This is a genomic window from Pseudomonas sp. Irchel s3a18 (assembly GCF_900187535.1).
Lineage (GTDB): Bacteria > Pseudomonadota > Gammaproteobacteria > Pseudomonadales > Pseudomonadaceae > Aquipseudomonas.
Map to the genome: position 1 here is coordinate 403,701 of NZ_FYDV01000001.1, position 57,671 is coordinate 461,371.

Genomic DNA, 57,671 nt, shown 5'->3' on the forward strand with positions numbered 1-57,671 from the left:
TGGTTGTTCCAGAACGCTTCGAACAGGCTGTTGGAGAACCGGCTGACCAGGATGTTCTGCACGGTTTCCTTGCCCAGGTAGTGGTCGATCCGGTAGATCTGCTTTTCGGTCATGACCTTGAGCAAACACGCGTTCAAGGCTTCGGCCGTTGGCAGATCGGAGCCAAAGGGCTTTTCCACCACCACCCGGCGGAAGGCCTCCGCGCCCTCCACCAACAGCCCGGCCGAAGCGAGCCGGCGCACCACTTCACTGAAGAAACGCGGCGCGGTCGCGAGGTAGAACACCGCGTTGCCCGTGCCGCTTTCGGCGATTTTCGCTGCCAGCGCCTGGTAAGTGCTGTCATCCAGAAAGTCGCCCTGGACGTAGCTGACGCCCTGAGCCAGTTTGGCCCAGAGCTCAGGGTCCAGGGTGTCGTGATGGCTACCCACCTTGTTGGCCGCTTCGTCGCGAATGAAGTCTTCGAGTTTTTTCGCAAAGTCCGCATCGCTGATGGCGTTATGGTCGACTCCGATGATCCGCATTCCGTCCCCCAGCAACCCGTCACGACGCAGGTTGTACAGCGCCGGCATCAGCAGGCGCTTGACCAGATCGCCATGGGCACCGAACAGAAACAGCGTGGTCGGTGGTGCCGGTTGTGCCTTGGACTTCCTGCGGATCGAGGTCATTTTTTCGGGGTCTCGACATGGCCGCCAAAGCCGAAGCGCATGGCCGACAGGATCTTGTCGCCATAGGCGCCTTGCTGGCGCGAGCGGTAACGGGAAAACAGCGAGCTGGAGAGCACCGGCACCGGCACCGCTTGCTCCATGGCCGCTTCGATGGTCCAGCGACCTTCGCCACTGTCCGCCACGGAACCGGAGTAACCGTCCAGTTTTGGATCGCTGGCCAGGGCATCGGCGGTCAGGTCCAGCAACCAGGACGAGACGACGCTGCCACGGCGCCAGACTTCGGCAATATCGGCCACGTTGAGATCAAAACGCTGGTCCTCCGGCAGGATTTCCGACGCCTTGGTCTTGAGGATGTCGAAGCCTTCGGCAAACGCCTGCATCATGCCGTACTCGATGCCATTGTGGATCATCTTCACAAAGTGCCCGGAACCTGCAGGGCCGGCGTGGATGTAGCCACGTTCAGCGCGATCATCCTCGGCCACCCGATCCTTGGTTCGTGGAATATCGCCCATGCCCGGGGCCAGTGCGGCAAACAACGGGTCCAGTCGCTTAACTTCGTCAGCGTCGCCGCCGATCATCATGCAGTAGCCCCGCTCCAGGCCCCAGACGCCACCGGACGTGCCCACGTCGATGTACTTCAGGCCTTTTTCCGCCAGCGCCTTGGCACGGCGGATATCGTCCTTGTAGAAGGTGTTGCCGCCGTCGATGATCACATCGCCTGCCTCCAGCAACGTGCTCAAGGTATCGATGGTGTCTTCGGTCGGCGCGCCGGCAGGCAGCATGACCCAGACCGCTCGGGGTTTATCCAGTGCTGCGACCAGCTTCGGCAAGTCGGCGACGCCAGTAGCGCCCTCTTGCCCGAGGGTATCAACGAATGCGGTATTGCGGTCATAGACCACAGTGCTGTGCCCGTTGAGCATCAGGCGCCGCGCAATGTTGCCGCCCATGCGGCCCAGTCCAATAATCCCCAATTGCATGTGCTGATGCTCCTTAACTACAAAAAATGGTGTGCCAATGGTTATAGCGCAGTGAGCCTGGTGAAGCTTAGTCCAGTGCGCTTCCACATAGTTTCCGGGCATTTTGCCCTAACTATAGGGATAACGTCCGCAACGTTGGCGAAGACACAGGGACAACAAAAAATAAAAAAGTTCCATTCAGGGCCGAAAGAAATCAAAATCGGTGCCGTTCGTGGCCCGGACCTGATTGCTGAACGGTTCGGCCACTGTTGTGAAACGCCATTTGCGAGGTGAGCAATGGGCTCAGTAATAAACGCACTGCCTCCACAGACCCTTTACGTCACTGTTCGTCGCGACGAACTGCGCCAACTCAAGGCCGAACGCGAGCAGATGCGCAACGAGATCGCCCATCTGCAACAGCGCTTGCAGGCACTGACTGGCAACCAGCCATGCCCCCCTGCAGCGGTCCGCGCACTGGATTGATTGTCTCGCCACAACGCGCCTGCCACCCAAGCAGCAGGCGCAAACACGGACAGTCAGGCTGCTCCTCCCTCGTGAGATTGTCGGTGCCGGGACGTCAAAAAGTACTTTGCGCAAGCACGGTTGTTTTGGACTGAGATACATCCCGAGGGGTGAGCGAGATAAACCTGGGCTATTCCGGGAAAGGCTGGCACAGATCGGGATGGTTCGTGAAATAGAGTTGCAGCCCGCGCAATAAGAGACACCCCGTCCAGCCCTCAGTAAGCGGGGCAAACATACAACCTGACGGCGCGCAATCTCGTCCTTTCGAACAGCCTTGACGATCTTGTAAATCCACTGAAGTGACACGGCGTATTTGCGCGCCGAGGCAGCTGGCACTGATCGCAGATCGCCTGAAACTCCAGCACCCCAGACGTGAGCTTGCCTGTGCTTGTAGAAGCCATGGCCATACCCTTCGGCGTAGACAGCACGATATGAATCGACTGATTGATATCGCGCAGGCCATCGACAACCTCTCCCGGAGTTCCGAGGGCGGGCTACCAGTGCGCGACGGTGATGCGGGTGTAGGGAACGTCGTCATGCGCAACGAGCCGGGCGGCGGCTTTTGATCGAGCTCAAAGAGGATGGGGAAAGTTTATACGCGGCGAAAAAGCCTGTTATCCGGGCGCAAAGCATCGTAATTTACGCGCCATGACTACAAGGACGTTTCGGGGTGTAAGTGGGAGCTTATCGTCTGCTGTTGGTCGTTTTGGTGGCCGTTTCTCATATGGGCAAGACGTTTGCGGGGCTAAACCCCGGCGTGGTTGCCGTGATTTCCTTCCTGATCATCAGCGGTTTCGTGATGACCTCGCTCATCGATCGAAACTACAAGGCGCCGGAGAAAATCGGCCTGTTCTACATGGACAGGGCCTTGAGGCTTTACCCCTAGTTCCTGTTCTACTTCTTCACCTCTTGCGCGGTGATCTATTTCCTCCTGCCTGGCACGCCGCAAGCAGCCGATCTGACGCTCAAGAACATCGCCGCGAGCCTCCCTATCGTGCCCCTTGGTTTCTACATGTTCGGGGCCGCCGGGGCGGAGATCCTGCCGCCGGCTTGGTCGCTGGGGCTTGAGATGTGTTTCTACCTGGTAATTCCTTTTCTGATCATCTTCAAAGCGCAGGGCGTTGCGTTTACCCTGTCTGTCGTCGTTTTCATGGCTGCGTGCCTTGGCTACATAAACACCGACCTGTACGGCTACCGGCTATTGCCGGGCGTCCTGTTCATGTTCCTGTGCGGCAGCTACCTGTACAAACCACAGGCGAAGGGTCTAGCGATCGCTGCCGGTACCGCCATGGCGGCGGCATTGATGTTCGCGGCGATCATGGCCGGTTGGATTGAGCGTCGGCCGTTCAATGCCGAGGTGACCGCCGGCATAGCACTGGGCGTGCCCGCCGTGTACCTACTGACGAAACTCAAGTTTCACCGGGTTGACGAGTTTCTCGGGAACATCAGCTACGGCGTCTTCCTGAATCACTTTGTGGTGATGTGCTTCCTGCGCGCCTTTTGGCCGGTTGCCTACGATGGGCATATCGTTGCAACAGTGCTGACCCTGTCGTTCCTGCTGAGCGGTGTGTCGTACTACTACGTTGAGCGGCCGGCCTTGAAACTTCGTCATGCGCTTCGGGCTGGCGTGAAGTATGGCGTGGGTCAACCGCTGGGCCGCGAAACAACGGCTTAGTGCGAGTGGTGGTTGGCGTTTCCGCCAGCGTCCATGAGGGTTCCGCCCGCGTTGACGTAGTCGCTAACTTCGTCCGTAACCGGGGGCGGCGCCTCGCACAACTAACAAAGTTTTCACATCGGCTTCGCGATACTTCTGAACCAATGGCGCTCGTTTTATGAGCGCTTTTGTGTCGCTGGCGTTCGCAATCCCCCCAGCGGTTGTAGTCATGAATCGGCTGGAGCGCTGAATGGCGATGTTTAAACGCAGCAGTACGCCTGCGAAAGGTTTCGACTGGGCTGGCCTGGGCTGGCTGTTCCTGTTCTTCTGGTATTTTTCCGGCATTACCCAACTGCTCATCCTGTTGACCGGCACCTCGGGGTTCTCGGGCTTCCGCCAGGCCTTCGTAATGAGCACCCTCTGGCTCGCACCGATGCTGCTGTTCCCGGCCCGCACCCGCCTGCTGGCGGCCGTGATCGGTGCGGTGCTCTGGGCCTGCTCGATGGCCAGCCTGGGCTACTTCTTCATTTACCAGCAGGAATTCTCGCAAAGCGTCATCTTCATCATGTTCGAGTCGAACATCTCTGAAGCGGGCGAATACATGACGCAGTATTTTGCCTGGTGGATGGTCCTGGCCTTCCTGGCCCATACCGCGGTTGCCATGTTGCTGTGGACCCGTCTGCGCCCGGTGTATCTGCCTAGGGGCAAAGCCTTGCTGGCGGCCACTGCGATTCTGGTGGCGGTGATCGGTTATCCGCTGGTCAAGCAGACCGCACGCACCGGCAGCCTGGCCGCCGGCTACGAAAAATTCGAAACCCGCATCGAGCCGGCCGTGCCCTGGCAGATGCTGGTTGCCTACCGCCGCTACGGTGAAACACTGGCCAGCATGCAAGGCATGCTCGACAACGCCAGCCAGGTTCCCCCCCTGCATAACCTCAAGGATTCGCTGGCCGACCAGCCGGCGACCCTGGTGCTGGTGATCGGCGAATCCACCAACCGTCAGCGCATGAGCCTGTACGGCTATCCACGTGATACCACGCCGGAACTGGACAAGCTCAAGGATCAACTGGCGGTCTTCGACAACGTCATTACCCCGCGCCCCTACACCATCGAGGCGCTGCAACAGGTGCTGACCTTCGCCGACGAAGAGAACCCCGACCTGTACCTCAAGACGCCGTCGCTGGTCAGCATGATGAAACAGGCAGGCTACAAGACCTACTGGATCACCAACCAGCAGACCATGACCAAGCGCAACACCATGCTCACGACGTTTTCCGAGCAGGCGGATGAACAGGTCTACCTAAACAACAACCGCAACCAGAACGCTCGTCAATACGACGGTGACGTACTGGAGCCCTTTTCCAAGGCCCTGGCCGATGGCGCACCGCGCAAGTTCATCGTGGTGCATCTCTTGGGCACCCACATGAGCTACCAGTACCGCTACCCACCGAGCTATGACACGTTCAAGGATCGCCAGGGTGTTCCAAGCGGTGTGAGCGACGATCAGTTGCCGACCTACAACAGCTACGACAACGCCGTGCGCTACAACGACTTCGTGGTCTCGAGCCTGATCAAGGACTACGCCAAGACTGACCCGAACGGCTTCCTGTTGTACCTCTCCGACCACGGCGAAGACGTTTTCGACTCCCCGGGCCATGGCACGCTGGGGCGCAATGAGTCGAAACCGACCGCGCCGATGTACACCATTCCGTTCATGGCCTGGGCCTCGCCGAAATGGCGCGACACCCATGACTGGAACTTCGCGCAGGACCTGCAACGCCCGTACAGCAGTTCGCACCTGATCCATACCTGGGCAGACCTGGCAGGTTTGAGCTTCGATGAACTGGACCACAGCAAGAGCCTGGTCAGCGCCAGCTTCAAGCCTCGTCCGTTGTTGATCGGCAACCCCTATGAGCGCGAGCAACGGGCTCTGATCGACTTCAGCCTGATGAAACCCAAAGCCGCTGTCGCGCCTGCGGTGGTCAAACAGTAAGCACGCCAGGGGGCTGACTCCAGCCCCCCTTTTCCGCCTGTCGACGCCCAAGCAACATTCTGATACATATGCAGAATGGTAATTATTACTATTTAAGCTAAATCCCCCCGCCCTCCTTCGTCTTTGAGCAAACGGAATTTTCCATCGAAGACAAGGAGTCGGCTGCGATGTTCGCGCCTATCACCCGTTCCATGACCTTGACCCTGGGCCTGTGCAGTCTTGCCCTGTGCTCCACCGCCCACGCCGAGAGCGAACCAGACAAGTCACAAGAACTTGCCGCAAGACCGCTTGAGCTGGACCCCACCAACGTTTCAGCCCAAGGCCTTGGTACCACCACCGAAAACACCGACTCGTACACCACCGGCGCCATGAGCACCGCGACGCGCCTGAATCTTTCCATCAAGGAAACACCGCAGTCCGTATCGGTGGTGACGCGCCAACAGATGGACGACTTCAAACTCAACACCTTGTCCGAAGCCATGGGCCAGACCACCGGCATCGTGGTTCAGCACAATGACTCCGACCGGGTCAGCTATTCCTCGCGCGGCTACTCGATCAACAACTTCCAGATCGATGGCATGCTCAACACCTTTGGCCGCATGAAGTCCGACTCGGACACCATCATCTACGACCGCATCGAAGTCGTGCGCGGCGCCACCGGCCTGACCACCGGTGCCGGCGACCCTTCGGCCACCATCAACATGGTGCGCAAACGCCCGACACAGCAATGGGAAGCCAAGACCGGGGTCAGTGGTGGCAGCTACGACAATTACTACAGTTACGTGGATGTCGGCGGTCCACTGGCGTTCGATGGTCGCCTGCGGGGTCGCAGCGTGCTGGCCTACCGCGACAGCCAGTCCTTTCGCGATCACTACCAACTGCAGCGCGAAGTCGGCTACGGGATCCTCGAAGCCGACCTGACCGATGACACAGTGCTGGCAGTGGGTTACGACTATCAGGACAAACAGGTCCAGGGGACCTCCTGGGGCACGGTGCCGTACTGGAATTCCAATGGCGACAAGGCCAATCTGCCGCGCTCGACCAACATGGCGACGAAATGGAGTTCCTGGCCACTGAAAGACAAAACCGCCTTTGCCAACCTGGACCAGAACCTGGGTAACGGCTGGCACATGAAAGCCGCCTATACCCATCGCGAAAGCGACACCGATGGCAAGGTCTACTACGGTGGTAGCGGGTTCCCCAATGACGATCGCAGCGGCATGACCGCCTACCGCGGTCACATGAAGGGCGAACAGAAAATGGAAGTCTACGACTTCAACTTCGCCGGCCCCTATCAGTTGCTGGGGCGCGAACATGAGTTGATGATCGGTTACGGCGAAGCCGAGCGCAGCGCAAGCAACCCCTACCTGGTGGAAGACCCGACGCCCCCAGACTACAACAACATTGCTGACTGGAAGTACATGGGCAACATCGCCAAGTTCCGGGACACCGACACCGGCATCGAAGGCTCGAACGACAGCACGCGGCAGAAGGCCGGCTACCTGGCCACGCGCCTGAGCCTGACCGACCAGTGGCACGCCGTGCTGGGCAGCCGTTACGGCAGCTGGAAAACCAGCAGCAATTACTATTCATTCGACGACAACTACCAGCGTATTGGCAACGACCACAGCAGCCAGGAACAAAACGACATATTCACCCCTTATGCCGGGTTGCTGTACGACATCACCCCCGAGTACACCGCGTACGTCAGCTACACCGATATCTTCAAGCCCCAGACCGAACGTGACACCAGTCATAAGTACCTGGACCCCATCGTCGGCAAAAACTATGAGCTGGGCCTCAAGGGCAGTTTGCTGGAGGAACGCCTGAACCTCGCCACCGCGGTGTTCTGGAGCAAGCAGGACAACGTGGCCGAACGGGATGATTCGGTACCGCCGGATCCGGTCACCAATGAAGAGTTCTTCACGTCAGGCGGCAAGGGCAACAAAGTCCAGGGGTTCGAAGCCGAGGTGTCCGGCGAAGTGATGCCAGGCTGGAACATGACCGCTGGCTACACCTATACCCACTCGGTGAATGGCGAGGACAAACGCAACAACACCGAACAACCGTTGAACATGCTGCGTCTATCGACAGCCTATCGGTTGTCGGGTGACTGGCAGGCGCTGACGGTCGGTGGTGCGGTGAACTGGCAGAGCGATATCTACGACATGGCGAACCGTCCGGTCGGCCTCGATGCCGACGGTGACATCGTGACGCAGAAAACCCGAATCGAGCAAGGGGCCTACTCCGTGGTGAAGCTCATGTCGCGCTACGAGATCGACAAGCACCTCAGTGCCTCGCTGAACGTCAACAACCTGTTCGACGAGAAGTACTACGACAAAGTCGGCTTCTACAACGGCGTGTTCTGGGGCGACCCGCGCACGGTCACCTTGAGCCTGGACTGGAAACTCTGACCGCCTGTGTAGGAGCGAGCCTGCTCGCGAAGGACGTCAACGATAACGCGCATTTTGCTGCATAAACGCGTCGTTCTTGAGCTCATCGCGAGCGCGCTCGCTCCTACAGTTGCAGTTTCATCTCTTTAACTGAACCGCATTGCGCTTCTACCGGGCGGCGTTGCGCGCTGTTAAAGCGCCTTGATCCAGAACAGCATGCGCCCATGGGCCGGGTCGAACATGCCGGCAGAAAAGCCAAACTTGCCATAGGCCGCTTGCGCCACGTCGTTACCTTCCAGCACTTCCAGGGTGATCTTGCAGCAGCCTCGCTGACGGGCAATGTCCTCGACCTTTTGCAGCATCTTCTGGCTCAGGCCCAGGCCGCGAAACTTGCCGACCACTGCTACGTCATGCACGTTGACCAACGGCCGGCAGGCGAACGTCGAGAATCCCTCAAAGCAGTTCACCAGCCCAGCGGGTTCGCCGTTGACGAACGCCAGGACGCTGAACGCATAAGGACGCTTGGCCAGTTCGGCAGGCAGCTGCTGCAGGACATCGGCAGCCAATGGCGAACCACCGCCCATGGGGTCTGTCGCATAGTGATCCAGCACCAGGCAGATCGCTTCGGCGTGTGTCGGATTACTATAACTGGCCTGGAGTACCAGGATTTCTGCGGATTCCATTTCCATCCTCGATCTGACGATCAATGTGCATCCCTGCGGGTATCGCTTGGGGCCAATGACATTAACGTGCCGTGCGGACCGGAACAACCATGAACTGGCCCCGCGCCACTGTTTTGTGCGCCAGTGGCCGATTCAATTCGAAGCGCCCCAGATCTGCGCCTCGGTCCAGCCCAGTTCGGCAAAATCCTCGGCCCTGAGGTGGGTCTCCCCGGCGCAAAAGAACTCATCCAGTTGCGGCGGTGCAACCGGGGTGCCACTGAGCATTGCATGCACCTGCCCACGATGGTGGATCTGGTGTTCGAACAGATGGGAGAGCATGCGCAGGCGCGTGTCCTGCTGGGGAACTTTTCGGGCGATGGTCACCCGCCGAGTGAGCCCGGCATCCCTGAGCTGCTCGCAATAAGCGATCAGGCGCAGATCAACCTGGTGTTGTTCGCGCATCAGTTCGGCGCTGCTGGCAAAGGGCTCTTCATCCTGGAAAAACACATCGCACTGCGGATGCGGCAGATCGCCACGCATCTCGCGCTCAAGAGCGTCGACGTAGAACCAGTCGCACGTCAGGATGTGATTGAGGGTGGCCTTGATGCTCGGAAAAAAGCTCACCCTCCGGGCCTCGAAATCGCTCTGGCTCAGTTGGGCGCAGGCCTTGCCCAGACGGTGATTGGCCCAGGCGTTCTGGTAGGCCATGGTCAACAAATGATGGGACAGCGGCTGCTTCATGATGTCTCCTCCCGCGTTTCACCGCACCGCGAAACGCTGCAACTGCATTTCCTTCAGGCGACTGAGGGTGCGGCGAAACGCAAACTCCAGGTAGCCCTCGGTATAGAGCGCATCCATCGGCACCTGCGCCTCAAGATACAACGGCACCTTGCGGTCGTAACATTCGTCGACCAGCGCAATGAATCGCCGCACGCTGTCGTCGTGTACCGACAACTGCGGCAGCTCACGGTCACCGGCGTCCACGCGTTCGCTGCCGTCCTCGGTGCCGCGGGCAATGCGGCCGGGGCGCTGCCGAGCGCTGAGGTTGGGGACGTCGCTGATCAGCATGGCGCTGTAGCGATCACACAAGGCCATGAAATCCATCGCCGCGAACGGCTGTTCGCAGACATCGGCATAGCGGCACCAGAGCACGCTGTCAGTGGCCTTGACCACCGCCAGCGAGCGATAACCCAGCATGACCGGTTCGCTGGACATCGGCTGGTCGTGTGCCAATTGCCGGAAGACCTCATCCATGACACTCGGGCATTCGGGGGCCCGGACCCAATAGCGTTGCAGGCCGGCGCCGGGGTGCAATCGATGGTCCTCACCGCCATCCACCGCCACCACCTCCAGATGGTTCTTGATCGCGACGATGGCCGGCAAAAAGCGCTCGCGGTTGAAGCCGTCCGCGTACAGCTGTTCCGGTGGTTGATTGGAGGTGCAGACCATCACCACGCCTTCATCGAACATCACCTGGAACAACCGCCCCAGGATCAGGGCATCGCCGATGTCGCTGACGAACAACTCGTCGAAACACAGCACCCGCACTTCCTCGCTCAATTCGCGGGCCAGCGCCCGCAGCGGGTCGGCAGTACCGGTCAGTTGAAACGAGCGCTGGTGCACCCAGCCCATGAAGTGATGAAAGTGCTGGCGCCGGGCAGGCACGCGCAAGGTCTGGTAGAACTGATCCATCAACCAGGTCTTGCCCCGCCCCACTGGCCCCCAGAGATAGACCCCGCTGATTGGCGTCAGGCCCTGGTGCAGGTCTTCGTGGCTCTGCTGCAACACCCGGACCGCATGCTCTTGTGCCGCATCCGGGACAAAATGGTTTTCAGTGAGCGCGTGCTGGTAGGCACTGAGGGGCGAATCAAAGGTCATAGCGGCCCGTTTCGACAGTCAAAGGCCCCAGTATGGCACGTCCGTGGGTGGAGTCCGGTAATCACTCCCACGCCCGGACGCAGGAGTGATCATCCCGAGGGTTAACGGTCTACCTTGTGCCTGGCCGCGTACAGGCACAGCATCTCCATGGCCAGGGTTGCCGCGGCCAGTGAGGTGATTTCGGCGCTATCGTAGGCCGGAGCGACTTCCACCACATCCATGCCCACCAGGTTGATCCCGCGCAGCCCGCCGAGAATTTCCAGGGCCTGCACCGTGCTCAAGCCGCCGCACACCGGCGTGCCGGTGCCCGGGGCAAAGGCCGGGTCCAGACAGTCAATGTCGAAGGTCAGGTACACCGGGTTGTCACCGACCCGGGCGCGGATCGCTTCGATAATCGCGTCGCACCCGCGCCGATGCACCTGCCGGGCATCCAGCACCTCGAAGCCCTGATGATCGTCATTGGTGGTGCGCAGGCCGATCTGCACGGAGCGGGCGGGATCCACCAGCCCCTCCCTGGCGGCGTGCCAGAACATGGTGCCGTGATCGATACGCTTGCCCTCTTCGTCCGGCCAGGTGTCGCTGTGGGCATCGAAATGAATCAAGGACAACGCGCCATGTCGACGGGCATGGGCCTTGAGCAACGGATAGCTGATGAAATGGTCGCCGCCGAACGTCAGCATCGCGCACCCGGCGCCGAGTATTTTTTCGGCGTGGGCCTCGATGCTGTCCGGCACCGACTCCGGAACACCGGAGTCAAAATTGCAATCGCCATAGTCAATCACGGCCAGGTGGTCGAAAGGGTCGAACGTCCACGGCCAGTGGCGTTCCCAGGCAATCCCGGTGGATGCCGCGCGAATCCCCCGCGGTCCGAAACGTGCACCGGGACGGTTGCTGGTGGCGGTGTCGAACGGCACACCGCTGACCACCACGTCGACACCGCGCAGGTCACGGCTATAACGCCGGCGCATGAAGCTGGTGATACCGGCATAGGTGCTTTCAGCGGCGGTCCCGTACAGGCTGTCGCGGGTCATGGCCTGGTCGTTCAGTTCAGAGATGTCCATCAAGCATTCCTGGTTATTGGCGGCTACGGAAAGTGGTCCACAGGCGGGTGCGCTGGCGCATGTCCTTGAGGCTCATGCTGCGGTCGGCGTACAGGCGGCCGCGCACATCGGCAGGCGGATAAATGTCGGGGTCGTTGCGCACGGCGGCATCAACCAGGGGCGTCGCGGCCTGGTTGGCCGAGGCAAAGAACAGGGTGTTGGTCAGCGCGGCCACGGATTCGGGGCGCAACATGAATTCAATGAACACCTGCGCGGCCTCGGGGTGCGGCGCATCCGCCGGGATCGCCAAGTTGTCCTGCCACACCAGGGTGCCCTCCCTGGGAATGCGATAGGCCACTTCAAAGGGTTTGTTGGCCTTGCGTGCCTGATCGGCGGCCAGGCTGGCATCACCGTTGTACGTCAGCGCCAGGCACGCGCTGCCGTTGGCCAGGTCGTTGATCTGGCGACCGCTGGCGACGTACAGCACCGAAGGCTGCAATTGATGCAACAAGGCTTCGGCGGCCGCCAGATCGTTTTTATTGGTGCTGTACGGATCCTTGCCCAGGTAATGCAACGCGAGGCCGATGACTTCCTGGGGCGAATCGATGATCGCGATGCCGCAGTCCTTCAGCTTGCTGGCGTATTCGGGCTTGAACAGCAGGTCCAGGCTGTTCAGCGGCACGCCCGGCAGACGTTGGGTCACGGCCTCGACATTCATCCCCAGGCCCAGGGTGCCCCAGGTATAGGGCACGCCATAACGGTTACCCGGGTCGACGGCGGCGAGTTTTTCCAGCAGGTCCGGATCAAGGTTCGCGTAGCCTTTGAGCGTGTCCAGGGGGATCGGCTTCAGCGCCCCGGCCGCCAGTCCACGGGCCAGCACACTGGAAGATGGCACCACCACGTCATAGCCGCTGCCGCCGGTGAGCAATTTGGTTTCCAGGACTTCCGGGGTGTCAAAGGTGTCGTACCGCACACGAATCCCGGTTTCCTGCTCGAAGCGTTGCAGGGCTTGCGGCGCGACATAGTCAGCCCAGCTGTAGAGATTGAGCACTTTTTCCTGCGCCTGCGCCGGGAAGGCCAGGGCCAGCACCAATGCGGGGAATACGAACCTGATCGCCGTAGCCATGACAAGCACCTGAGTCATTGAGGTGCCTGCAGCTTGCCGTGGAAGATACATTGCTGGAATATTAAGTTTATTATCCTGACTTTATTCAGGAGTAATGTTTGATGCTCGGTCAACTCCACGATCTGGACCTGCACCTGCTGCGCCTGTTCGCCAGCGTCGTTGAATGCGGCGGTTTCAGTGCCGCCCAAGGTGAACTGGGGTTGAGCCAGTCAAGCATCAGCCAGCAAATGGCCAAGCTGGAAACCCGCCTCGGCTATCGCGTGTGCAGCCGTGGCAAAGGCGGTTTCAAGCTCACGCCCAAGGGCGAGCAGTTGCTACTGGCGACTCGCGGGCTGTTCCAGTCCATCGAGGCGTTCCGGCATCAGTCCAACGGCGTCGCCGGCCGGCTGATCGGCGAAGTGCGCCTGGGGCTGTCCGAGGCCCTGGATCAATCGGTGTTGCAACAGGTGGCCGAGGCCATCAGGCGTTTTCGTGAGCGCGATGAATCGGTGCGCATCGAGCTGATCAGCGCCATGCCCGGTGAGATGGAGCGCTTGCTATTGCAGCAACGCCTGGACCTGGCCATCGGTTACTTTTCCCAAGTGCAAAGCGCCTTCGACTACCGTCCGTTGTTCAGTGAGCCCCAGCACCTGTACTGCGCGACCGGGCACCCGCTGTTCCACGATCCGGCTCCGGATGCCGAGGCCATGGGCAACACCGACCTGGTGGACCACCCTTACCGCTTCCTGCGCAATGACGAACCGCTGCACAGCAAGCGCAGTTCGGCGCGCTCGGAACAGGTCGAAGGCACCCTCGCCTTCATTCTGTCGGGCAAACACATTGGCTACCTGCCCGAGCATGTCGCCCGTTCGTGGGAAAACAGCGGCTTGCTCAAGGCCATCGGCCAGCCGGCGCTGAGCTTTGAGGTGACGTTCCACCTGGCCCGACACCGCGCCCAGGTGCCGGGGGATGCGCAGCGAGCGTTCGAGGAGGATCTGCTGGCGGCGTTCAAACTGCCACGCAGTCACCCCTAACAGGGGTTCATGAGTCACGGTAATCCCGGTATCTCCAATAACTTTCAATGCTTTAGACGTTTGTCGCTTTAGGCGGCAGTGCCTTTCTGGCATCCTGCGCCTCCATTTTCTGACCTGGCCTAATTGGCACCCTCCCCGTGACCTCATCTGACCACTCGAAAACTGCCCCGCGTTCCGACCTGATTTACGGTCTCTACGATCGCCCGCACCTCACCGCAACGGTCTTTGCCGCCTTGCAACATGTGCTGGCGAGCTTCGTCGGGATCATCACCCCCACCCTGATCATGGGCAGCGCCCTGGGCCTGCACAGCGAAATTCCGTACCTGATCAGCATGGCGTTGTTCGTTTCCGGCCTGGGCACCTTCGTCCAGGCGCGACGCTTTGGCCCGATCGGGTCCGGTCTGTTGTGCCTGCAAGGCACCAGTTTTTCGTTCATCAGCGTGATCCTCAGTGCCGGCTTCATGGTCAAGGCCCGGGGCGGCGGCACCGATGAGATCCTCTCGACGATTTTCGGCGTGTGCTTCTTCGCCGCCTTCATCGAAGTGGTGCTCAGCCAGTTTATCGGCAAGCTGCGGATGCTGATTACCCCGGTGGTGACCGGCACCATCATCACCCTGATGGGGCTGTCGTTGATCAAGGTAGCCATGACCGACATCGCCGGCGGCTTCGGCGCGCCGGACCTGGGCGGCGCCCACCACTTGGCCCTGGCGGCGTTGGTACTGGGGGTGATCGTGGTGCTCAACCGGGTCGATGTGCCCTTCCTGAGGCTGGGGGCCATTGTGATCGGGCTGACCCTGGGTTACCTGCTCGCCTGGCTAATGGGCGATGTCGATTTCGCCACCATGACCGACGTCCCGCTGATGAGCGTGCCGGTGCCCTTCAAGTACGGCTTCAACTTTGACTGGGTGGCGTTCATTCCGGTGGCGGTGATCTTCCTGGTTTCACCCCTGGAAGCCGCGGGCGATTTGACGGCCAACTCGATGATTTCCCAGCAACCGGTCAAGGGTCCGATCTACATTCGCCGGATCAAGTCCGGCCTGCTGGCCGACGGTCTCAACTCAGCGATGGCCGCCGTGTTCAACAGCATGCCCATGGTGACCTTCGCCCAGAACAACGGGGTCATCCAGCTCACGGGCGTGGCCAGCCGTTATGTGGCGTTCTTCATTGCCGGCCTGCTGGTGCTGCTGGGGTTGTTCCCGATGATTGGCGCGGTGCTGCAACTGATGCCCAAGCCGGTACTCGGCGGCGCGGAGTTGGTGATGTTCGGCACGGTGGCCGTCGCCGGGATCAAGATCCTCGCCGAGGCCGGGCTGCATCGTCGCAACATGCTGATCGTGGCGATCTCACTGGGTATGGGCCTGGGCGTCGCGGCCGTGCCGGAAGTGCTGCGCGAGCTGCCCAAGGCATTGCACAACATCTTCGAGTCGCCGATCACCGTGGGCGCGTTATGCGCTATCGTGCTGAATATCTTTCTGCCCGAAGAGTTCATCGAGCTGGAAGAAGACGATTTCGACCCGGAAGCTTCGATCCTCCAGGTCATGGAGAATCCGGACGTCACGCCGCACGGGGGCACCCTCAAGCCGGGTGCGGCCTTTCAGGCGAACCGCTGATGCAGCTCAAGGGACGAGCCGCTGGCGGTTCGTCCCTTGTTTTCGAGAGTGCATCGATGCGCAGATTTCTCGTGATTGGCCTTTCCCTGTTGCTGCTCGGCCTGAGCGGCTGCGCCCTGCTCCCCAACCGTGATCCACTGGACATCAACGTGGTCGGCATAGAACCCTTGCCCAGCCAGGGCATGGAACTGCGCTTTGTGCTGAAACTGCGCGTACAGAACCCCAACGAAACCCCTGTCGACTATAACGGCATGGCCCTGAACCTTGAGGTCAATGGCCAGCCGCTGGCCTCGGGTGTGAGTGATCAACGGGGTTCGATCCCGCGTTTTTCCGAGGCGCTCATCAGCGTACCGGTGAGCGTTTCGGCATTCTCGGTGCTGCGTCAGACCCTGGGGCTGGACCCGACACAAACCCTCGACAAGCTGCCCTACGTACTGCGCGGAAAACTGGCCAGCGGCGTGTTCGGCACGATGCGCTTTGTCGACAGCGGCCAGTTGAGCATCGCCGGGCCCAATTCCGGGATCTGGTAGATTCAACGATACAGTCTACCGATCAGAGTGCGAGCGCCTCAGATAAACCGCACACCGGGTTTAGGCCGCTCGTCCACGGTCAACTCGAACACGTCCGGGCGCGCATAGTGCCCGACCACGTCGTAGTCGTAGCGGGCACGCACCAGTTCATCGGTGTCGATCTGTGCCGTCAGCAACCCTGCACCGCCTCGCAGTGGCCCGGCCAGTACATCGCCCATGGGGCCGACGATCACACTGCCACCGGCAATCAGCGGGCGATCGGCCGGCCAGTCGGCAATCTCCACACCCAGGTCGGCCGGTGATGGCTGCACCTGGCAGGCACTGACCACAAAGCAGCGGCCTTCATGGGCGATATGGCGCATGCTGACGTGCCACATCTCGCGCTCATCGACGGTGGGCGCGCACCAGACCTCGACGCCCTTGGCATACATCGCCGTGCGCAGCAGCGGCATCATGTTTTCCCAGCACACCACCGCGCCCACTCGTCCGACCTGGCTGTCGATCACCGGCAACGTCGAGCCATCGCCCTGCCCCCAGATCAGCCGTTCGGTACCGGTGGGCATCAGTTTGCGGTGCTTGGCCACCAACCCCGCCTGCGGCTCGAAATACAACGCCGTGCAATACAAGGTACTGCCCGAGCGTTCGATCACCCCCAGCACCAGGCTGGCACCGGTGCGCGTGCTGAAACCCGCCAGGGCCTCGGTTTCGACCCCTGGCACATCAATGGCGTTGGCAAAGTAACGGGCATAGGCCTCGCGCCCCTCCGGCAGCCGATAGCCCAGCCGGGTGCCGAAGCCTTCCCCCTTGGGATAGCCGCCGAGCAACGCTTCGGGCATGACCACCAAGCCGGCGCCGGATTCGATGATCGCCCGCTCATACGACAGGATCTGTTCCAGGGTCTCGCCCTTGCCCCCTGGCAACGAACCGATTTGCAGTGCAGCGACGATGGACTTTGGCATCACGGTAACTCCCGGGCATTGAGGTATTGCTCATTCTCCGGCCACCGTCGATCATCAATAAAGCCCAATCCAGTGCTGAATGATATGAGCCATATGAATATCGGTAACCTTGACCTCAACCTGCTCAAAGTCTTCGAAGCCCTGCACGACGAGTCCAGCGCCAGCCGTGCCGCACTGCGCCTGGGCGTCACCCAGTCGGCGGTGAGCGCCGCCTTGCGCCGGTTGCGCGAGGTCTACGCCGATCAGTTGTTCGTGCGGACCGGGCGCGGTCTGGCGCCGACGCTACGGGCCAACCAGTTGAAGCCGGTGGTCAGTGAGGCGCTGAACAAATGCCGGCAGAGCCTGGCCATGGTCGATCCGACTGCCCATCAGTACGAGGGTCGATCGGTGATCGTCGGGATGTCGGATGACTTCGAGATTGCCTATGGTCGACGGCTGATCGAGGAGATCGCCGAGCGAGCGCCCAAACTGCGGCTGATTTTCCGTCAGACCCACAGCCAGATCGTCGGCCAGGCCCTGATGGAGCGCAGCCTTGACCTGGCGATCACGGCCGGCGGCCTGAGCGAACGCTTGCTCAGCCGCCAGGTACTGGGGGAAGGCCGCTACCAGTGTCTGGTGGACCCCGCCAGCCTCGCGACCGGGCAGCAGCTCAGCCTCGACGAGTTTGTCGCGCGCGAACACATTCTGGTGTCATCAGGGGGCTTTATCGGCATCACCGACGAGGGTTTGGCGGGCCTGGGGTTGAGCCGGCGGGTGTGCGCATCGACCACCCATTTCGCGGCGCTGCCGTTCCTGCTCAAGGGCAGCCAGGCAGTGGCGACCATCCCGGCCCATGCCGCTCACAGCATCGCCTCGCTCAGCGGCCTGGCACTGCTGCCCTGCCCGCTGGATCTGCCGCGCTACCCGATTGAACTGGGTTGGCGCACCAACAACCAACTCGATCCGTTGCTGCTGAAAGTGCGCGAAGCGATAGTCGCCAGTTTTACCGACCACAACGCCTGATGACCGTCGCCAGCAAACCGGCCATTACTTGGCGGCCATCAACCGATTGACTTCGCTGCGCACCATGTTGGCGTATTCCGGCGGGGACATGGCGTCCAGTTCGGAGCGGACCCACTCGGCCCATTTGCCTTTGCGCTTGGAGCGCTCGCCGAACAAGCGGGCGGCCTCGCCCTTGGACTTGCCCAGGTTGGATTGCCAGAGGTCGAACAGACGGGATTTTTCATCTTCAAGCGCCGCGCGCTCGGCAAGGGGTTTGTCGGCCAGATTGAAGCTCATGGGAATTACCTGCGGCATAAAATAGGCGACATCTTACACTGTAGGCGGATTTCTCCAGAGATGGATTTCCCGGAGCATGGTGGGAACGGCTGCAACTTTTGCCTGACGCCTACACTCCATTGCTCACAGCCCCCCTTTACCTGCAGGAGTTACCCAATGGCTCGCACAAACGCCACGCAAGACGATCAAATCAAGGATCAGACCTTCAGTGAGCTGCAAGCGCTGATCGAGGAATCGGAGAAACTGCTCAAAAGCAGTGCATCACTGGTGGGCGAGGAAGCCGACAACCTGCGCGGGCAAATCGCACTCAAACTGCAACAGACCAGGGATGCCATGTCCAACGCGCGAGCGCGTACCCAGCCGGTGGTCGATGCGACCGAAACCTACATTGGCGGTCACCCTTGGCAAACCGTGGCCATCGCCGCCGGTTTCGGCCTGGTGGTCGGACTGCTGTTGGGACGTCGCTAACCCCCCTGAACAGCCGACTTAAAGTGAGCGCTGTCTGAGGTGGGAGCATCTGTCTTGATCACATGTCAGCTCTCGTCAAGCATGGGGCTTGCGAACACCTACCCTGTGGCGAGCGAGCTTGCTCGCCACGGGGCAGCTTCACTGCCCCGCCAGCTCCCGCAATTGCGCCAGCGTCTGCGCATCCAGCACGATGCCTTCAGCAGTAGCCCTGGCGCGCTCGCGATGGCGACGGTCCCCCGGCAAACGCCGCAGCCCGACCCCGTGCATCTGCCGCACCAGTTCCTCGCTACGCTCGGCGAACCCCTGCCCGGCAGCCTTGCTCGGGTCGATGACAATCAATAACTGGCCAGTCCACGGGGTTTTCGCCCCGGGATGGTTGGACCAGTCGAACTCGAACGAGAAGTTGCCACCGGTCAACGCGGCAGCCAGCAACTCAACCATCATCGACAGGGCCGAGCCTTTGTGCCCGCCAAAAGGCAGCAATGCGCCTCCCTCCAGGATCGCCTTGGGGTCAGTGGTTGGCTGACCGAGGCTGTCCACCCCCATGCCAGGTGGCAGGCGTTCGCCTTTGCGCGCAGCGATCTGCACATCACCGTGGGCAATGGCGCTGGTGGCCAGGTCGAACACAATGGGGTCGGCATTGGCCCTGGGCGCAGCGAAGGCGATCGGGTTGGTACCAAACAAGGGGCGATCCGCGCCGTGGGGCACGACACAGGTCATGCTGTTGACCACGCTCAGCGCGACCAGTCCCTCATAGGCGAATGGCTCGACATCCGGCCAGAGCGCTGCAAAGTGATGGGAGTTGCGAATCGCCATGACCGCGATCCCGGCACTGCGGGCTTTCTCCACCAGTAATGCGCGGCCGGCGGCCAGCGCCGGTTGGGCAAAACCGTTGCCGGCATCGACCCGGACAAAACCCGAGGCCACGTCTTCTACCACCGGCACCGCCTGGCCATTGACCCAACCGCTGTTGAGCGTCGACACATACCCGGGAATCCGGAATACCCCATGGCTGTGGGCGCCATCGCGCTCGGCACCGGCGCAGTTGGCGGCCAGCACCGAGGCGACCTCGGGGCGGGTGCCATGTCGGCGAAAGATCGAATCCAGAAGCTCAACCAACGCTTCATACGACAAGTGAGGCGAGGCTGCATTGACAGCATGATCGTGTGGCACAGACATCTGAAGCTCCAGAATTTTTATTGGAGGGGGCAACAGCGTTCGCGGGACCTTACCCGCGGATTAAACACCGTTTTGCGCGGCCACTGTCAACTTCCTTTGCGCCACTGCACCGCCAACAGGGCCCGGTCCCCGACTCGGTGATCCAGCCCTCGGCAAACCATCCCGGACGATCCCGCGAACACCACAAACGCCCGGTTTCATTGACCTTTTCTTCACTCCGACTCAGGATACTGCCCAGCCATGTCCTGACGTGGGGCTGGAGACGACAGAAAAACCCTTTCATTGATGTGCAATCGCCATGATCGCTGTTCTCGCCAGCTCACTGCGAAGGTTAGAATGTAAGAAATCAGGAAGCCTCAATGAGCGAAAAGCCCCTCTCGCAAGCAGAATTCGACGCCGTCACCGACGCCGCCGCGCATTGGTGCATGCGCCTGCACTCCAATGACTGCACCAGCGCCGAGCGTCAGGCGTTCGAGCAATGGCGTGCTGCCCACCCGCTGCATGCGTTCGAGTATGAAGCGATGCTGGAGATCTGGGAGGTGTCCGAGCACTTGCCGCGCGCGGAACACGTGCCGCACACCGCGCACCGGGCACCGCGCTCGGGTTGGCGGCCGCTGGCCGTAGCCGCTGCCGTCAGTCTGCTGGCCTTGCCGCTGGCCGCCTTCAGTGGCTGGCAAATGGGCTGGCTGCCCAATGCCTACGAGCATTTCGAAGCGCAGAACGCCTTGCGTACCGTGACCCTGAGTGACGGCAGCGAGGTGGAGTTGAACCTGGGCACCGAGCTGACCTACAGCAACTACAAGGATCAACGCCGAGTGACGCTGAAAAAGGGCGAAGCCTTTTTTCGCGTGACCCATGACACGCTGCACCCCTTTGTGGTCAAGGCCGCCGACGGGCAGGTTCGGGTGACCGGCACTCAGTTCAATGTCTGGAAATATCAGGATCAGGTTCGCGTGACGCTGGTGGAAGGCTCGGTACTGGTCACCAGCAATGACGCTCTTGGCGGTGACGGCCTGCATCTCGATCCGGGCATGCAGGCTCGCTACAAGGGCGGCGACTATCAACCGCAGATTAGCCAGACCTACGCCAATGACAACTCCCTGGCATGGCGCAACGGCAAGCTGGTCATCAACAACCTCGCCCTGAACGAGGCACTGCCCCTGATCAACCGCTACCTGAGTACTCCAGTGATGGTGGCGGACCACGCCACGGGCCTGATCCGCATCGGCGGGGTCTACAACATCAGCGAGCTGAAAACCCTCGTCCCGTCGCTGCCCAAAGTGCTCCCGGTTTACCTGACCCGCAACGAAGACGGCAACCCGGTGCTCAACTCCCTGCCTGCCCAACCTGCCAGACACTGAAAAGGCCGCACCCTTTCGGACCGCGGCCTGCTCCATTTCAGTTGGCCAGCCCCCTAGTGCGCCGCCACACTCCCAGCCCCCTCGACCGCCTCACGAATGGATTGCAGCCGGTAATGAGGATCGGCCTTGATCTGTTGCTCGGTGAACGGCAAGACACTCCATTGTTTCTTTGAAAACGCCAGGGTCTGGTCGCGAGCGTGCTCCGAGCCAGGGTCACTGGAAATCGAGAAGGCCAGCAATCCCTGGGCCTGGGGCCCCTGTTCGTCAAACGTCACTACCTGCAGGTAACTGGTGCCGCTGACCACCTCACGTTTGCCCGCCTCGCCCGGCACACTTTGCATGGCGTTGTAGACACCCAGTTCGGCCGGCCCGCCATGAATGGCAATGGCTTGCCCGCCACGACGGGTCACCTGGACATCTCCCCAGCGCTGGCGATCCGTCAGCCCCGCGCGTTGCATCTGCTCGATCGACGCCAGCATGGCCTGCCGTACCGCCCGCGCCACCTCGGGTCGCTCGATGTTCAGCCCGCGAGGGGTATGCAGCGGGTCTTTCGGGTCGAACGCCACACGCCAGACATCCGGGGCCTGCAGCAACACGTCCATGACATTCTGAAAGTGGACCAAACCCGCGCCGCTGCGCAGGTTGGCAGCCCGATCCCAGGCCTTGAGACTGGCGCACAGAGGGGCCAGGGTCACACTGTCAGCCCCCAGGCCAGCAGCGCACACCTGCAACAAGTCCGGCATGACCTGGCCGGCCAGGTAAACCTGGTTGTCCATGACCATGTGTTGCAGGTCCTCGACCTTCACCGGGCCGGCCTTGGCCAACTGCCCCAGATACTCCAGGGCAAAGCGGGTGCGCGGCCCCAGGGCTTGTCCGGACTGACTGATCAAAGGCGAGTAACCGGTCAGTGGCTGAGCCGGGTTAGCCATCCACGCCGAGTCATTGGAGTGCTGCACAAAGTCAGTGCGCAACAGCTGCGGTAGTTGGTCCGCGGCAAAAATTCCAGGTTGCGCGGCGTTTTTATCGACGTCCCAGGCGCAGGCACTGCGCGAACCATCCAGCACGATCATGGCCAGGCCCGCGCGGGGGTCGCTGCATTTTTCCAGCTTGTCGACGCCGACGTTGGGCACCACAGACAGGTTCATGTACAACGCCTGCCCCTGATCGTCCACCGCCAGGGTATTGACCCACGGCACCCCTTGAATCCTGTGCATGGACGTTTGCAGGTCCTTGAGGTTGCGGGCCTGGTTCATGGCATACCACTGCTCGAGCACGCGGTCGTTGTCGAGGTTGGCGTCGCGCAGGCTGTAGGCATACTGCTGATCCCAATCCAGCATGCCGGGCCATTGCACGACGGGGCCAAACACCGAGCTGTAGAGCACATGGGAGACTGACGCGAGCTGCCCATCGGCCTGCCTGGCCTTGACCGTAACCGTTTGCTGGCTCAATGGCAGGGATTTACCGTCGAGCAGATAACGAGTGGAGTCCTTCGGGTCGAGTTGCAGACGGTACAGCGTGAAATGCCTGGACGTGTCGACGGTGTGGGTCCATGCCAGGTGCTGGTTGAAGCCTATGTTGATCATCGGCAGTCCCGGCAACGCCGCGCCCATCACGTCCAGCTTGCCAGGGATGGTCAGGTGCATCTGGTAGAAACGCATGCCGCCGATCCACGGAAAATGCGGATTGGCCAGCAACATGCCGCGCCCATTGAAGGAGCGGTCCCGGCCAATGGCCACGGCGTTACTGCCGCGGTCCAACGCAAAGCGTTGCAGGCGCGTGGCGGCGACCTCGAAGGCCGCTCGGGCGCCCTGCTCCCGGGCGACAGCCTTGGGCGGCGCGGCACCGACCAGCGCTTCGGCAAACTGGCCGACGCCGCCTTCGACCAGCAGGCGTCGAGTCAGCTTGACCAGATCCAGTGCGGTAATCGGCCGGACCCAGTCCCCCTGGCACTGTTCGGGCAGACCTTGTGCGCTGCGCTCACGCAAATAGCGGTTGTACCCAGCCACATAGCCTTCAATCAGTTGCCGCACGGCCGGGGGTTGCGCCTGCCAGAAGCCAAACACCGCCTGGGGGCTGTTCAACCAACTGAAAAACACATCGCTGACGCCATTTTCCCGTTGTTCAAGGGTGAACTGCTGCGCGCCGAAATAACGTGAGCGCTCGCCGTTGACCGTCACCACTTCGTTGGCCAGCAGGCACAGATTGTCTTGAGCGTAGGCATAGCCAATCCCGTACCCCAGGCCACGCTCGTTCTCGGCCCGAATGTGTGGAACGCCAAAGCTGGTACGGCGAATATCGGCGCCGGTCTCGACCGTCTGAGTGAGTGCCTGAGCCGATACGCTGAGCCCCAGTAACCAACCTGCTAGGCACAACCTGGGCAACTGCCTGGAAATAATCACGCTGACTCCTGATGGCGAAGAACACAGTAGCCAGGACAGGCGAGCCGAAAGATGACGCTGCGGGGAACCAGCCCTGCCCTGGGAAGGACCACACAGGCGAAGAAGCGTAATGTGGCTTGCCATAGGAACGAATCAGCGGACAATAATTTAAAGCGCATCAGCCCGAAATGACGGCACTTGACCGGTGACTGAGGTGTTTTCGACAAAATTTCTACATTCAGGCCTTCATGATTTGTGCCGCTCGTTCGTCTTAATGACTAAAGGACGTTCAACACAATTTCCTGGACAGGTTCTGAAAAGGAGTTTTTTGCATGTACAACTCGCAATTACCAACGGATGGTAAAACCGCGCCAAAGGGTGTTTCTCTCAGACAGGATACCGGCGTATTCGCCAAAAGCACCGAACGCCAGAATAACGATTGCATCAGGCTGCTGCTTAAAAGCTACGGCCTGCGCACAAGCCTCATCCGCCTGAAAGTGATCGACGCGCTGCTGACTGCCGCCCAGGCAGGTCAGCCCGTGGGGGTGCGCGGGGTGCACAGCCACCTGCTGGAACTGGATATTCCCTTGTCCTTTTTAAGCGTGCGTGAAGTACTCAAGCGCCTGTGCAGTGAAGGCCTGATCGTCCTGAACCCCGACAAAAGCTACAGCCTGCATCCACAGGCTGAGGCCTTGCTGGAATCGCTCAGGGCTTGACCTTGCGGCGCATCACCCCGTTGATCACCACCACCAGCACCGCCACGGCGATGGCGACGTACTGGAACAGGGTTTCGCTGATGATCCCGGCATTCTGCAGATAAGACAGGCCAAGCATAATCCCCAGTACGGCCAGGGTGATCAGAAACGAGTATTTCAAACGTTGCGACTGGGTCATTGCGGGAGTCCTGAATCTGAAAATAGGTGTCCGGTGTGAATCCTGCTGCCCGCCACGTCCACACATTCGTTCGGGAGTGAACGGCAGCCAGCGGGCGCTCATGTTACATGCCTGTGAGGCATTTTGGCGCTATGGGTTCGAATCGAACTGTACTCGCCTGCCTCTGTCATGGGCGCCCCGCACCTGACAAATCTGTAATCCACGCCTCAGTTTCCTGACAGCACGGGCTGTTTAAGGTCTCGTCAAACCTGAAGCATCAGGGATGACGGGACTTTGTTATGCCTTCAACACCTTCAAGACGCTCTTTCATCAAAGGCCTCTCAGCCGGCAGTCTACTGGCGGGCGCGGGCCTGTGGCGACCGCCGGCCTGGGCCGTGACTGCCGACAATCAACCCTCCACGTTGCGCGGTAACCAGTTCGACCTGTGGATCGGCGAAGCACCGGTCAATTTCACAGGCACCCCGCGCACCGCCATGACCATCAACGGTGGCATTCCCGGCCCGTTGCTGCGCTGGCGCGAGGGCGACACCGTGACCATCCGCGTGCGCAACCGATTGCAGCAGGACACCTCGATTCATTGGCACGGGATCATCCTGCCGGCCAACATGGATGGCGTGCCAGGCCTGAGTTTCCAGGGCATCGCCCCCGACGGCCTCTACGAATACCGCTTCACGCTGCACCAGAACGGTACCTACTGGTACCACAGCCACTCGGGCCTTCAAGAGCAGGCCGGGGTCTATGGGCCGCTGGTGATCGACGCCCGCGAGCCGGAACCCTTCGAGTACGACCGCGACTACGTGGTGATGCTCAGCGACTGGAGCGACCAGGCCCCGGAACACCTGATGCACACCCTGAAAAAACAGTCCGACTACTACAACCGACACAAGCGCACCGTGGGCGACTTCATTGAGGACGTCAGCCGCGACGGCTGGGCGACCACGGTGGCAGACCGCACGATGTGGGCCGAAATGAAGATGAGCCCCACGGACCTGGCAGATGTCAGCGGCGTGACCTACCGCTACCTGATGAACGGCCAGACCCCGGAGACCAACTGGACCGGCACGTTCAAACCGGGAGAGAAACTGCGCCTGCGGCTGATCAACGGCTCGGCCATGAGTTACTTCGACGTGCGCCTGCCCGGTTTGAAAATGACTGTCGTCGCCGCCGACGGACAGTACGTGCAACCGGTCAGCGTCGATGAATTGCGGATTGCCGTGGCGGAGACCTATGACGTGATCGTCGAGCCGGGCAACGAGCGGGCCTACACCCTGTTTGCCCAGTCCATGGACCGCAGCGGTTTTGCCCGGGGCACCCTGGCCCTGAGCCAGGGGCTCAGCGCCGCAGTGCCCAGCCCCGACCCTCGACCGCTGATCAGCATGGCCGACATGGGCATGGATCATGGCGCGATGGCAGGCATGGACCATAGCCAGATGAGCGGCATGGACCACGGCAGCATGGCCGGCATGGGCAACGCCATGCAAACCCACCCGGCCTCGGAAACCGACAACCCGCTGGTGGACATGCAAACCATGAGCCCCAGCGCCAAACTCGCCGACCCAGGCATCGGCCTGCGCAACAACGGCCGCCGTGTACTGACCTATGCCGACCTCAAAAGCACCTTCCCCGACCCGGACGGACGCGAACCGTCGCGCACCCTTGAGTTGCACCTGACCGGGCACATGGAGAAGTTCGCCTGGTCGTTCGACGGCATCAAGTTCAGCGATGCCCAACCGCTGCGCCTGACCTACGGCGAGCGCCTGCGCATCACCCTGGTCAACGACACGATGATGACCCACCCGATTCACCTCCACGGCCTGTGGAGCGACCTGGAGGACGAACAGGGTCGCTTCCAGGTGCGCAAGCACACCATCGACATGCCACCCGGGACCCGCCGCAGTTATCGGGTGACGGCCAACGCACTGGGCCGCTGGGCCTATCACTGCCACCTGCTGTTTCACATGGAGATGGGCATGTTTCGTGAAGTGCGCGTCGATGAACCGGGGAGCCCGACATGAAGTCCCGCCTGTTGCTTGCCGGCCTGCTCGGCCTTTACATGAACGCGACCCAGTCGGCCGAAAGCATGGACCATTCCGCCATGGGGCACGGCGCAATGCCAGCCATGGATCACAGCCAGATGGGTACCATGGATCACAGCCAGATGGCGCCCACGACCAGCCGCACACCGATACCGGTGCCGAGCGACGCCGATCGCCGCGCGGCATTCCCGGCGGTCAATGGCCATGGTGTGCACGACAAGGCGATCAATGGCTTCTGGTTGGTCGACCAACTGGAGTACCAGGATGCCGATGACGGCAGTGCCCTGGCCTGGGACATGAGCGGCTGGATCGGTGGCGACATCGATCGGCTCTGGGTACGCTCCGAGGGTGAGCGCACCAACGGCCACACTGAGAAAGCCGAAGTCCAGGCCCTGTGGGGGCATGCCATCGGCCCATGGTGGGACGTGGTGACCGGGGTCCGCCAGGATTTCAAACCCGGCTCACCGCAAACCTGGGCGGCATTCGGGTTGCAAGGCCTGGCCCTGTATAACTTTGAAACACAAGCAACCTTCTTCGTCGGCGAAAACGGTCAGAATGCGCTCCGCGTGGAAGGCGAATACGACATCCTGCTGACCAACAAACTGATTCTGCAGCCCACCGCCGAGGTCAATTTCTACACCCGCAACGACCCTGAACGCAGTGTCGGCGCCGGGTTGGCCAACACCGAAGCCGGTGTGCGCCTGCGTTACGAAATCGTCCCCGAGTTTGCACCCTACATCGGCGTGACCTGGAGCAGCACTTACGGCAACACCGCCGACTACACTGGCGAAGAAGGCGAAGACCGCCGTCAAGCGCGGTTCGTCGCCGGCTTGAGGCTCTGGTTCTGAGCCGATGAATGAAACGATCGACACGAGAATTTATATGCACAACTCACTTCGTCTGGCCGCCCTTGGCGCCTTGTTCATCAGCACCCAGGCCCTGGCGGCCGAGCTGATTCCGATCGATGTCCACCGCGATGCCAATTGCAGCTGCTGCACCGCCTGGATCTCGCACCTGCAAGACAACGGCTTCAAGGTCACCGACCACGTCGAGCCCGACATGAGCGAAGTCAAGCAGCGCCTGGGCGTCGCCCCGCGCCTGGCCTCATGCCATACCGGCGTGATCAACGGCAAGTTCGTCGAAGGCCACGTTCCGGCCGAGCAAGTGCTGGTCCTGGCCAAGCGTGACGACTTGCTGGGCATGGCGGTACCGGGCATGCCCACCGGCTCGCCAGGCATGGAAATGGGCGACCGGGTCGACGCGTATCAAGTGATCGGCCTGACTAAAAATGGCACCGATGAAGTGATCGCCGACTACCCGGCCCAGTAATGCTGCTGGGTTACCTCGGGCTGTTTGTCGCGGCGTTTGGCGCCGCAACACTGTTGCCCCTGCAGTCCGAGGCGGTGCTGGTCGGGTTGTTGCTCAACGGCCAGCACTGGCTGTGGCTATTGCTTGCGGTCGCCACCCTGGGCAATGTGCTGGGCTCCCTGGTGAACTGGTGGCTGGGGCGTGGCATCGAGCACTTCAAGGATCGTCGTTGGTTCCCGGTCAGCCCGGCGCATCTGGAAAAAGCCAGCAGGCACTATCAACGCTACGGCCATTGGTCCTTGCTGTTGAGCTGGCTGCCGGTCATCGGCGATCCGCTGACCCTGGTCGCGGGCGTGATGCGTGAACCCCTCGGGCGCTTCCTGCTGATCGTGACCCTGGCCAAAGGCGCTCGTTATGCCGTGCTGGCCCTGGCGACGCTGGGTTGGACGGCCTGAGTTTTTTGGCCGTCCTTCACGCTCACCGCGCAACCCACGTCGACGCCTGCAATGCACGAAGCAACAACTCGGGCTCCAGTGCACTGACCTGTCGGCCATCGTCGCTGCACATGCTCTCGCCCGCCAACAAGGCGTTGATGATGGCCTCTTCCACCGCTTCGGCCGCCGCGCTGAACAGCGGTGAAATGTGATCGTTGTTGAGCATGGCCAGGGGGGTGCTCAGGGGCAGGTCCTTGCGCCCATAGTCAGCCGGCGGCAGATCCTGGTTGCCGGTGGCGAACGCGAGGAAAATATCACCGCTGGAGTCCTCCGTCCCGCCGCCGGTACGGGCGATGCCAATGGACGCCCGTTGTGCCAGGCGCTGGCACTGGTGCGGCAGCAGCGGTGCGTCGGTGGCCAGGATCACCACGATCGAGCCCATGCCTGGCGTGCCCTGTTGCGCGAAAGGCGAATCGACCTGTGACAACTGCCGGCCAACCGGGTAGCCGTCGACCCGCAACTCACAACGCTTACCATGGTTGGCCTGGACCAGTGCGCCGACGGTATAACCGCCCTGCCCGGTCGGCAGCCGACGGGACGCGGTGCCGATCCCACCCTTGAATTCGTGGCAGATCATCCCGGTGCCGCCCCCCACGGCGCCTTCAGGCACCGCACCGGTCGCGGCATTGTCAGCCGCTTGCCGCACGTGCTGCGCCCCCACGTGCTGACCCCAAATGTCATTGAGCACACCGTCGTAGGTTTCCATCACCACCGGCATGCACCAGTAGGTGGCCGGGTCTGCCAGGCTGTCGCGCTCCAGCGCGACCAGGGCATCGCGCACCACACCCACGCTGTGGGTATTGGTGATAGCAATGGGCGTTGCCAGCAACCCGGCTTCGCGAATCCATTCCAGCCCCGTGGCATCGCCATTGCCATTGAGCACATGGCAACCGGCGAAACAGGGTTGCAGCCGCGCATGACTGGCACGAGGTTGAATCACCGTCACGCCAGTCCTGACCTGCTTGCCGTCGACCCGGTCCTTGAGGGTGCTGTGCCCGACCCGTACGCCCGGTACATCGGTAATGGCATTGAACGGCCCCGGTACTCCCAAACCCAGGCTGATACCCAGTTCACGTGCACGCATGACATCTCCTTCACGATTGACTGCACCGGCTGGAACCGGCGAAAGACCGCTACTCTAGGGACCGCGCCCGCCAGCGCCAATCACCCCGTTGGGGTATGCGTTCGGCGGCACTGCCCGCGATCATGGTCAATAATTAGAGCATTGCAGCCGTGCCGGGCGACCGCAGGTCGGGCAGCAAGGCTGCTCGATGGCCCGTTTGATTCAGATCAACCCCTCGCCCGCCGTTCACGGCACGATCGGTTCACTACTTCAACGCCCGACGACGGATCGTTGCCCTCAAGGACTCGCGTCACGGCGTTTATCACGGGAGAGTTGCCATGTCCGGTCAATCACGTTTCATGTTGGTCGTCTCGCCACTGATGGAACACAGCGCGGCGTTCGACAGGGCGGCGGCACTGGCCAGAGCCGAAGGGGCCGCACTGCATATCGTGGCCTTCGACTACCTGGAAGGCCTGGCCACCGCCAGCCTGGTCAACGAGCAGGCGATGGAGCAGATGCGCCTGGGCTACGTCGAGCGCCACCGCCAATGGCTGGAGGAACAGGCCAGGCCCTTGCGCAAACTGGGGCTGACCGTGACCACCGAGGTTACCTGGGTGGAAAATCCGTTGCAGGAAATCCTGATTCACCTCAAAGAGCAGCCCATGGATGCGCTGATCAAGGCCCTGAAGCACGAGTCGCTGATTTCACGACTGATGTTTACCCCGCTGGACGTGCATCTGCTGCGCGAGTCCCAGGTGCCGCTGCACTTCGTCAGCCATGACGCACGCGCCCTCCCGCGCAGGATTGTCGCCGCCGTAGACCCCTTCCATAGCGGCAACAAGCACCTGGACCTGAACAACCGGATACTCCATGAAGCGGTGAAACTGGCCAGTGCCTGCGGCGCAGAGGTCGATGTGGTCTACGCCCATGACCTGTCGAGCCTGGACACCGATGAGTTCGATTTTCGCAGCAGTACCGCGATCTTCACCCCCGGTACGGCCAAGACGCTGTTCGACGTCCAGGCCGAAGCGTTCAACACACTGACCGAGCAAAACGGTATTGCACCCGAGCAACGCCACATGGTCATGGGCAACCCGGTCAAGGTCCTGGTCAATTACGTTCAAGCCCATGAAGTGGACGTGATCGTCATGGGACGGGTCAGTCATCGCGGACTGGCGCGCCTGGTGGGCAGCACCGTGGAGAGCCTGTTGTACAAAATGCCCTGCAGCATGTGGATCGTCTCGCCCCAGGCGCCTGCCGAATAAAACCGTGAGCCCTGGCGAAATGTTCCCCAGGGCTCGATCCAGCGCCTCAACTGCCGGTGCGGACCTTGTTCCACAATCGCGTGCGGATCCGGTCGATGTTCAGGGGCATGGCCTCAAGGGCGAACAGCTTGCCCATCATTTCCGGGCTCGGCTACACCTTGGTAGGGTTGCGCATCACCCTGAAACAGGGTGATGCGCAACCCTGATGGATTACTCAATGGTGCCTGGCAGTAGCTCAAAGGTGGGGGTAAACGGAGTGATGGCGGCCATCAACAGTTCGAAGGGTTTACGGTCGCCTTCGAATGTAGCTTTGCCGGCCGCGACGAGTTGATCGAAGCTGGTTTTCCTTGCCATTACGCCTTCAAGATCAGAGCGCTCAAGGGTGATAGTGAGGTCGGCATTTTTCGCTTGCTGCCCCTTGATATTGGTCAGTGTCGAATGGCTCAACTCAACCACGAACTGCTCACCGTTGTCGGGAGTCTTAAGGTTCATGACGAAGTGTTGATCCGCGACTTTGCTGCCGTCCAGGGCAATGCCGAGGTATTCCAGCCACAACTCTGTGCTCATGGCGCGGATAATGTCAGGTCCGGTGGATTTTGGCGGCACTCCCTTGGGAATGCCATGGCGTAGTTCATAAGCCGCCGCGAGGAAGCTGTTGCGCACCCCGGCACTTTCCTTCTGATAGCCGACCTGCTCATAGACGTCCGCGAGCAGGTCCTTGGCCTTGCTGTTTTGTGGTTCGGCATAGACCAGTTTATTGAGAATTTCATAAGCTTCGCGGTATTTGCCCTGATCGAACAAGGTTTTGCCCTTGGTCATGATCTTGTCTGCGCCACCCATCATTTCCACATACAGCGGTGCCGAATCCTTCGGTGACAGCGGCATCAGCGTCGCCGGGTTGGCATCCCAGTAACCCAGGTAGCGGTTGATCACGGCGCGGCTATTGTGCTCTTCGGAACCGTGGTAGCTATGGGTCGCCCAGTTGTTTTTCAGGCTATCGGGCAACTTGTAGACGTTTTGAATCTCATTGATGGTGACGCCCTGGTTGGCGGCATGCAGTACAGCGTTGTTCAGGTTAGCGTAGGCATCGCGTTGCGCGCGCATGACGCCCTGAATTCGCTCATTGCCCCAACGTGGCCAACTGTGCGAGGCAAACATGACGTCGGCCTGTTGTCCGTAACGATACAAGGCGTTGTTGATGTTCTTCGACCAGACCAATGGATCACGGACCAGGGCACCGCGCAGGGTGTAAATATTATGGATAGTGCCGATGATGTTTTCGGCTGCCCAGAATGCCTTGAACTGCGGAAACCATGTATTCATCTCCGCTGGCGCTTCGGTGCCGGGCGTGCTTTGAAACTCCATTTCCACACCGTCGATGGTCAGGGTCTCGAAATCTTTCGCGATATAGCGATTGGGCTCAATCAGCCCCATGTTGCCAATGGAGGCATTTTTTCCAATGGCCATGTCGACATGGCCATATGGGCTGTGTGGCAACATGACACCGTATTGGAAGAAGGCGCGTCGGGTCATGGCATTGCCGGCGTAGACGTTTTCAGCCACGGCATGTTCCATGAAACCTGTCGGTGCTATCAGCGGGATCTTGCCGCTGCGCACATCTGCCTCATCGACCAGGCCGCGGATGCCACCGAAATGGTCGGCATGGGAGTGAGAGATCACTACCGCAACGACCGGGCGCTTGCCCAGCTTTTCATTGATGAAGTCCAGGGCGGCCCTGGCGGTTTCCTTCGACATCAGGGTATCGAACACAATCCAGCCCGTATCGCCCTTGATGAACGTGATGTTCGCCAAGTCAAACCCGCGCACTTGGTAAATCTTCTCCGGAACCACCTCATACAGACCGAAGGCCATGTTGAGTACCGCCTGGCGTTGCAGGGATGGATTGATACTGTCGTAGTCCTTGCCTTCCAACAGGAAGTTATAGCTACCCATGTTCCAGGCGACATTCCCGGCTTCGGCCATGATCTTGTTGTAGGACGGTGCAGCGATGAAGCCTTTTTTCGCTTCTTCAAAGTCGCGTTTGTCGGCAAATGGAAGTGTCTTGCGCAACCCATTTTGCAGCTCAATCGTGTAGGGCGAAGGCGCTTTGCCCTTGCTATCGAAGTGCGCATTTTGTGTTGAGGTCGGATCAGAACTTACGCCGTTTGCATCGGCAGCAAAAATGGCAGGACTGACGCCACTACCAAACGTGATTGCCAGTGCCAGATGAAGGGTCTTGTTGTACATGAAATGGTTCCTGCGCCAAATGGGGGTGCCAATGAGCGTCAATGCCGTTGACTGTGCACGGTTGCCTATTTATGTGCGTCGTGAGCTTGACCGGTCTGCCCATGAATAGCATATTCATCTCATTCCTAAAAATTCCTGTTTACCAATTTTCGATAACATAAAGGTTATTAGATGACGCCACGCCGCTTACGTCAGTTTTTGGCATTGATTGAACATGCGCACTTTGGTCGGGCAGCAAAAGCGTTGGGGGTTTCCCAGCCCGCGCTGAGCAAAAGCATCCAGTTGCTGGAGAGTGAGCTCGGGGTCATGCTGTTCGACCGACGTACAGAAGGCGTCATGCTCACTGCGTTTGGTCAGTTGCTGCGTGAAAAGAGCCAGCGCCTGTTGGTGGCCGAGGAGGACCTGCGGCGGGACATGGCCTTGCTGGCAGGAGGCGATATCGGAGCACTGCGGGTCGCCTTGGGTCCCTATCCAAGCATCTCCAGCGGTTATGCAAGCATCGCGCGATTGCATGCCCGGCATCCGCAAATCAAGGTCACGGCACATGTCGCCGGATGGCGTGATGTGGCTCATCAGGTCGCTACAGGGGCGGTGGATCTGGGGATCGCCGAAATCAGCACGTTACAAGGCAGGGAAGAGTTCACCTGTGAGCTGCTGGGTGAGCATGAGGGACGCCTGTTTTGTCGCCCCGGTCATCCGCTGCTGTCGCAATACCGTCCACTTACGTTGGCGCAAGCACTCGATTATCCGTGGGTGGCCTCGCGCATTCCGCTGCGGCTGGCCACCCATTTGCTCCCGGCAACGCTGGGCAGCGCCGGCTCTTATGACGCGGTGACTGGCGATTTTGTACCGGCGATCGAAATAGACGTGCCCATGCAAATCGTTAAATTCGTCGAGAACAGTAACGCCCTGGCGCTAGGGAATTTATCGACTTTTGAACGAGAGTTCATGGCTGGTGAAATCGTACCGTTACCTATCCATGACCTCGCACTGCATACCCGTTATGGCTTCATCTACCTTAAAGAGCGCTCACTGCCACCCGCGGTAGAGGTTTACATGAGGGAAGTGAGGGTCGTGGAACAAGAAATGTGTCAGCGTGAAAGTCTTCTGGCCCAGATGAGGATGGCGTGACAGAACTCTTGCGCGACGATCTGTCGCCCAGCGTCCGGAGGTGCGCTCCCAGATACCGGTTTCGACGCCATCGCTGCGCTCCACACGGGTGGTCGAGGTCACGGCCACGGGTGCGTCCAATGGCACGGCGACCGGTGCCGACGCCACCAGCGTCATGTGCGGGGTGTTCTTGAACTGGGTAATACTCATGCCGATACCTGTCGATGAGAGGAAACGAAATTACTGCATGAAACCTTCCATGAAACCCGCTACCCGACAGGCCAGCCTGCGCCGCCAGGGCGCGCTGTTCAGGTCGGCCAGGGTCTGGTCTTCGTGGATGAAACTGCGAATGATCGCGTTGTAGCCCAGCCAGCGCAGCGGTTCGGGCTCCCAGGCCTTGAGCGCATCCAGCCCGCCCTGGGGGATGACCCAGGGTTGGTGAACCCGCTCGGTGTCGCGCCCGAGGATCAGGTCCGCCAACGTCCGGCCGCCGAGATTGCTGGCACCGACGCCTTCGCCGCCGTAACCGCCCGACAGTGCGATCCCACTGCGTTGATCACAGAGCATGTGGGGTTTGAACCGTCGGGACATGCCCAGGTTGCCGCCCCAGGAATGAGTGATATTGACGTCCTTGAGTTGGGGAAACAGTTCACCGAACAGGTAACGCCGCAGTTGGACTTCTCCCTCGCTCAGGTCGAAGTCGTGCCGCAGTTTGCCGGCAAACCGATAACCGCCACGGGCACCAAACACCAGACGGTTATCGGCGCTGCGCTGGCCGTAGGTCACCTGGCGGCTGCTTTCGCTGAACGCCTGCCCATGGTCCAGGCCGATTTCGTCCCAGATCGCGGCCGACAACGGCTCAGTGGCCACCAGCAGGCTCTGCACCGGCAGCTGATAGCGCCCCAACGGCGCCAGTGTCGCGGCATAGCCTTCCACGGCCGGCACGATCCAGCGGCTGCGCACTGTCGCGTTGGCGGTCTTCAGACTGCCGGGCTGCCAGTCAGTGACCGGACTGTTCTCGTAGATCTGCACCCCCATGCGTTCCACCGTCCGCGCCAGGCCACGCACCAGCTTGGCTGGCTGAACCGTCGCGCAGTGCGGCGCATGGATAGCGCCGTAAGGCCTGGCTACGCGGATGTGCCGGGCCAGCTCTTCGGGGCTCAACCAACGGTAGTCGTCCGGGGTCAGGCCCTGCCGGTACAAGCTGTCCAGGTAGCCCCGCAGACTGACCTCCTGCTCGGGGTAGCGCGCGGCACAATAAAGCACACCACCTTTGCGAAAATCGCAGTCGATACCTTCTCGTTCGGTGACGATCCGTACCTCGTCAGGAATGCCGTGCAGCAAGTCATAGGAGGCGCGGCGCTGCTCCGGTGACAGCCCGGCGAGCAGGCGGTCCTCCCCCAACAGATTGCCCATCACCCAACCGCCGTTGCGTCCGGAGGCGCCGAAACCGGCCGTTTGCGCTTCAATGATGGCGACGTTCAACTCCGGCGCCTGGCGCTTGAGGTAGTACGCGGTCCAGAGGCCCGTGTAGCCGGCACCTATGATTGCCACGTCGACGTCCAGGTCCCGCTCAAGGGAAGGCCGGGCCAGCAACGGCTCTTCCAGTTGATCCATCCACAAACTGATCGTGCGCCACGCCGGCATGCAAGACTCCGCCACTCAAGGTTTAGATGGCGGTGATCCTAATGCCTGGGCTCAGTGGCTGTCTTGCGCGCGTGCACGCAAAGAACTTTCCCGGACATAGGCCTTGGGCGACATCCCGGTGTGCTGGCGAAAACAGGTGTAAAACGCCGACAGGGAATTGAAGCCGGCGGCAAAGGCCAGTTCATCGATGCGCAGGGGGACGGGTGCGGTCTCCAGGGCAGTCAGCAAGTGCCGCAGCCGCGCCTGATTGACGTAGCGGTAGAAGCTCTGCCCCAACACCTGATTGAGCAAGTAGGAAATCTGGTTGCGGCTGTAGCCACACGCCTTCGCCACCCCTTCCAGGTCCAGCCCAGGCTCAAGATAAGGTTGTTGGTGCTCGAAATACTGCTGCAGATCCTGCGCCATGAAGCTCAACTGGCGGGGTGAAAGCCCCAGTCGACTGACCGCCGGGCGCCCACTGCCGGCCGGTTTGCTCAGGGGTTGTTCGTGCACCAGCGATGCGTATTCGTTGACCCGCCAGATCAGTCCGTCGCGCACCGTGATCGCCTCGCTGGAACGGAACGACACCAGCCCCTCACCGCCGCGCAAGGTCATGCGGTATTGAATGAACGCCGTGTCACCGTCCAGGCGAATCCGGTCCGAATGCTCCAGCGCTTCCAGGGGATCACGGGGCATGCTGTCGCGCACGTACTCACGCAGCTCACTGAGCCCCAGGACGCGGTTCTGGAAAAAGTCGTGGTACTGGATGTCCGGGTGGTACAGCGCCATGACGCCGTCCAGGTCCCGATGCTTCCAGCACAGGTGGTAACGCAGCACCGTCTCGCCGGTGGCCTGGGTTTGCAACGGGCCATCATCGTGGGCAGGCATAAGGTGCTCGGCAACAGAAAAACCGAGCTTGCCGAACTTGCGCCAAGGCTTCAATGGTCAATTCTAGGGCCTGTCACCGACGAACCTTGCCACCGGCATGACAGAACGTAATCGAGCACAGGCTGAATCCCGGTCAATCGACAGCCGGCAGGTAAATTTCACGGTCCATCGTAAAGTCAGTGCTACCGTTAAAACTCCACAGGGTTGGGCCAATGACGGCTCATCCTCCCCTGACAGAAGCCGAAGGAAGCGCTTGATGACGAAGGCGGGTCACCCATGCACAGGACTGAGTTCAGCAAGGTCACGTTCCCCAACGCCTGCCAGTTGATGCGCTGGCATTTTCACCCTATTGGATTCGAAGCCACCATGGACGCACCGGACAGCATGATCCTCCGGTTGTTTGACCGTGCCAGTGGCAGGACCATGGTCTCCATCGCCGGCATCCCCTGCGCCACCCTGATGAATGCCACCGATGTGGAGCGAATAATCGAAGCGGTGGAGGATGAACTTGAAGCCTTCATCCCACCGCTCACGTTCAAGCACAACGCGTGAACGATTGGCGAGCGCACCTCGCCTTGTGGGTGGGCTCCTGCAGGCTTGCCATCGCACACAAAATACGCTGAAAACACGTCATGCCAGCGGCGGACACCTCCGTGGCGAGCGAGCTTGCTCGCGCGGGGCTGTGCAACAGCCCCCAAACCAGCCACCGAAGTCTTTCTGAACGAGCGCTATCGCCTCACCAGGGCCGCTGCCCTGGAGCGCCAGCCCGGCCCAGCGCGAGCCAGCTCCCTCGCCACACAAGCAGCGCTCACGCTGGAACGGTTTTACTGCCTACATTGCTCGCACGCTGGTCGGCGAAGAAAGGCTTGCCGGAGGCGATCCTGTCGGACGCTCTGGGCAGGTTCACCGAGCTGCCCTCCTGAGGATCGACGTACCAATGGCAATGCTTCGCGGCACGGGTAATGCCAACATAGGCCAGGCGCAGGATCTCGTCTTTCTGCGCCGAGTCATAGGGCTCGGCATCACCGTCCTTGCCCAGCCCGGCCAGTCGATAGACCTGGTTCTTATAGGGAGAACAGGTCAAATGCTGGCAATCACCCAACAGGAAGACCGCATCCGCTTGCAGCCCCTTGGCGCTGTGGAACGTCAGTTGCTTGAGGCGCCTAGCCTCGAAAGGCAAGCTAGAATCAGCATTAACTACAGATGAAATATGCTGTTCTATCAACAACTTATCGCTACTTTTTCGATACAACATCAAGATTGAATCGCCATTGCGATAGTGCTCCGACAAGCGCTTGGCCAGCTCCCCGTCGTCACGATCGTGGATGTTCACCGGCAACAGTTCTGCCGATTCACCGCAGGCCTTGGCTTTCTTGCCCGGGATCGCCGGTGCCGCCCGCACGATATGTTCGGCGGCGTCGATGATGTGCTGATGGCTGCGGTAGTTGTCGCTGAGCATCACCCGCGTGGTACCGGGGGACGGGAACTCCTTGTTGAACTCCATGAAGTATTTGGGCGAACTGCCACGCCAGCCATAGATCGATTGCCAGTCATCGCCCACACACAGCAATGAGGAACGCTGGGCACCACGCCCCACGTGCATGGCCGGTCCACGGCGACGGATCTCCCCCAGCGTGGCGCGAATCCAGGAGACAATCTGCGGGGAAACGTCCTGGAACTCGTCAATCATCAAGTGCGACATCGGTCGTAGCAGCTCGTCGCTGAGCAGCTTGAGGTTCTCCGGCGAGTGCTCGCTGAACAAGGCAAACATGCGGTTGTAGGTCATCACCGGTGGCGACTGATCCAGCAGGTGATCTTCAAAGGTGCGCCAGAACAGGCTCAGCGCCTCGAAGAAATAACGGTCCGGGTCATCCTTGGCGAAACTCATCTGGCCCACGGCCGCCGGAACGTCCAGCCCGAGGTTCTCGATAAAGCTCGCGGCGGCGACAAAACAATCCAGCAGCGGCGCACCCGCCAGTTCACCCTTGACCTTGTAGTCAAACCCGGGACCGGCGCTGGCATCGCCGGCGAGGGTGGCCAGAACACGCTTTGAGGATTCATAGCTATCAAGCCAAATCAATGGCTTACGACAGAAAGCTCGAAATAGGGTTCGCTTGACCGCCCACTCCGCGCGCACGCTCAGCTTGGCGTTTGGCCGGCTGAGCTGAGGATTTTCCCGGGGATCGAAGCCCAGCACCACCCAGGCATCCAGGCTCGGGATGTAGCCATGGCAATGGAACATCGAGCCGTTGATCTCGAACGTCTGGCGGCTGGGCTCGATGCCCTTGATCGGCCAGGCGCCAGCACGAAACCACAAGTCCTCAAGGGTATCGCACAGTTCTTCATCGCGCTTGGCGGCCAGTTCGGTCACCGCCATGCGCTTTTGCACCTCGGGGTGGTCACGCTCCAGTTCCTTGAGCTGCAAGGCGTGGCGCGACAGCGGCGTGATCAGTTCGCGAAACCGCTCGTTGTCGGTGAACAAGCGATGGAAACAGGCGTTGAGTTGCTGGCGCTGCGTGTCGTTGATCCGCAGGTCGAAAGGGTTGCTGTCGACCTCCGCCTCATTGAACAGCGAGCGCTCGTTGAGGTTTTCGAAGGCTTGCAGGCGCTCGAACCCCGGCAGGCTGCGGATCATCGGCAAGATGCGTGAGTGGAAGGTGCGCACCAGGTCCCGGGCATCCTTTTGCGACAGTGCGCGACCCCAGGTGGCGAACAGCGCGATCAGCTTGTTGATGAAGTCCTTGCGTGACTCGCGGGTGAACGTCACCACGGTCAACGAATCCAGCTCGAACCCCAGGTAGTGGGTCAGCAACAGAATGCGCAACGCCAGGGTGGTCGACTTCCCGGCGCCCGCCCCGGCAACCACCGAGGTCGACGGCGTGTCGCTGAAGATCATCTTCCACTGCGCCGCGCTGGGTTGCGCGTGCGCCGGCAACAGCCGCGCGACGTCGGCCTTCATGCGCTTTTTGATCTCGGCACTCAGGGGCAACCGCCAATCGTCGAACAGGTGGTCATCCACGCGCGGCGCCGGGTGCTCGGTGCAGCGACTGTCGCGGATCAACAAGACCTGGCGGCCCTCTTCGATCCCGTCCGCCTTGCCTTCCTTGTAGCCGTAGTCCACACCCGCCGTGTGCCCACTGCGAAACCCGTCAGCCTGGCCGTGCAACCAGGACGCCCGGTGCTGTGCGCGCAAACGCGTCAGGCCATGACCAAAAAAGCGCGCGGCCAGCCGTTTGAGCCACGGCATTTCGGCCAGGGGCAAAAGCTCGGGAGGAAGATCGGGGATGTTTCGTGGCACGCTGACTCCAGGGTGTGAGGCTGTTGGCGCTATGGTGTCTTCATTTGCCGACGAGTTCTAGTCAAATGCTTATCCTTCATTGGCTTAAGCGATGAACCGAAGGCTGATCCGTAGAATTCATTCGCCCTCATATATCTAATAAACAGATTGTTTTCAGGCATTTTTTACGCTTTTTATCGATCCGTTGCTGATGGATGATGCGCACCATCAACCACCGGTTCTCGTTGTATGCGAGCCTTTCAGGAGACGATCATGCTTGAACTCAGACCCTTTACCTCCCTGGGCGGCGCCCATCACGGCTGGCTGGATGCCCACCACCACTTTTCGTTTGCCGAGTACCATGACCCCAAGCGCATGAACTGGGGCAACCTGCGGGTCTGGAACGACGATGTGATTACCCCCGGCACCGGCTTCCCCAGGCACCCGCACCGCGACATGGAAATCATCACCTATGTTCGCGAAGGCGCCATCAGCCACGAAGACAACCTGGGCAACAAGGGCCGCACCAAAGCCGGTGATGTCCAGGTGATGAGCGCCGGCACCGGAATCGCCCACAGCGAGTACAACCTGGAGTCGACGGCCACCCGGATCTTCCAGATCTGGATCATCCCCAACCAGACCGGCACAGCGCCGTCCTGGGGCGCCAAGCCGTTCCCCAAGGGGCAGCGCGAAGGGTTCGTGACCCTGGCCAGTGGCAAGGACGGCGACGACCAGAGCCTGCGCATCCGCGCCGATGCCCGGCTGGTGGCGGCGAACCTGAAAGCCGGAGAAACCGCCGAATACCGGCTGGACAACGGTCGGCGCGCCTACCTGGTGCCCGCCACCGGGGTGATTGAAGTCAATGGCTTGCGTGCACAGGCGCGAGACGGCGTAGCGATTGCCGACGAGCAGGTGCTGCGCGTAACCGCCTTTGAAGACAGTGAGATCGTGCTGGTGGACCTGGCTTGATGCACTGAGGCCCAACGAAAAAGGAGTGACCGCCGTGGTCACCCCTTTTTTCGTGCTGCTCCGGGCGAGCGTCGCGCTTACTGGCTGATCGCGCCATCCACCAGGGTTTGCGCCTCTTGCACCAGCTGCTTGAGGTGATCGTCGCCAATAAAGCTCTCGGCGTAGATCTTGTAGATGTCTTCGGTGCCCGAAGGACGGGCAGCAAACCAGCCGTTCTCGGTCATGACTTTCAGGCCGCCAATGGCCTGGTCATTGCCCGGCGCCTTGCTCAGGATGCGCTGGATCGGTTCACCGGCCAGTTGGGTCGACGTGACCTGTTCTGGCGACAATTTGCCCAGCAATGCCTTTTGCTCCGGATTGGCCTTGGCGTCTACGCGCACCGAGAAGGGTTCACCCAGCTCATCGGTCAGCGCACGGTACGCCTGGCTTGGGTCGCGCCCGGTACGGGCGGTCATTTCCGCGGCCAGCAGGGCTGGAATCAGCCCATCCTTGTCGGTGCACCAGACGCTGCCATCCTTGCGCAGGAACGAAGCGCCAGCGCTCTCTTCACCGCCAAAGCCCAACGAACCGTCGAACAGGCCATCAGCGAACCATTTGAAACCCACCGGCACTTCGTACAGGCGACGGTTCAGGCGCTTGGCCACCCGATCGATCAGACCGCTGCTGACCACGGTTTTACCCACGGCCGCATCGGCGCGCCATTGCGGCCGGTTCTGGAACAGGTAGTCGATGGACACCGCGAGGTAGTTGTTCGGTGCCAGCAAACCACCGGACGGGGTGACGATGCCGTGACGGTCGTGGTCCGGGTCGCAGGCAAAGGCAACGTCGAAGCGCTCCTTGAGACCGATCAGGCCTTGCATGGCATGGCTGGAGGACGGGTCCATGCGGATCTGGCCGTCCCAGTCCACCGACATGAAACGGAATGTCGGATCGACCTGAGTGTTCACCACATCGAGGTTCAAGCGGTAGTGTTCGGCGATGGCCGACCAGTAGCGCACCCCTGCTCCGCCCAGCGGATCCACGCCCAGACGCAGATTGGCCCCGCGAATGGCGTCGAAGTCGATCACATTGACCAGATCGGCGACGTAGGTGTTGAGGTAATCATGACGGTGAGTGGTGTCGGCCTTCAGCGCCTGTTCGTAGCTGATGCGCTTGACCCCGGCCAGCTTGTTGGCCAGCAACTCGTTGGCCTTGGCCTCGATCCACTTGGTGATGTGGGTATCGGCCGGGCCGCCGTTGGTGGGGTTGTACTTGTAACCGCCACTTTGCGGTGGGTTATGGGACGGCGTGATGACAATGCCATCTGCCAGCCCCGACGTGCGGCCGCGGTTGTAGCACAGGATGGCGTGGGAAACGGCTGGGGTCGGCGTGTACTCATCGCCTTCGGCGATCATCACCGTCACCCCGTTGGCAGCCAGTACTTCCAGGGCGCTGGCACCGGCCGGCGTCGACAGCGCATGGGTATCGATGCCGACAAACAACGGGCCGTCGATGCCCTGGGCTTCGCGATACAGGCAAATGGCCTGGCTGATGGCCAGGACGTGCCATTCATTGAAACTCAGCTCGAACGAGCTGCCACGGTGCCCCGATGTACCGAACGCAACGCGCTGGGTAGCCACCGAGGCATCGGGCTGGCCGGTGTAATAGGCCGTAACCAGTCGCGGGATATCGACCAACAAGGCTGCTGGTGCCGGTTTGCCCGCAAAAGGACTGAGTGTCATGCAAAACCTCTGAAAGAGTGGGGTTCGGGAATAGGAGCGCAGTTTACTGGCAGTTTGACCACAGAGCGATGGGATCGATCCTGAAGCCGGCAGGATTTTTTCCACCACGCTCAATCCGTGCGTTCCAGCCGCAACGCATCCGCCAGCATTGCCATTGCCGTATCCAGGCCAAGCTGGCCGCTGAACCCATGGCTCAGTCGCGCCCACAAGGTAGTCCCAACTGCCGGGTCGACCCACTACCAGGCCCCTTTAACGTCTCGCTGCCAGATCGCACGGTGTATCAGCCTCTTCAGAGCGGGGCTGCCCTCCGACGAGCGTATTTTGCCTGGCCGACGAGTTCACACCCGGAGTCCGGCACCGACTGCATGCCGTAGAGCGTGCGCATCAAATGGACCGGCAAGCCGCTGACATCCACCATCCATTGCATGACCTGCTCGGCGACCGCGTTACCCTGCAGCGCTTTATGCACTTCAGGCATTGCCACCAGCATGCCGGGATGGCAGCGGCGCAAAAAACGCTCGAGCCCCGCCCCCTCATCGACAAAGGGTGTGAAGAGCAAGCACAACTGCTGCGCTTCACTGAGCCCCAGGGTCTGCTGCGCCTCGATGTTGGCCTGGATACGTCGTTCGGCGAGGGTCTGCGGATTGCCATACAGGTCCAGCGCCTGGTTACAGAATCGCTCGGGCACCTGCCTCTTACGCATCATCAGCAGTACCCGCTGGATGTATAGGGCAACCCCCTGCTCGTAGGTCTGGCCCTTGAGGTAACTGGCTTGCAAGCCGCGAAAGTGCGCCGAGAGCAACGGGCTGGCGAATGGGTTTTCGCGTAACGGGGCATCCACTGCATCAGGCTGCAACCCAAGGAACTCGGTGAGCAGGGGCCAGCGCTCCTCCACATTTCCGGTCACCAGATCCAGGACATCAATGTAGCTGGCAGCACGCCGTGCATCAAAACGCTCCTGCGGCCGCCACTCGGCCCGTTCATGGCCCGCGTAGAGCACGCGGTAAAAATCGGGTCGCAGTTTCTGGAGTGTCGAAAACAGCCCGTCAAAACTCTGTTCGGGCTCAAGGGGCACGCGCAACCCTACCCTGACTGCGCCTCGCTTGAATCCTGCGAGAAACTGCTTTTGCTGACGTACCGTTTCACCGCCGATCAAGGCATCGACGCCGCCGTCCCAACGAGCTATCTGTCCATAGAACTCACCCATGGCCAAATAACCGTCATCACAGGCCTCGAACACACCGCCGCCCCCGCGAAGGTGGCCGAGCATCAGCATGTTCGTCCGATTCAACTCACGCCCAGCGTCCGAGATCGGTATTAAATGGCAGAACGGCAGCACCTCGCGGTTATCGACCATCAGCACTTCAACCCTGGGGTCGTCGTAGACAAACAGGGCGCTATAGCTGCGATGAAGCACCTCCATGATCGCCGGAGTGGTTGCGCCAACCCGTAACGTCGCAACCCGTATCTGGAAGGTCGACGGCGCCTTGCTCGCAATGCTCAGTTGCGCTGCCCGCAAAAACGCCAGGGTGTAGCAACTGTCCTGTGTACCGGAGTGGCTCATGAGCACTTTGTATTGACCGATTCGTTCCATACCCCCGGCAGCTACCACAAGACGCTGGATTAAAAGCTGCAAGGCCGTACGTTCCGCTCTGGAAAAGAAACTCAGCAATCTATGCAACACTTGCTGGTAGACGTAGTTCATCGCTTGATCATGAATAGTGCTCATCGTATTTACCTGATACTCCATAAATCGGCAGTGCATGAACAACCATCAACCCGTGCGGCCAACGGCCGGAGATGGTTTTTGATGCTGTCGCAAGTTTCTATCGTTGAATGATATCACTTTGATTGCAACTACTCTTTAGCCCGATTACCCGGCAATAAAGTCCATCAATCCAGAAGCCAGATAAAGCCCTGTAAACAAAGGCCCCTGACAGAAAACAAGTAGAGCCTAGGAAGTTTCCGACAACTTCCCACAAACACTGAGCACAGCAAATAAAGAACCAGCAACAGAGAGAGGCCACGACAACTAACCAACCCGTCATTTATTTCAGATTTTTCAATGCGCGGCGCAGAAAAGCCATGCTCAGAATACTCGACACCTGAACCAGCGCCCACTAAAACACAACCCCCAGCCATGGCTCTTTCCTTGAGATGAAATTAATCATTCAATTATCAGGAGTTAGTGAGTGATTAGAAGATACAGGTCAGAAGTAAAAACCAGCTCAGTTGCTGAACCAGAGGGTCACACGCCAGGGCAATGAACGCATCGAACACCCGGCAAAAAACAAAGAGCCCGCTATTGCGGGCTCTCGTAGAGGATCATACCGGGTCGACTTGCAGCGCCACCCGTTCGCGGCACGGACATTCGTCCATGTAACGGTGCGCCTCGACAAACTCGGCGAAGGGGAAGACCCGAGTCTTGAGCGGCGAGAGCACACCCTCGGCCGTCAGTTGGTTGATATCGCGCAAGGCCCTTTGCAACGCGGCCTGGTCCTGGGCGATGCCCAGTTCCGGCTTGCCGGTGAAATTGCCGATGCAGTGCACGAAGAACTGAATGTTCTTCTGGAACGCCGCACAGGCCGGAAACGGTGTCTGGTTGCCGCCTTGCAGGCCATACAACACCAGGCTGCCACGAGGCGCCAGGACATCGCCGAGCAACGACATCTGCGGGCCGCCAAGGCCATCGAACACCACATCCACACCGCGGTTGCCGGTGAGTTTGTTGATCTGCATGAGCAGGTCCTGCTCTTCGGTGACAATCACCTTCTCGGCACCGAGGGACAGCAGGTATTCACGCTCCTGCGCGGTCTTGGTCGCGGCAATCACCCGCACACCCAAGGCCTTGCCCAGTTGCACGAAGGCGGGACCTGCACAGTGGCTGGCATCGGTGACCAGGGCGAACTGACCGGGCTTGACCCGGGCCAGGTCGGCGTAGGCGAAATAAGCGATCAGCAGCGGCGTGTAGTGCACGGCCGCATCAACCGGGCTGAGCACATCGGGGTAACGGGTCAACGCCGTACGAGGCAACACGATCTGCTCGCCGTACACCGGGTAATCATTGGCGCTTTGCGCCGGGAAGCTGGCTACCTTGTCGCCGACGGCCAGATCATCCACGCCCTCACCCAACGCCGTCACCACGCCGGCCATCTCACTGCCCAGGCCGGACGGCAGCCGTGCGTGCGACGATGCCAGGTTCTGACGCCAGAGTGTGTCATACCAACTGATGCCAATCGCCTCGACGCGCACCTGCACTTCGCCCGGCGCAGGCAGAGCTACCGCATGCTCTTCGCACTTGAGCACTTCGGCCGGACCAAACTTGTGAAAACGGATCGTGCGGGACATCGCAAACCTCGTCAAAGTAACCTCTAATACCATGAACTCTATCCGGGCTTTCTGGCCAAGACCATCAGTGGCTATTAATAGTCGACATGCCTGTCATTGATTCCGCAGCCCCGGCAATCCGTCAATAGACATAGAAAACCGAACCAGCATTGTGGGAAAAATGAATTACTCGGTGCAGAGTAACAGCCTTTCCCCGTAAGATTCATGCCGGCCATTGTTCTCAAATGGCCGCACTCGTCAAGTTTGCTGACTCTGCCAGGACTCCAGATGAATCGTAATGACCTGCGTCGTGTCGACCTGAACCTGTTGATCGTGTTTGAAACACTGATGCACGAACGCAGCGTGACCCGCGCTGCGGAGAAGCTGTTTCTCGGCCAGCCAGCCATCAGCGCGGCGTTGTCTCGCCTGCGCGGCCTGTTCGATGACCCGCTGTTTGTCCGCACCGGCCGCAGCATGGAACCCTCTGCCCGCGCGGTAGAAATCTTCGCCCTGCTCTCGCCGGCCCTGGACTCGATTTCCACCGCGGTCAGCCGAGCGGCCGATTTCGACCCGGCCACCAGCAACGCAGTGTTCCGCATCGGCCTGTCGGATGACGTGGAGTTCGCCCTGCTGCCCATGCTGCTCAAGCGTCTGCGCGCCGAAGCCCCCGGGATCGTCCTGGTGGTGCGTCGGGTCAATTACATATTGATGCCGAGCTTGCTGGCCTCGGGTGAAATTTCCATCGGTGTCAGCTACACCACCGACCTGCCCGCCAATGCCAAGCGCAAAGTGCTGCGTCGCAGCCTGCCCAAACTGCTGCGCGCCGACACCATGCCCGGGGCCTTGAGCCTGGACGACTTCTGCGCCCGCCCCCACGCACTGGTCTCGTTTGCCGGCGACCTCAGTGGCTTTATCGATGAAGAACTGGAAAAACTCGGGCGCAAGCGCCACGTGGTGCTCGCCGTGCCGCAGTTCAATGGCTTGAGTACGTTGCTGGCGGGCACCGACATTGTCGCCACCGTGCCGGACTACACCGCCGAAGCCCTGACCGCCGCTGGCGGCGTGCGCGCCGAGGACCCGCCACTGCCGACCCGCAGCTTCGAATTGCACATGGCCTGGCGCGGCTCCCAGGACAATGATCCGGGTGAGCGCTGGTTGCGGTCGCGCATACAGATGTTTTTTGGGGACCCTGAGAGTCTTTGAAGGGCCGGGATACCGCGCCCGTCGCCGGGTCGATCAGCACCTTGGCCGGTGGCAGGAAATTGCTCGTGGGCTGCCCGTACTGAGTGAATCTCTGAGGCAGGACCTGCACCTGCGCGGCCAGGGTCTGCTCATCCGGCACCAGGCGAATCTCGAACACATACTCGACCTTGTAGGTCGCCTCCTGCGCCCGAGCTGCCAATGATTGAGACGTGGCCCAGGCAGCAAAAGCCTCGGCCACAGCCCAGACCACTGTATCCAGTGCGGCGACGGCTTTTCTCTGGCAAAGCTAGCCGCAGCCACTCACCAACTGGCAGGCAACCAGCCCAGCGCGCCGCAGATGGCATAGGCCATGCTCATCAGATAAAGCACCACCACGGTGACCTGGATCAGCGGATGGGCAATCCAGCCACATTGCCAGGCCGGGACGATATCGCCGCTCTTGCGTGCCGAACGCAGCATCAGGATCGGCATGATCGACAAGATCACCCCGCTGAAGACCCCGGCGAAGTACAAGGCGCTGACGAAACCGACCATACCGCTGTACGCCAGGATAAAGGGCGGGATGCAGACGATGGCCAGTACCAGCAAGCGCGTCTTCGGGTTGCTCTCTGAACCCAGGCTCTGGAACTTGTCAAAGATATTGGTCAGGAAGCTGCCACCCAAGCCCCAGTAAGACGTCATCATCGCGCACAGGGCAAAGGTGTTGGCGGTGTAGAACGCCCATTGCCCCAGTGCCTGGCCCCAGGCCAGGGTAGCAACTTCGCTCTGGTTCTCCAGGCCGGTCAAGGCAATCACCGACATCGGCACCATCGCCAGCAAAACAAAGGTAATCACCATCCCGGTAATCACCGCCAGCGGCAGACGCTTGGGGGCATGGCTGAAGCCACGGGCCATTTCCGGAACCACGTACTGGGCCGAGAAACAGAACACGGCAATGTTGAACACTGGGATCATGTAGACCCAATCACCTTCCAGCAAGTTGGCGAACTGGGTGTTTTCGTTCACCAGCGTCGCGATCACCAGCACCAGGGTCATGCTGAGCATGCCGATGCTGATGAACTTCTCGCCCTTGCCGATGGCCTTGAGGCCGAGGTACAGCACCAACGCTGCAGGCAGGAAAAACAGCAGGCTGCCCAGCGCCGGGCTGATGCCGAAGAACTCACTGAGTACCTTGCCGCTTCCACTCATGTAGGCAACCAGCGCACCGATGCTGTTGACCGCCACCGAGAGAAAAATCGCCCAGGCGCCGAAAGAACCGACATAACGCTGCGCCAGGCCACTCAATTGATGGTGACGGCGGGTACGCAAAGCGGTTTCCGAGACATACAGCATGGAAATCGTGGTGAAAATACCGGCGACCGCGAGCCAGAACAGCAGCGGCATGTATCCGGCTTTGCGGCTGGCGTAAGCCATCGACAACACACCGGCACCAATGTTGGTGCCGACAATCATTGCCACCGCCTCGACGAAGGTCAGGCGTTTGACTTCCAGTCCGGATGACTCGGCATTGGGCGCCTCGCATGGCTCGCCGGCAACGGCGTAAGGGGTCTTGCTCATGAACAATTCTCGCTATTTATAGTTATTGCAGAATCCATGCAGCGCTCATTATCAAAGCACTGCACGCAGTGGAACCTTGAAAAGCGGGCAAAATATCACACGCAGTGTTCAAAATAATACTCACACGATATTAATAATTTGTCGTAGAAGTGCGATCTAGAGCGGTGCACGCCTTGGAGAGGGGAAACGGCAAGCGGCGCTCACGGTGGTGATGGCGAGCAATCCCTGGCGGATAACTCTATTAACAAGATTGATAGCTGCCTAACAAAAACCCCAGACTAGAGGGCTCCCCTGCCGCTTATATCATTCCGAATGATAGTTACCTTTGCCTCATTCGATTCGTGAGATACCCCCTCGCGAAGCATCATCCGCCCATCTCAATACATTGGCGGATGCATCCATGGAACAGTCACTCAAACATTTGCGCTTGCCCTTGGCCGCCTTGGCCTTGCTGGTGATGAGCGCCTGCGGCAAGACGCCGGACTTGGCCGCCGCCATGCCTGCTGCCAAGGTCAGCGTGGCCAAGGTGCTGGAACAACCGGTCAACGAGTGGGACGAGTTCACCGGCCGCCTCGAAGCACCGGAAACCGTCGAGATCCGCCCACGGGTCTCGGGCCAGATCGATGAAGTGGCCTTCACCGAAGGCGCGCTGGTGAAACAGGGCGACCTGCTGTTCCAGATCGACCCGCGTCCGTTCCAGGCCGAGGTCCGCCGCCTCGAAGCGCTGGTCGCCCAAGGCCGTGCCAATGCGACCCGCAGCGAAAACGAAGCCCGCCGTGGTGAACGCCTGCGCACCAGCAACGCGATTTCGGCAGAACTGGCCGACTCGCGCACCAGCGCCGCCCAGGAAGCACGGGCAGCGGTTGGTGCAATCCAGGCGCAACTGGACCTGGCCAAACTGAACCTGAGTTTCACCCGGGTAACCGCGCCGATCAGTGGCCGCGTCAGCCGCGCCGAGATCACCGCCGGCAACCTGGTGACCGCCGATGTCACTCCGCTCACCAGCGTGGTCTCCACCGACAAGGTCTACGCCTACTTCGACGCCGATGAGCGCGTGTACCTCAAGTACACCCAGCTCGCCCGCCAGGGCCAACGCGGTCAAACCACCCCGGTTTACCTGGGCCTGTCCAATGAAGACGGTAACCCGCACCTGGGCCAGATGAACTTCATCGACAACCAGGTCAACCCCAAGACCGGCACCATCCGTGGTCGCGCGGTGTTCGATAACAGCAAGGGCGAATACACCCCCGGCCTTTATGCCCGCCTGAAGCTGGTGGGCAGTGGCACCTATTCGGCGGTGTTGATCACGGACGAAGCGGTGGGCACGGACCTGGGCAAGAAGTTCGTGCTGGTGATGGACGCCGACAACACATCGGCCTACCGCGCCGTTGAACTGGGGCCGAAGATCGAAGGCTTGCGCATTGTGCGCAGCGGCCTGAACAAGGACGACACGATCATCGTCAAGGGCCTGCAACGGGTGCGCCCGGGGTCGCCGGTGACCCCAGAAGTGGTCCAGATGGCCAGCCAGGAAACCCTCGCGGCCCTTGCACAACAACGCCAGGCGCTTGAAGCCAGCAACCTGCCCCAAGTCGCGCCCGCCAAGGTTGCGCCGGGCACGGCTGTGAAGCTCGCCGCTGCGACTCCACGCGGTTAAGGGATACAGACTCCGATGAATTTTTCCCAGTTCTTCATTTCACGGCCGATCTTCGCCGCGGTACTGTCGCTGCTGATCCTGATTGCCGGCAGCATCTCGCTGTTCCAGCTGCCCATCAGCGAATACCCGGAAGTGGTGCCACCGACAGTGGTGGTGCGTGCCAACTTCCCGGGCGCCAACCCCAAAGTCATCGGTGAAACCGTGGCCGCTCCTCTGGAGCAAGCCATCACCGGCGTCGAGAACATGCTGTACATGTCCTCGCAGTCCACCGCCGACGGCAAGATCACCCTGACCATCACCTTTGCCCTGGGCACCGACCTGGACAACGCACAGGTGCAGGTGCAGAACCGCGTCACACGCACCGAGCCCAAGCTGCCCGAAGAAGTGACCCGGATCGGCATCACCGTGGACAAGGCCTCGCCCGACCTGACCATGGTGGTGCACTTGACCTCGCCGGACAAACGCTACGACATGCTCTACCTGTCCAACTACGCCCTGCTCAACATCAAGGATGAGCTGGCGCGCCTGGGCGGTGTCGGTGATGTGCAACTGTTCGGCATGGGCGACTACTCGCTGCGGGTGTGGCTTGACCCGAACAAGACCGCTTCGCGCAACCTGACCGCCACCGATGTGGTCAATGCCATTCGCGAGCAGAACCGCCAGGTGGCCGCCGGTGCATTGGGTGCGCCTCCGGCACCGAGTGCCACCGCGTTCCAGCTCTCGGTCAACACCCAGGGTCGCCTGGTGTCCGAGGAAGAGTTCGAAAACATCATCATTCGCTCAGGCGACAACGGTGAAATCACTCGCCTGAAGGACATTGCCCGCGTCGAACTGGGCTCCAGCCAGTACGCCTTGCGCTCCCTGCTGAACAACCAGCCGGCGGTAGCGATCCCGATCTTCCAGCGCCCGGGCTCCAACGCCATCGAGATCTCCAACGAAGTGCGCGGCAAGATGGCCGAGCTGAAGAAGAACTTCCCCGAAGGCATGGACTTCAGCATCGTCTATGACCCGACGATCTTCGTGCGCGGCTCCATCGAGGCGGTGGTGCACACCCTGTTCGAAGCGCTGATCCTGGTGGTGCTGGTGGTGATCCTGTTCCTGCAGACCTGGCGCGCCTCGATCATCCCGCTGGTGGCGGTGCCGGTATCGCTGATCGGTACCTTCGCCGTGATGCACATGTTCGGTTTCTCGCTCAACGCGTTGTCACTGTTCGGCCTGGTGCTGGCCATCGGCATCGTGGTGGACGACGCCATCGTGGTGGTGGAGAACGTCGAGCGCAACATCGGCCTGGGGCTGACCCCGGTGGAAGCGACCAAGCGTGCCATGCGTGAAGTGACCGGCCCCATCATCGCCACGGCGCTGGTGCTGTGTGCGGTATTCATCCCGGCGGCGTTCATCTCCGGGTTGACCGGTCAGTTCTACAAACAGTTTGCCTTGACCATTGCCATCTCGACCGTGATCTCGGCCTTCAACTCGCTGACCCTGTCGCCAGCGTTGGCGGCGGTGCTGCTCAAGAGCCATGACGCGCCGAAAGACCGTTTCTCCAAGGTCCTCGACACGCTCTTTGGCGGCTGGTTGTTCCGTCCGTTCAACCGCTTCTTCGACCGCGCCAGCCATGGCTATGTCGGCACCGTGACCCGTGTGATCCGCAGCAGCGGTATCGCCCTGCTGCTGTACGCCGGCCTGATGGTGCTGACGTTCTTCGGCTTCTCCAACACGCCGACCGGTTTCGTACCGGCCCAGGACAAGCAATACCTGGTGGCGTTCGCCCAACTGCCGGACGCCGCGAGCCTGGACCGTACCGAAGAGGTGATCAAGCGCATGTCCGACATGGCGCTCAAGCAACCGGGCGTGGAAAGCGCGGTGGCCTTCCCCGGCCTGTCGATCAACGGCTTCACCAACAGCCCCAACGCCGGCATCGTGTTCGTCACCCTCAAGCCCTTTGACGAGCGCAAGGACCCGAGCGAATCCGCCGGGGCCATTGCCGGGGCCTTGAACGGCCAGTACGCCGATATTCAGGAAGCCTACATGGCGATCTTCCCACCGCCGCCGGTACAGGGCCTGGGCACCATTGGCGGGTTCCGCCTGCAGATCGAGGACCGGGGCAACCTGGGCTATGACGAGCTGTACAAGGAAACCATGAACATCATCAACAAGAGCCACAACGTGCCGGAACTGGCGGGCCTGTTCACCAGCTACACGGTGAACGTGCCCCAGGTCGATGCCGCCATCGACCGCGAAAAGGCCAAGACCCACGGCGTGGCCGTCAGCGACATCTTCGACACCCTGCAGATCTACCTGGGGTCGCTGTATGCCAACGACTTCAACCGCTTCGGTCGCACCTATCAGGTCAACGTCCAGGCCGAGCAGCAGTTCCGCCTCGAGCCGGACCAGATCGGCCAGCTGAAAGTACGCAACAACAAGGGCGAGATGATCCCGCTGGCAACCTTCATCAAGGTCAGCGACACCTCAGGCCCTGACCGCGTGATGCACTACAACGGCTTTATCACCGCCGAAATCAACGGTGCCGCCGCCCCTGGCTACAGCTCGGGCCAGGCGGAGAAAGCCATTGAGAAACTGCTCAAGGAAGAACTGCCCAACGGCATGACCTACGAATGGACCGACCTGACCTACCAGCAGATTCTGTCCGGCAACACCGCACTGTTCGTGTTCCCGCTCTGCGTGCTGCTGGCGTTCCTGGTACTGGCGGCCCAGTACGAGAGCTGGAGCCTGCCGCTGGCGGTGATCCTGATCGTGCCGATGACCCTGCTGTCGGCCATCACCGGGGTGATTGTGTCCGGTGGCGACAACAACATCTTCACCCAGATCGGCTTGATCGTATTGGTGGGCCTGGCGTGCAAGAACGCGATCCTGATCGTCGAGTTCGCCAAGGACAAGCAAGAGGAAGGCATGGACGCCCTCAGCGCGGTGCTGGAAGCCTGCCGCCTGCGTCTGCGGCCGATCCTGATGACCTCGTTCGCCTTCATCATGGGGGTGGTGCCCCTGGTGTTCTCCAGCGGCGCCGGTGCCGAAATGCGTCACGCCATGGGTGTGGCGGTGTTCTCCGGGATGCTCGGGGTGACCTTCTTCGGACTGCTGCTGACGCCGGTGTTCTACGTATTGATCCGCCGTTATGTGGAGCGCAGCGACGCCCGCAAAGCGGCCCGTGCCCTGAAACTGGAGGCGCAACAATGAGCTTGAAAGCCTTCCTGCCGAGCCTGCTGGTGCTGGCCCTGAGTGCTTGCGCCGTCGGTCCGGACTACAAGACCCCCGAGACGGCAGCGGCCAACATCACGTCCGCGACCGTGGGGGCCAACGGGGAGAAGAACTTCGACCGCGCCCGCTTCGAAGGGATCTGGTGGCAGCAGTTCGAAGACCCGATCCTCAATCAGTTGGTGAACACCTCGCTGCAGGGCAACCGTGAGTTGCGGGTGGCCTTTGATCGCCTGCGGGCTGCCCGGGCATTCCGTGATGATGTCAGCAATGACGCCATGCCGGTGGTCACCAGCCGGGTCAGCAGTGACTTGGCCAAGGGCCAGATTCCCGGCCAGACCACCGACCGGGTCAGCAGCGAACGTTATGACCTGGGCCTGGACATGGCCTGGGAGATCGATCTGTTCGGGCGTATCCAGCGCAACCTGGAAGCGGCCGATGCCGACACCCAGGTGGCCGCGGCCGACCTGTACCAGTTGCAAGTCACGATGATTGCCGAACTGGTGGACGCCTACGGTCAACTGCGTGGCGCGCAATTGCGGGAGAAGATTGCCCTGGCCAACCTGCAGAACCAGCAGGAGTCGCGCAATATCACCATCAGCCTGCGCGATGCCGGTGTCGGTGATCAGCTCGACGTGGTTCGCGCCGACGCACGCCTGGCGTCGGTCGAAGCCAGCGTGCCGCAGTTGCAGGAAGTGCAGATCCGTCAGCGCAACCGCATCGCTACCCTGCTGGGTGAGCGTCCGGACAAGCTCAGCGTCGACTTGAGCCCCGCCAGCTTGCCGGCGATCGCCAAGGCCCTGCCGATCGGTGATCCGGGCGAATTGCTGCAACGCCGTCCCGACATCCTCAGCGCCGAGCGCAAACTGGCCGCTGCCACGGCCCGGATCGGCGTGGCCAAGGCCGACCTGTTCCCACGGGTCAGCCTCAGCGGCTTCCTCGGCTTCACGGCAGGACGCGGTTCGCAGATTGGCTCATCCGCCGCCAACGCTTGGGCGCTGGGCCCCAGCATCACCTGGGCCGCCTTTGACCTGGGCAGCGTACGTGCCCGCTTGCGGGCCGCCGATGCCAACGCCGACGGCGCCCTGGCCACCTACGAACAGCAAGTGTTACTGGCCCTGGAAGAATCGGAAAACGCCTTCTCCGACTACGGCAAACGCCAACAACGCCTGATCTCGCTGATTCGCCAAAGCGAATCGAGTCGCGCCGCCGCCGACCTGGCGGAGATTCGCTACCGCGAAGGCACCGCGGACTTCCTGGTGCTGCTCGACGCCCAACGCGAACGCCTGGCGGCCGAAGACTCGCAGGCCCAGGCCGAAGTCGACCTCTACCGCGGCATCGTCGCCATCTACAAAGCGTTGGGTGGCGGTTGGCAACCCGAAACCGTCGCCAGCAACTAAGCTTACAAGTGCTCCTTTGGTTGGCCGCAACCAACCAATTTTTTGCCCCGCGCCTCATTCGGTCGCGGGGTTTTTTTTGCTTTTTCACGGGGCTAAACGGCAATGCTGATCACAGCAAGCTTCATCATAGATGCCATCGATCACCCCGTCAGCCATAGCAATTGGACAGGCCATGCGCACGCCACTAGCCTTTATCCGCTACACAAGCATCTGACTCACCGAAGCCCCCACCATGATTGTCCGCCCCAAGCCCAACCTGATCGGCCTGCTGTTTTCCCTCAAGGGTTCGATTGCCAAGCGCATTGCCCTGCGCTGCCTGCTGGTGACGCTGCTGGCGTCGGTCATTGTGCTGGTGGAAACCTGGCACCCGGCCTACTTCTCCAGGGTCAATGTCACGCCTTTCACCCTGCTGGGTTTGTCGCTGTCGATTTTCATGAGTTTTCGCAACAACGCCTGTTACGACCGTTGGTGGGAAGGTCGCAAGCAGCTGGGGCAGATGATCGTCGAACTGCGCTCGCTGATTCGGCAAACCCAAATGCTCAAGGATGCAGGCCAGCGCGAGCCGCTGCTCAGAGAGCTCTGCGGCTTTGCCCATGGCCTGGTCGCCCGCCTGCGACTGGAAGATGAAGCGGCCGCCATCCAGCCCTGGACGGCCCCCCCCCCGGACCACCGGCACCCGAACCTCACCGACCGCCTGCTGCAACGCATCAGTGCGCGCTGCTTGCAGCTCGCCGAGGATGGACGAATCAGCGAATGGCGCTACACCCAACTGGAAAACCGGCTGCTCAGCCTGAGCCAGGTCCAGGCCGCCTGCGAACGGATCAAATTCACACCACTACCCTTCCCGTACACCCTGTTACTGCATCGCACCATTTACCTGTTCTGCATCTTGCTGCCGTTCGCCATGGCCGGGCCGCTGGGCTGGCTGACGCCAGTGATCACCGCCATCGTCAGCTACACCTTTCTCGGTCTCGACGAAATCGGTGACGACCTGGAGGACCCGTTCGGCTTCGATGAAAACGATCTGCCTTGCAATGCCATCCTGCGCACTCTTGAGCGCGAAGTGCTGGCCGCCCTTGGCCATGACGACCTTCCACCGGCACTGGTACCCGTCGATTACGTTTTGAACTAGCCCCGGGTTTGACTCGCGGCGCCAGCTGACCGAAGCTTGCAACCTTGCACACGTTGTCAGCGCCCGGATTACTGCATGCCCAAGCCTCGCCGCTATTTGATCATCAGCCTGCTTGCCCTGTTTGCCATCGCCGTCGCCTGGTTTTCCCTGCACGATTCCGCCCCCCAGGTGCCTGAGACCATCAAGCGCGGCTACAGCGAAGCCCTGGAACGGGCGCGCAACGGCAAGCCCGGTGCGGCCCGTGTGCTCTATCAACAACTGGCCCGCCCGGACCTCTCGGACAAGCGGCGCGTCTGGCTGCATGCCGAACTGCCCAATTACCCCAGCCCGCAGGCGTTGAAACTGGCGGATGCGGACTTGCTCAACTCATCGGTCGCGGTCCGCCAGGCCGCGATCAAGAGCATTGTCGGGCTGGTTCCCAGCGGCCAGCGCAGTCTGTTGCTCGGCCCGTTGCTCGACGACAGCGAGCAAACCGTGCGTTTTGCTGCCGCCAGCGCCTTGCTTGGCCTGTCGCCCGACGACCTGGGGTTGTATTTCGGTCCCTTGCAGCAAGTCATCGATGAATATGAGCAGTCGCTGAAAAGCCAGCCCGTCACCGCGCAAAGCCAGTATCAGCTGGCACGCCTGCACCTGCACAACGCCGAACTCAAGCAAGCGCAGCAGGCGCTCGATGCCACCTTGCGCCTGGACCCGGGGAATCTGCCGGCACTGGTGTTGCAGATCGACGTGCTGGATAAGCAGGGGCAAAGCGAAGCGGCCCAGCAGTTACTGGCCAGGCAGCTCAAGGCCCAACCCGATTCGGCTTACCTGCAGCACGCCCTGGGGATGTGGCTGCTGCATCACGGGCAGAACGAGTTCGCCCTCCTCGGGCTGTCCAGGGCCGTGGAGCTGGAACCCAATAACAAACAATACCGCTACGACCTGGCGACAACCCTGCATGAGGAGCAGGAGTTGGAGGCGGCGCAAAAACAGCTGCAAGAGATCGTTCAGCGCCATCCCGCCGACCGCAAGGCCCGGGTATTGCTGATCAACTACTGGAAGGAAAGCGGCCAGTTGCAGAATGTCCAGGTATTGCTGGCACAGCTTGAGCAGATGAATCCGGACGACCCCGCCTTGCAGCAAGGCCTGTAACCTGCCCAGGTACAACGCGTGCCGGGCGCTCGATCAGGGTCAAGCGCCGCAGTCTGGGGGAAGGTTCAGGACAGCATTTCCTGCATCAGTTCCTGCAGCTCGTCCAGGTCGAAGGGTTTGGCCAGGATCGGCGCTTTCTGCGCAATGGGGCTGCCCGACTCGCGAATTTCCTGCGGATAACCGCTGATGAAGATCACTTTCAGTTCCGGCCGCAGCTTCACCGCGGGCTCGGCGATTTGTACCCCCGAGATGCCGCCAGGCAACCGGTAGTCGGTGATCATCATGTCCAGATGGGGCTTGCTGGCCAGAATCGCGAAGGCCTCCTCGCCATCCACGGCCTGCAACACCCGATAACCCTCACCCGACAGATACGCGGCGAGCACCATCAGGATCGAAGGATCATCTTCGACGATCAATACGACATCTTGTGCATCTTCACTCATGGGAAGCCTTTGTTCGGTCAATAGCTGTTATTACGACCCTAAGGTCAT

The 57,671-nt window shown here is 60.9% G+C and carries 47 protein-coding genes and 3 pseudogenes (1 of these 50 only partly in view); 26 read left to right on the forward strand and 24 right to left on the reverse strand.

The annotated features are described in order from the left end of the window. On the reverse strand, nucleotides 1-665 hold the start of the coding sequence (gene zwf, locus CKW29_RS01610; RefSeq protein WP_095144334.1) for a glucose-6-phosphate dehydrogenase. Its footprint begins 856 nt before the window's first position; 665 of the gene's 1,521 nt are visible here — the first part of the coding sequence; its start codon is at nucleotides 663-665; its stop codon lies off the left edge, out of view. Further along, nucleotides 662-1,744 carry a phosphogluconate dehydrogenase (NAD(+)-dependent, decarboxylating) gene (gene gnd, locus CKW29_RS01615; RefSeq protein ID WP_256577031.1) on the reverse strand — a complete coding sequence of 361 codons (1,083 nt, stop codon included), beginning with the start codon at nucleotides 1,742-1,744 and terminating at the stop codon, nucleotides 662-664. Before gnd ends, zwf begins: the two co-directional genes overlap by 4 nt. 174 nt (nucleotides 1,745-1,918) lie before the next feature. Between gnd and CKW29_RS01620 the strand changes: the two genes are divergently transcribed. After that, the gene (locus tag CKW29_RS01620; RefSeq protein ID WP_095144336.1) at nucleotides 1,919-2,104 is read left to right on the forward strand and encodes a DUF6026 family protein; all 186 of its coding nucleotides are present in this window, start codon (nucleotides 1,919-1,921) and stop codon (nucleotides 2,102-2,104) included. Between the two features lie 318 nt (nucleotides 2,105-2,422). Here the strand turns inward: CKW29_RS01620 and CKW29_RS26235 are convergent. Next, nucleotides 2,423-2,479 (reverse strand): annotated as a pseudogene (locus tag CKW29_RS26235) (hypothetical protein); the annotation flags it as partial. A gap of 95 nt (nucleotides 2,480-2,574) precedes the next feature. Here CKW29_RS26235 and CKW29_RS25945 point away from each other — a divergent pair. The 4 genes and pseudogenes from CKW29_RS25945 to CKW29_RS01645 all read left to right on the forward strand — a co-directional run bounded on the left by CKW29_RS25945 (nucleotide 2,575) and on the right by CKW29_RS01645 (nucleotide 8,204). Next, complete coding sequence (locus tag CKW29_RS25945) at nucleotides 2,575-2,709, forward strand: hypothetical protein (RefSeq protein ID WP_256584815.1); 135 nt, start codon at nucleotides 2,575-2,577, stop codon at nucleotides 2,707-2,709. A 110-nt stretch (nucleotides 2,710-2,819) separates the two neighbouring features. After that, nucleotides 2,820-3,818: pseudogene (locus CKW29_RS01635) on the forward strand (acyltransferase family protein). 229 nt (nucleotides 3,819-4,047) lie between these two features. Then, nucleotides 4,048-5,790: a phosphoethanolamine transferase CptA gene (locus CKW29_RS01640; RefSeq protein ID WP_095147796.1), complete on the forward strand. Its 1,743-nt coding sequence runs from the start codon at nucleotides 4,048-4,050 to the stop codon at nucleotides 5,788-5,790. A gap of 167 nt (nucleotides 5,791-5,957) precedes the next feature. Beyond that, nucleotides 5,958-8,204 (forward strand): TonB-dependent siderophore receptor, encoded by a 2,247-nt coding sequence (locus CKW29_RS01645; RefSeq protein WP_095144338.1) that lies wholly within the window; start codon nucleotides 5,958-5,960, stop codon nucleotides 8,202-8,204. Nucleotides 8,205-8,374: 170 nt separating this feature from the next. Here CKW29_RS01645 and CKW29_RS01650 read toward each other — a convergent pair whose 3' ends face one another. The 5 genes from CKW29_RS01650 to CKW29_RS01670 all read right to left on the reverse strand — a co-directional run bounded on the left by CKW29_RS01650 (nucleotide 8,375) and on the right by CKW29_RS01670 (nucleotide 12,889). Further along, nucleotides 8,375-8,866 (reverse strand): GNAT family N-acetyltransferase, encoded by a 492-nt coding sequence (locus tag CKW29_RS01650; protein ID WP_095144339.1) that lies wholly within the window; start codon nucleotides 8,864-8,866, stop codon nucleotides 8,375-8,377. 132 nt (nucleotides 8,867-8,998) lie between these two features. Further along, nucleotides 8,999-9,586: a DinB family protein gene (locus CKW29_RS01655; RefSeq protein WP_095144340.1), complete on the reverse strand. Its 588-nt coding sequence runs from the start codon at nucleotides 9,584-9,586 to the stop codon at nucleotides 8,999-9,001. 18 nt (nucleotides 9,587-9,604) lie between these two features. Continuing rightward, nucleotides 9,605-10,723: a cell division protein ZapE gene (zapE, locus tag CKW29_RS01660; RefSeq protein ID WP_095144341.1), complete on the reverse strand. Its 1,119-nt coding sequence runs from the start codon at nucleotides 10,721-10,723 to the stop codon at nucleotides 9,605-9,607. Nucleotides 10,724-10,824: 101 nt separating this feature from the next. Next, nucleotides 10,825-11,784, reverse strand: coding sequence for an agmatinase (gene speB, locus CKW29_RS01665; protein ID WP_095144342.1), 960 nt, complete (start codon nucleotides 11,782-11,784; stop codon nucleotides 10,825-10,827). Nucleotides 11,785-11,797: 13 nt separating this feature from the next. Next, the gene (locus CKW29_RS01670) at nucleotides 11,798-12,889 is read right to left on the reverse strand and encodes a polyamine ABC transporter substrate-binding protein (protein WP_095147922.1); all 1,092 of its coding nucleotides are present in this window, start codon (nucleotides 12,887-12,889) and stop codon (nucleotides 11,798-11,800) included. Between the two features lie 101 nt (nucleotides 12,890-12,990). Between CKW29_RS01670 and CKW29_RS01675 the strand changes: the two genes are divergently transcribed. The 3 genes from CKW29_RS01675 (at nucleotide 12,991) to CKW29_RS01685 (ending at nucleotide 16,042) form a co-directional block, all read left to right on the forward strand. Further along, on the forward strand, nucleotides 12,991-13,902 hold the full coding sequence (locus CKW29_RS01675) for a LysR family transcriptional regulator (protein ID WP_095147797.1): 912 nt from the start codon (nucleotides 12,991-12,993) through the stop codon (nucleotides 13,900-13,902). A 137-nt stretch (nucleotides 13,903-14,039) separates the two neighbouring features. Next, a complete protein-coding gene (locus CKW29_RS01680) occupies nucleotides 14,040-15,512 on the forward strand; it encodes a nucleobase:cation symporter-2 family protein (protein WP_095147798.1) in 1,473 nt (490 codons plus the stop codon). A gap of 56 nt (nucleotides 15,513-15,568) precedes the next feature. After that, complete coding sequence (locus CKW29_RS01685; protein ID WP_095147923.1) at nucleotides 15,569-16,042, forward strand: LEA type 2 family protein; 474 nt, start codon at nucleotides 15,569-15,571, stop codon at nucleotides 16,040-16,042. A gap of 38 nt (nucleotides 16,043-16,080) precedes the next feature. Here CKW29_RS01685 and CKW29_RS01690 read toward each other — a convergent pair whose 3' ends face one another. Further along, on the reverse strand, nucleotides 16,081-17,001 hold the full coding sequence (locus CKW29_RS01690; protein ID WP_095147799.1) for a carbon-nitrogen hydrolase family protein: 921 nt from the start codon (nucleotides 16,999-17,001) through the stop codon (nucleotides 16,081-16,083). A gap of 84 nt (nucleotides 17,002-17,085) precedes the next feature. On the opposite strand from CKW29_RS01690, the gene CKW29_RS01695 reads away from it, so the two are divergent. After that, complete coding sequence (locus tag CKW29_RS01695; RefSeq protein WP_095147800.1) at nucleotides 17,086-18,003, forward strand: LysR family transcriptional regulator; 918 nt, start codon at nucleotides 17,086-17,088, stop codon at nucleotides 18,001-18,003. A gap of 24 nt (nucleotides 18,004-18,027) precedes the next feature. Here the strand turns inward: CKW29_RS01695 and CKW29_RS01700 are convergent, their stop codons facing one another. Next, nucleotides 18,028-18,279, reverse strand: a complete 252-nt coding sequence (locus CKW29_RS01700) for a hypothetical protein (protein WP_019690567.1) — start codon at nucleotides 18,277-18,279, stop codon at nucleotides 18,028-18,030. Nucleotides 18,280-18,435: 156 nt separating this feature from the next. On the opposite strand from CKW29_RS01700, the gene CKW29_RS01705 reads away from it, so the two are divergent. Beyond that, a complete protein-coding gene (locus tag CKW29_RS01705; protein WP_095144348.1) occupies nucleotides 18,436-18,747 on the forward strand; it encodes a YqjD family protein in 312 nt (103 codons plus the stop codon). 138 nt (nucleotides 18,748-18,885) lie between these two features. On the opposite strand, the gene CKW29_RS01710 is transcribed toward CKW29_RS01705, so the two are convergent. After that, nucleotides 18,886-19,926, reverse strand: coding sequence for an Ldh family oxidoreductase (locus CKW29_RS01710; RefSeq protein ID WP_095144349.1), 1,041 nt, complete (start codon nucleotides 19,924-19,926; stop codon nucleotides 18,886-18,888). 359 nt (nucleotides 19,927-20,285) lie between these two features. On the opposite strand from CKW29_RS01710, the gene CKW29_RS01715 reads away from it, so the two are divergent. Continuing rightward, nucleotides 20,286-21,287, forward strand: coding sequence for a FecR family protein (locus tag CKW29_RS01715; protein WP_095144350.1), 1,002 nt, complete (start codon nucleotides 20,286-20,288; stop codon nucleotides 21,285-21,287). 53 nt (nucleotides 21,288-21,340) lie between these two features. Here CKW29_RS01715 and CKW29_RS01720 read toward each other — a convergent pair whose 3' ends face one another. Further along, the gene (locus CKW29_RS01720; protein WP_095147801.1) at nucleotides 21,341-23,686 is read right to left on the reverse strand and encodes an acylase; all 2,346 of its coding nucleotides are present in this window, start codon (nucleotides 23,684-23,686) and stop codon (nucleotides 21,341-21,343) included. 311 nt (nucleotides 23,687-23,997) lie between these two features. On the opposite strand from CKW29_RS01720, the gene CKW29_RS01725 reads away from it, so the two are divergent. Then, nucleotides 23,998-24,381 carry a fe2+ zn2+ uptake regulation protein gene (locus CKW29_RS01725; protein WP_095144352.1) on the forward strand — a complete coding sequence of 128 codons (384 nt, stop codon included), beginning with the start codon at nucleotides 23,998-24,000 and terminating at the stop codon, nucleotides 24,379-24,381. On the opposite strand, the gene CKW29_RS01730 is transcribed toward CKW29_RS01725, so the two are convergent. Then, nucleotides 24,371-24,559 (reverse strand): hypothetical protein, encoded by a 189-nt coding sequence (locus CKW29_RS01730; protein WP_095144353.1) that lies wholly within the window; start codon nucleotides 24,557-24,559, stop codon nucleotides 24,371-24,373. The genes CKW29_RS01725 and CKW29_RS01730 overlap by 11 nt on opposite strands. A gap of 278 nt (nucleotides 24,560-24,837) precedes the next feature. Between CKW29_RS01730 and CKW29_RS01735 the strand changes: the two genes are divergently transcribed. The 4 genes from CKW29_RS01735 to CKW29_RS01750 are packed head-to-tail and all read left to right on the forward strand — an operon-like array spanning nucleotide 24,838 to nucleotide 28,358. Beyond that, a complete protein-coding gene (locus CKW29_RS01735) occupies nucleotides 24,838-26,574 on the forward strand; it encodes a copper resistance system multicopper oxidase (RefSeq protein WP_095147802.1) in 1,737 nt (578 codons plus the stop codon). A 38-nt stretch (nucleotides 26,575-26,612) separates the two neighbouring features. Beyond that, complete coding sequence (locus CKW29_RS01740) at nucleotides 26,613-27,443, forward strand: copper resistance protein B (protein WP_371850783.1); 831 nt, start codon at nucleotides 26,613-26,615, stop codon at nucleotides 27,441-27,443. Nucleotides 27,444-27,477: 34 nt separating this feature from the next. Next, nucleotides 27,478-27,924, forward strand: a complete 447-nt coding sequence (locus tag CKW29_RS01745; protein WP_095144356.1) for a DUF411 domain-containing protein — start codon at nucleotides 27,478-27,480, stop codon at nucleotides 27,922-27,924. Further along, nucleotides 27,924-28,358 carry a YqaA family protein gene (locus tag CKW29_RS01750; RefSeq protein ID WP_095144357.1) on the forward strand — a complete coding sequence of 145 codons (435 nt, stop codon included), beginning with the start codon at nucleotides 27,924-27,926 and terminating at the stop codon, nucleotides 28,356-28,358. The genes CKW29_RS01745 and CKW29_RS01750 overlap by 1 nt, the downstream gene beginning before the upstream one ends. Before the next feature lie 22 nt (nucleotides 28,359-28,380). Here the strand turns inward: CKW29_RS01750 and CKW29_RS01755 are convergent, their stop codons facing one another. Beyond that, nucleotides 28,381-29,481 carry a P1 family peptidase gene (locus tag CKW29_RS01755; protein WP_095144358.1) on the reverse strand — a complete coding sequence of 367 codons (1,101 nt, stop codon included), beginning with the start codon at nucleotides 29,479-29,481 and terminating at the stop codon, nucleotides 28,381-28,383. A 317-nt stretch (nucleotides 29,482-29,798) separates the two neighbouring features. Between CKW29_RS01755 and CKW29_RS01760 the strand changes: the two genes are divergently transcribed. Then, a complete protein-coding gene (locus tag CKW29_RS01760; protein WP_095144359.1) occupies nucleotides 29,799-30,725 on the forward strand; it encodes a universal stress protein in 927 nt (308 codons plus the stop codon). Nucleotides 30,726-30,935: 210 nt separating this feature from the next. Here CKW29_RS01760 and CKW29_RS01770 read toward each other — a convergent pair whose 3' ends face one another. Beyond that, nucleotides 30,936-32,972: an alkyl/aryl-sulfatase gene (locus CKW29_RS01770; RefSeq protein ID WP_095144360.1), complete on the reverse strand. Its 2,037-nt coding sequence runs from the start codon at nucleotides 32,970-32,972 to the stop codon at nucleotides 30,936-30,938. A gap of 171 nt (nucleotides 32,973-33,143) precedes the next feature. On the opposite strand from CKW29_RS01770, the gene CKW29_RS01775 reads away from it, so the two are divergent. Next, the gene (locus CKW29_RS01775) at nucleotides 33,144-34,103 is read left to right on the forward strand and encodes a LysR family transcriptional regulator (protein WP_095147804.1); all 960 of its coding nucleotides are present in this window, start codon (nucleotides 33,144-33,146) and stop codon (nucleotides 34,101-34,103) included. Here the strand turns inward: CKW29_RS01775 and CKW29_RS01780 are convergent. The 3 genes and pseudogenes from CKW29_RS01780 to CKW29_RS01790 all read right to left on the reverse strand — a co-directional run. Continuing rightward, nucleotides 34,094-34,292, reverse strand: a pseudogene (locus CKW29_RS01780) (cupin); the annotation flags it as partial. The gene CKW29_RS01775 and the pseudogene CKW29_RS01780 overlap by 10 nt on opposite strands. A gap of 30 nt (nucleotides 34,293-34,322) precedes the next feature. Beyond that, nucleotides 34,323-35,729 (reverse strand): FAD-binding oxidoreductase, encoded by a 1,407-nt coding sequence (locus CKW29_RS01785; protein WP_095147805.1) that lies wholly within the window; start codon nucleotides 35,727-35,729, stop codon nucleotides 34,323-34,325. A 51-nt stretch (nucleotides 35,730-35,780) separates the two neighbouring features. Continuing rightward, nucleotides 35,781-36,596 (reverse strand): AraC family transcriptional regulator, encoded by an 816-nt coding sequence (locus CKW29_RS01790; protein ID WP_095147924.1) that lies wholly within the window; start codon nucleotides 36,594-36,596, stop codon nucleotides 35,781-35,783. 276 nt (nucleotides 36,597-36,872) lie between these two features. Between CKW29_RS01790 and CKW29_RS01795 the strand changes: the two genes are divergently transcribed. Continuing rightward, nucleotides 36,873-37,148 carry a DUF1652 domain-containing protein gene (locus CKW29_RS01795; protein WP_095144363.1) on the forward strand — a complete coding sequence of 92 codons (276 nt, stop codon included), beginning with the start codon at nucleotides 36,873-36,875 and terminating at the stop codon, nucleotides 37,146-37,148. Between the two features lie 256 nt (nucleotides 37,149-37,404). Here the strand turns inward: CKW29_RS01795 and CKW29_RS01800 are convergent, their stop codons facing one another. Then, a complete protein-coding gene (locus CKW29_RS01800; protein ID WP_095147806.1) occupies nucleotides 37,405-39,894 on the reverse strand; it encodes a UvrD-helicase domain-containing protein in 2,490 nt (829 codons plus the stop codon). Nucleotides 39,895-40,146: 252 nt separating this feature from the next. On the opposite strand from CKW29_RS01800, the gene CKW29_RS01805 reads away from it, so the two are divergent. Continuing rightward, the gene (locus tag CKW29_RS01805; protein WP_095147807.1) at nucleotides 40,147-40,842 is read left to right on the forward strand and encodes a pirin family protein; all 696 of its coding nucleotides are present in this window, start codon (nucleotides 40,147-40,149) and stop codon (nucleotides 40,840-40,842) included. Between the two features lie 77 nt (nucleotides 40,843-40,919). Here the strand turns inward: CKW29_RS01805 and pgm are convergent, their stop codons facing one another. The 3 genes from pgm to CKW29_RS01820 form a co-directional block, all read right to left on the reverse strand. Continuing rightward, nucleotides 40,920-42,563 (reverse strand): phosphoglucomutase (alpha-D-glucose-1,6-bisphosphate-dependent), encoded by a 1,644-nt coding sequence (gene pgm, locus CKW29_RS01810; protein ID WP_095144366.1) that lies wholly within the window; start codon nucleotides 42,561-42,563, stop codon nucleotides 40,920-40,922. 289 nt (nucleotides 42,564-42,852) lie between these two features. Next, nucleotides 42,853-44,292 (reverse strand): hypothetical protein, encoded by a 1,440-nt coding sequence (locus CKW29_RS01815; RefSeq protein ID WP_177452368.1) that lies wholly within the window; start codon nucleotides 44,290-44,292, stop codon nucleotides 42,853-42,855. A gap of 596 nt (nucleotides 44,293-44,888) precedes the next feature. Next, nucleotides 44,889-45,911: a zinc-dependent alcohol dehydrogenase family protein gene (locus CKW29_RS01820; protein ID WP_095147808.1), complete on the reverse strand. Its 1,023-nt coding sequence runs from the start codon at nucleotides 45,909-45,911 to the stop codon at nucleotides 44,889-44,891. 267 nt (nucleotides 45,912-46,178) lie between these two features. Between CKW29_RS01820 and CKW29_RS01825 the strand changes: the two genes are divergently transcribed. After that, complete coding sequence (locus CKW29_RS01825; RefSeq protein ID WP_095144369.1) at nucleotides 46,179-47,093, forward strand: LysR family transcriptional regulator; 915 nt, start codon at nucleotides 46,179-46,181, stop codon at nucleotides 47,091-47,093. Nucleotides 47,094-47,393: 300 nt separating this feature from the next. Here the strand turns inward: CKW29_RS01825 and CKW29_RS01830 are convergent, their stop codons facing one another. Next, a complete protein-coding gene (locus CKW29_RS01830; RefSeq protein ID WP_095147809.1) occupies nucleotides 47,394-48,650 on the reverse strand; it encodes an amino acid permease in 1,257 nt (418 codons plus the stop codon). A 400-nt stretch (nucleotides 48,651-49,050) separates the two neighbouring features. Between CKW29_RS01830 and mexE the strand changes: the two genes are divergently transcribed. The 5 genes from mexE to CKW29_RS01855 all read left to right on the forward strand — a co-directional run bounded on the left by mexE (nucleotide 49,051) and on the right by CKW29_RS01855 (nucleotide 57,180). Then, nucleotides 49,051-50,304 carry a multidrug efflux RND transporter periplasmic adaptor subunit MexE gene (mexE, locus tag CKW29_RS01835; RefSeq protein ID WP_095144371.1) on the forward strand — a complete coding sequence of 418 codons (1,254 nt, stop codon included), beginning with the start codon at nucleotides 49,051-49,053 and terminating at the stop codon, nucleotides 50,302-50,304. Nucleotides 50,305-50,319: 15 nt separating this feature from the next. Continuing rightward, on the forward strand, nucleotides 50,320-53,499 hold the full coding sequence (locus CKW29_RS01840; protein ID WP_095144372.1) for an efflux RND transporter permease subunit: 3,180 nt from the start codon (nucleotides 50,320-50,322) through the stop codon (nucleotides 53,497-53,499). Further along, nucleotides 53,496-54,917: an efflux transporter outer membrane subunit gene (locus tag CKW29_RS01845; protein WP_095144373.1), complete on the forward strand. Its 1,422-nt coding sequence runs from the start codon at nucleotides 53,496-53,498 to the stop codon at nucleotides 54,915-54,917. The genes CKW29_RS01840 and CKW29_RS01845 overlap by 4 nt, the downstream gene beginning before the upstream one ends. A gap of 232 nt (nucleotides 54,918-55,149) precedes the next feature. Then, a complete protein-coding gene (locus CKW29_RS01850; protein WP_095144374.1) occupies nucleotides 55,150-56,049 on the forward strand; it encodes a bestrophin family protein in 900 nt (299 codons plus the stop codon). A gap of 75 nt (nucleotides 56,050-56,124) precedes the next feature. Next, nucleotides 56,125-57,180, forward strand: a complete 1,056-nt coding sequence (locus tag CKW29_RS01855; protein ID WP_095144375.1) for a tetratricopeptide repeat protein — start codon at nucleotides 56,125-56,127, stop codon at nucleotides 57,178-57,180. Nucleotides 57,181-57,245: 65 nt separating this feature from the next. Here CKW29_RS01855 and CKW29_RS01860 read toward each other — a convergent pair whose 3' ends face one another. Beyond that, a complete protein-coding gene (locus CKW29_RS01860; protein WP_095079059.1) occupies nucleotides 57,246-57,623 on the reverse strand; it encodes a response regulator in 378 nt (125 codons plus the stop codon). Nucleotides 57,624-57,671: the final 48 nt, after the last annotated feature.

Coding starts and splice junctions, on each gene's coding strand:
- gnd (WP_256577031.1), bottom strand. CDS start 1,744: ATGCCCGGAAACTATGTGGAAGCGCACTGGACTAAGCTTCACCAGGCT.
- CKW29_RS01620 (WP_095144336.1), top strand. CDS start 1,919: ATGGGCTCAGTAATAAACGCACTGCCTCCACAGACCCTTTACGTCACT.
- CKW29_RS25945 (WP_256584815.1), top strand. CDS start 2,575: ATGAATCGACTGATTGATATCGCGCAGGCCATCGACAACCTCTCCCGG.
- CKW29_RS01640 (WP_095147796.1), top strand. CDS start 4,048: ATGGCGATGTTTAAACGCAGCAGTACGCCTGCGAAAGGTTTCGACTGG.
- CKW29_RS01645 (WP_095144338.1), top strand. CDS start 5,958: ATGTTCGCGCCTATCACCCGTTCCATGACCTTGACCCTGGGCCTGTGC.
- CKW29_RS01650 (WP_095144339.1), bottom strand. CDS start 8,866: ATGGAATCCGCAGAAATCCTGGTACTCCAGGCCAGTTATAGTAATCCG.
- CKW29_RS01655 (WP_095144340.1), bottom strand. CDS start 9,586: ATGAAGCAGCCGCTGTCCCATCATTTGTTGACCATGGCCTACCAGAAC.
- zapE (WP_095144341.1), bottom strand. CDS start 10,723: ATGACCTTTGATTCGCCCCTCAGTGCCTACCAGCACGCGCTCACTGAA.
- speB (WP_095144342.1), bottom strand. CDS start 11,784: ATGGACATCTCTGAACTGAACGACCAGGCCATGACCCGCGACAGCCTG.
- CKW29_RS01670 (WP_095147922.1), bottom strand. CDS start 12,889: ATGGCTACGGCGATCAGGTTCGTATTCCCCGCATTGGTGCTGGCCCTG.
- CKW29_RS01675 (WP_095147797.1), top strand. CDS start 12,991: ATGCTCGGTCAACTCCACGATCTGGACCTGCACCTGCTGCGCCTGTTC.
- CKW29_RS01685 (WP_095147923.1), top strand. CDS start 15,569: ATGCGCAGATTTCTCGTGATTGGCCTTTCCCTGTTGCTGCTCGGCCTG.
- CKW29_RS01690 (WP_095147799.1), bottom strand. CDS start 17,001: ATGCCAAAGTCCATCGTCGCTGCACTGCAAATCGGTTCGTTGCCAGGG.
- CKW29_RS01695 (WP_095147800.1), top strand. CDS start 17,086: ATGAGCCATATGAATATCGGTAACCTTGACCTCAACCTGCTCAAAGTC.
- CKW29_RS01700 (WP_019690567.1), bottom strand. CDS start 18,279: ATGAGCTTCAATCTGGCCGACAAACCCCTTGCCGAGCGCGCGGCGCTT.
- CKW29_RS01705 (WP_095144348.1), top strand. CDS start 18,436: ATGGCTCGCACAAACGCCACGCAAGACGATCAAATCAAGGATCAGACC.
- CKW29_RS01710 (WP_095144349.1), bottom strand. CDS start 19,926: ATGTCTGTGCCACACGATCATGCTGTCAATGCAGCCTCGCCTCACTTG.
- CKW29_RS01715 (WP_095144350.1), top strand. CDS start 20,286: ATGAGCGAAAAGCCCCTCTCGCAAGCAGAATTCGACGCCGTCACCGAC.
- CKW29_RS01725 (WP_095144352.1), top strand. CDS start 23,998: ATGTACAACTCGCAATTACCAACGGATGGTAAAACCGCGCCAAAGGGT.
- CKW29_RS01730 (WP_095144353.1), bottom strand. CDS start 24,559: ATGACCCAGTCGCAACGTTTGAAATACTCGTTTCTGATCACCCTGGCC.
- CKW29_RS01735 (WP_095147802.1), top strand. CDS start 24,838: ATGCCTTCAACACCTTCAAGACGCTCTTTCATCAAAGGCCTCTCAGCC.
- CKW29_RS01740 (WP_371850783.1), top strand. CDS start 26,613: ATGAACGCGACCCAGTCGGCCGAAAGCATGGACCATTCCGCCATGGGG.
- CKW29_RS01745 (WP_095144356.1), top strand. CDS start 27,478: ATGCACAACTCACTTCGTCTGGCCGCCCTTGGCGCCTTGTTCATCAGC.
- CKW29_RS01750 (WP_095144357.1), top strand. CDS start 27,924: ATGCTGCTGGGTTACCTCGGGCTGTTTGTCGCGGCGTTTGGCGCCGCA.
- CKW29_RS01755 (WP_095144358.1), bottom strand. CDS start 29,481: ATGCGTGCACGTGAACTGGGTATCAGCCTGGGTTTGGGAGTACCGGGG.
- CKW29_RS01760 (WP_095144359.1), top strand. CDS start 29,799: ATGTCCGGTCAATCACGTTTCATGTTGGTCGTCTCGCCACTGATGGAA.
- CKW29_RS01770 (WP_095144360.1), bottom strand. CDS start 32,972: ATGTACAACAAGACCCTTCATCTGGCACTGGCAATCACGTTTGGTAGT.
- CKW29_RS01775 (WP_095147804.1), top strand. CDS start 33,144: ATGACGCCACGCCGCTTACGTCAGTTTTTGGCATTGATTGAACATGCG.
- CKW29_RS01785 (WP_095147805.1), bottom strand. CDS start 35,729: ATGCCGGCGTGGCGCACGATCAGTTTGTGGATGGATCAACTGGAAGAG.
- CKW29_RS01790 (WP_095147924.1), bottom strand. CDS start 36,596: ATGCCTGCCCACGATGATGGCCCGTTGCAAACCCAGGCCACCGGCGAG.
- CKW29_RS01795 (WP_095144363.1), top strand. CDS start 36,873: ATGCACAGGACTGAGTTCAGCAAGGTCACGTTCCCCAACGCCTGCCAG.
- CKW29_RS01805 (WP_095147807.1), top strand. CDS start 40,147: ATGCTTGAACTCAGACCCTTTACCTCCCTGGGCGGCGCCCATCACGGC.
- pgm (WP_095144366.1), bottom strand. CDS start 42,563: ATGACACTCAGTCCTTTTGCGGGCAAACCGGCACCAGCAGCCTTGTTG.
- CKW29_RS01815 (WP_177452368.1), bottom strand. CDS start 44,292: ATGAGCACTATTCATGATCAAGCGATGAACTACGTCTACCAGCAAGTG.
- CKW29_RS01820 (WP_095147808.1), bottom strand. CDS start 45,911: ATGTCCCGCACGATCCGTTTTCACAAGTTTGGTCCGGCCGAAGTGCTC.
- CKW29_RS01825 (WP_095144369.1), top strand. CDS start 46,179: ATGAATCGTAATGACCTGCGTCGTGTCGACCTGAACCTGTTGATCGTG.
- CKW29_RS01830 (WP_095147809.1), bottom strand. CDS start 48,650: ATGAGCAAGACCCCTTACGCCGTTGCCGGCGAGCCATGCGAGGCGCCC.
- mexE (WP_095144371.1), top strand. CDS start 49,051: ATGGAACAGTCACTCAAACATTTGCGCTTGCCCTTGGCCGCCTTGGCC.
- CKW29_RS01840 (WP_095144372.1), top strand. CDS start 50,320: ATGAATTTTTCCCAGTTCTTCATTTCACGGCCGATCTTCGCCGCGGTA.
- CKW29_RS01845 (WP_095144373.1), top strand. CDS start 53,496: ATGAGCTTGAAAGCCTTCCTGCCGAGCCTGCTGGTGCTGGCCCTGAGT.
- CKW29_RS01850 (WP_095144374.1), top strand. CDS start 55,150: ATGATTGTCCGCCCCAAGCCCAACCTGATCGGCCTGCTGTTTTCCCTC.
- CKW29_RS01855 (WP_095144375.1), top strand. CDS start 56,125: ATGCCCAAGCCTCGCCGCTATTTGATCATCAGCCTGCTTGCCCTGTTT.
- CKW29_RS01860 (WP_095079059.1), bottom strand. CDS start 57,623: ATGAGTGAAGATGCACAAGATGTCGTATTGATCGTCGAAGATGATCCT.